Source organism: Armatimonadota bacterium (assembly GCA_031459765.1).
Classification (GTDB): Bacteria; Sysuimicrobiota; Sysuimicrobiia; order Sysuimicrobiales; family Kaftiobacteriaceae; genus Kaftiobacterium; species Kaftiobacterium secundum.
The window spans coordinates 436,149-492,642 of the sequence record JAVKHY010000001.1 but is presented as its reverse complement, the minus strand read 5'-3'; the positions used below and the strand labels follow the sequence as shown (position 1 = coordinate 492,642).

55 protein-coding genes (1 of these 55 running past the window's edge) are annotated in these 56,494 nt (G+C 70.3%); 11 read left to right on the top strand and 44 right to left on the bottom strand.

The window, feature by feature from the left end; genetic code table 11:
* From QN141_02390 to nagA, 9 genes are all read right to left on the bottom strand, one after another.
* A protein-coding gene (locus QN141_02390) for a S1C family serine protease (protein ID MDR7557319.1) crosses the window boundary here: on the bottom strand, positions 1-560 show its 5' portion. 1,324 nt of this gene lie to the left of the window's left edge; 560 of the gene's 1,884 nt are visible here — the first part of the coding sequence; it begins with the start codon at positions 558-560; its stop codon lies beyond the left edge, outside the window.
* 130 nt (positions 561-690) lie between these two features.
* On the bottom strand, positions 691-1,848 hold the full coding sequence (locus QN141_02385) for an anhydro-N-acetylmuramic acid kinase (GenBank protein ID MDR7557318.1): 1,158 nt from the start codon (positions 1,846-1,848) through the stop codon (positions 691-693).
* Positions 1,845-2,771 carry an N-acetylmuramic acid 6-phosphate etherase gene (gene murQ / locus QN141_02380; protein ID MDR7557317.1) on the bottom strand — a complete coding sequence of 309 codons (927 nt, stop codon included), beginning with the start codon at positions 2,769-2,771 and terminating at the stop codon, positions 1,845-1,847. Before murQ ends, QN141_02385 begins: the two co-directional genes overlap by 4 nt.
* Entirely contained in the window at positions 2,768-3,703 is a 936-nt protein-coding gene (locus QN141_02375; GenBank protein ID MDR7557316.1) for a BadF/BadG/BcrA/BcrD ATPase family protein, read from the bottom strand. Before QN141_02375 ends, murQ begins: the two co-directional genes overlap by 4 nt.
* Positions 3,703-4,839, bottom strand: a complete 1,137-nt coding sequence (locus QN141_02370; protein ID MDR7557315.1) for a serine hydrolase domain-containing protein — start codon at positions 4,837-4,839, stop codon at positions 3,703-3,705. Before QN141_02370 ends, QN141_02375 begins: the two co-directional genes overlap by 1 nt.
* The gene (locus tag QN141_02365; GenBank protein MDR7557314.1) at positions 4,836-5,753 is read right to left on the bottom strand and encodes an ABC transporter permease; all 918 of its coding nucleotides are present in this window, start codon (positions 5,751-5,753) and stop codon (positions 4,836-4,838) included. Before QN141_02365 ends, QN141_02370 begins: the two co-directional genes overlap by 4 nt.
* A complete protein-coding gene (locus QN141_02360; GenBank protein ID MDR7557313.1) occupies positions 5,719-6,666 on the bottom strand; it encodes an ABC transporter permease in 948 nt (315 codons plus the stop codon). The genes QN141_02365 and QN141_02360 overlap by 35 nt, the downstream gene beginning before the upstream one ends.
* A 158-nt stretch (positions 6,667-6,824) precedes the next feature.
* Positions 6,825-8,381: an ABC transporter substrate-binding protein gene (locus tag QN141_02355; protein ID MDR7557312.1), complete on the bottom strand. Its 1,557-nt coding sequence runs from the start codon at positions 8,379-8,381 to the stop codon at positions 6,825-6,827.
* A gap of 38 nt (positions 8,382-8,419) precedes the next feature.
* Positions 8,420-9,619, bottom strand: coding sequence for an N-acetylglucosamine-6-phosphate deacetylase (nagA, locus tag QN141_02350; GenBank protein MDR7557311.1), 1,200 nt, complete (start codon positions 9,617-9,619; stop codon positions 8,420-8,422).
* A 117-nt stretch (positions 9,620-9,736) separates the two neighbouring features.
* Between nagA and QN141_02345 the strand changes: the two genes are divergently transcribed.
* The 3 genes from QN141_02345 to QN141_02335 are packed head-to-tail and all read left to right on the top strand — an operon-like array spanning position 9,737 to position 13,229.
* A complete protein-coding gene (locus QN141_02345) occupies positions 9,737-11,332 on the top strand; it encodes an ABC transporter substrate-binding protein (protein ID MDR7557310.1) in 1,596 nt (531 codons plus the stop codon).
* Positions 11,333-11,389: 57 nt separating this feature from the next.
* Entirely contained in the window at positions 11,390-12,334 is a 945-nt protein-coding gene (locus tag QN141_02340) for an ABC transporter permease (GenBank protein MDR7557309.1), read from the top strand.
* 16 nt (positions 12,335-12,350) lie between these two features.
* A complete protein-coding gene (locus tag QN141_02335) occupies positions 12,351-13,229 on the top strand; it encodes an ABC transporter permease (GenBank protein MDR7557308.1) in 879 nt (292 codons plus the stop codon).
* Between the two features lie 30 nt (positions 13,230-13,259).
* On the opposite strand, the gene QN141_02330 is transcribed toward QN141_02335, so the two are convergent.
* The 7 genes from QN141_02330 to QN141_02300 all read right to left on the bottom strand — a co-directional run bounded on the left by QN141_02330 (position 13,260) and on the right by QN141_02300 (position 16,670).
* On the bottom strand, positions 13,260-13,616 hold the full coding sequence (locus tag QN141_02330; GenBank protein ID MDR7557307.1) for a cupin domain-containing protein: 357 nt from the start codon (positions 13,614-13,616) through the stop codon (positions 13,260-13,262).
* A gap of 167 nt (positions 13,617-13,783) precedes the next feature.
* Positions 13,784-14,350 carry an OsmC family protein gene (locus QN141_02325; protein MDR7557306.1) on the bottom strand — a complete coding sequence of 189 codons (567 nt, stop codon included), beginning with the start codon at positions 14,348-14,350 and terminating at the stop codon, positions 13,784-13,786.
* 88 nt (positions 14,351-14,438) lie between these two features.
* The gene (locus QN141_02320) at positions 14,439-15,023 is read right to left on the bottom strand and encodes a hypothetical protein (protein MDR7557305.1); all 585 of its coding nucleotides are present in this window, start codon (positions 15,021-15,023) and stop codon (positions 14,439-14,441) included.
* 11 nt (positions 15,024-15,034) lie between these two features.
* Positions 15,035-15,190: a hypothetical protein gene (locus QN141_02315; GenBank protein MDR7557304.1), complete on the bottom strand. Its 156-nt coding sequence runs from the start codon at positions 15,188-15,190 to the stop codon at positions 15,035-15,037.
* A gap of 63 nt (positions 15,191-15,253) precedes the next feature.
* Positions 15,254-15,856 carry a methyltransferase domain-containing protein gene (locus QN141_02310; protein ID MDR7557303.1) on the bottom strand — a complete coding sequence of 201 codons (603 nt, stop codon included), beginning with the start codon at positions 15,854-15,856 and terminating at the stop codon, positions 15,254-15,256.
* A gap of 5 nt (positions 15,857-15,861) precedes the next feature.
* On the bottom strand, positions 15,862-16,104 hold the full coding sequence (locus QN141_02305; GenBank protein ID MDR7557302.1) for a zf-HC2 domain-containing protein: 243 nt from the start codon (positions 16,102-16,104) through the stop codon (positions 15,862-15,864).
* Positions 16,101-16,670 carry an RNA polymerase sigma factor gene (locus QN141_02300; GenBank protein MDR7557301.1) on the bottom strand — a complete coding sequence of 190 codons (570 nt, stop codon included), beginning with the start codon at positions 16,668-16,670 and terminating at the stop codon, positions 16,101-16,103. The genes QN141_02305 and QN141_02300 overlap by 4 nt, the downstream gene beginning before the upstream one ends.
* Positions 16,671-16,796: 126 nt before the next feature.
* Here QN141_02300 and queG point away from each other — a divergent pair, with 126 nt between their 5' ends.
* Positions 16,797-17,975: a tRNA epoxyqueuosine(34) reductase QueG gene (gene queG, locus QN141_02295; protein ID MDR7557300.1), complete on the top strand. Its 1,179-nt coding sequence runs from the start codon at positions 16,797-16,799 to the stop codon at positions 17,973-17,975.
* Here queG and QN141_02290 read toward each other — a convergent pair.
* A complete protein-coding gene (locus tag QN141_02290; protein MDR7557299.1) occupies positions 17,929-18,357 on the bottom strand; it encodes a hypothetical protein in 429 nt (142 codons plus the stop codon). The genes queG and QN141_02290 overlap by 47 nt on opposite strands.
* Before the next feature lie 129 nt (positions 18,358-18,486).
* On the opposite strand from QN141_02290, the gene QN141_02285 reads away from it, so the two are divergent.
* On the top strand, positions 18,487-19,383 hold the full coding sequence (locus QN141_02285) for an amidohydrolase family protein (protein MDR7557298.1): 897 nt from the start codon (positions 18,487-18,489) through the stop codon (positions 19,381-19,383).
* Positions 19,384-19,444: 61 nt separating this feature from the next.
* Entirely contained in the window at positions 19,445-20,509 is a 1,065-nt protein-coding gene (amrS, locus tag QN141_02280) for an AmmeMemoRadiSam system radical SAM enzyme (GenBank protein ID MDR7557297.1), read from the top strand.
* A gap of 85 nt (positions 20,510-20,594) precedes the next feature.
* Here amrS and QN141_02275 read toward each other — a convergent pair whose 3' ends face one another.
* A complete protein-coding gene (locus QN141_02275; GenBank protein MDR7557296.1) occupies positions 20,595-21,881 on the bottom strand; it encodes a glycoside hydrolase family 1 protein in 1,287 nt (428 codons plus the stop codon).
* A 71-nt stretch (positions 21,882-21,952) separates the two neighbouring features.
* Here QN141_02275 and QN141_02270 point away from each other — a divergent pair, with 71 nt between their 5' ends.
* Entirely contained in the window at positions 21,953-22,708 is a 756-nt protein-coding gene (locus QN141_02270) for a hypothetical protein (protein MDR7557295.1), read from the top strand.
* Positions 22,709-22,741: 33 nt separating this feature from the next.
* On the opposite strand, the gene QN141_02265 is transcribed toward QN141_02270, so the two are convergent.
* From QN141_02265 to ggt, 6 genes are all read right to left on the bottom strand, one after another.
* Entirely contained in the window at positions 22,742-23,008 is a 267-nt protein-coding gene (locus QN141_02265) for a DUF4242 domain-containing protein (GenBank protein MDR7557294.1), read from the bottom strand.
* An 11-nt stretch (positions 23,009-23,019) separates the two neighbouring features.
* The gene (locus QN141_02260) at positions 23,020-24,930 is read right to left on the bottom strand and encodes a hypothetical protein (GenBank protein ID MDR7557293.1); all 1,911 of its coding nucleotides are present in this window, start codon (positions 24,928-24,930) and stop codon (positions 23,020-23,022) included.
* Between the two features lie 290 nt (positions 24,931-25,220).
* A complete protein-coding gene (locus tag QN141_02255; GenBank protein MDR7557292.1) occupies positions 25,221-25,616 on the bottom strand; it encodes a hypothetical protein in 396 nt (131 codons plus the stop codon).
* 304 nt (positions 25,617-25,920) lie between these two features.
* On the bottom strand, positions 25,921-28,479 hold the full coding sequence (locus QN141_02250) for a tetratricopeptide repeat protein (protein MDR7557291.1): 2,559 nt from the start codon (positions 28,477-28,479) through the stop codon (positions 25,921-25,923).
* 118 nt (positions 28,480-28,597) lie between these two features.
* Entirely contained in the window at positions 28,598-29,191 is a 594-nt protein-coding gene (locus tag QN141_02245) for a nucleoside-diphosphate kinase (GenBank protein ID MDR7557290.1), read from the bottom strand.
* A gap of 44 nt (positions 29,192-29,235) precedes the next feature.
* Positions 29,236-30,873: a gamma-glutamyltransferase gene (ggt, locus tag QN141_02240; protein MDR7557289.1), complete on the bottom strand. Its 1,638-nt coding sequence runs from the start codon at positions 30,871-30,873 to the stop codon at positions 29,236-29,238.
* Between the two features lie 16 nt (positions 30,874-30,889).
* Here ggt and QN141_02235 point away from each other — a divergent pair, with 16 nt between their 5' ends.
* Genes QN141_02235 through QN141_02225 form a run of 3 tightly spaced genes read left to right on the top strand, consistent with a single transcriptional unit; the run spans position 30,890 to position 33,476 of the window.
* Positions 30,890-32,122, top strand: coding sequence for a sialidase family protein (locus QN141_02235; GenBank protein ID MDR7557288.1), 1,233 nt, complete (start codon positions 30,890-30,892; stop codon positions 32,120-32,122).
* Positions 32,089-32,769, top strand: coding sequence for an A/G-specific adenine glycosylase (locus QN141_02230; protein MDR7557287.1), 681 nt, complete (start codon positions 32,089-32,091; stop codon positions 32,767-32,769). Before QN141_02235 ends, QN141_02230 begins: the two co-directional genes overlap by 34 nt.
* Positions 32,679-33,476, top strand: coding sequence for an HAD-IIIA family hydrolase (locus tag QN141_02225; protein MDR7557286.1), 798 nt, complete (start codon positions 32,679-32,681; stop codon positions 33,474-33,476). The genes QN141_02230 and QN141_02225 overlap by 91 nt, the downstream gene beginning before the upstream one ends.
* A 33-nt stretch (positions 33,477-33,509) precedes the next feature.
* Here the strand turns inward: QN141_02225 and QN141_02220 are convergent, their stop codons facing one another.
* The 16 genes from QN141_02220 to nth all read right to left on the bottom strand — a co-directional run bounded on the left by QN141_02220 (position 33,510) and on the right by nth (position 52,184).
* A complete protein-coding gene (locus tag QN141_02220) occupies positions 33,510-34,556 on the bottom strand; it encodes an alcohol dehydrogenase catalytic domain-containing protein (protein ID MDR7557285.1) in 1,047 nt (348 codons plus the stop codon).
* A 52-nt stretch (positions 34,557-34,608) separates the two neighbouring features.
* Positions 34,609-36,225: an ABC transporter substrate-binding protein gene (locus QN141_02215; protein ID MDR7557284.1), complete on the bottom strand. Its 1,617-nt coding sequence runs from the start codon at positions 36,223-36,225 to the stop codon at positions 34,609-34,611.
* 31 nt (positions 36,226-36,256) lie between these two features.
* Positions 36,257-37,150 (bottom strand): ABC transporter permease, encoded by an 894-nt coding sequence (locus QN141_02210; GenBank protein ID MDR7557283.1) that lies wholly within the window; start codon positions 37,148-37,150, stop codon positions 36,257-36,259.
* A 4-nt stretch (positions 37,151-37,154) separates the two neighbouring features.
* The gene (locus QN141_02205; protein MDR7557282.1) at positions 37,155-38,105 is read right to left on the bottom strand and encodes an ABC transporter permease; all 951 of its coding nucleotides are present in this window, start codon (positions 38,103-38,105) and stop codon (positions 37,155-37,157) included.
* A 6-nt stretch (positions 38,106-38,111) separates the two neighbouring features.
* Positions 38,112-39,890, bottom strand: coding sequence for a M28 family peptidase (locus QN141_02200; GenBank protein MDR7557281.1), 1,779 nt, complete (start codon positions 39,888-39,890; stop codon positions 38,112-38,114).
* Between the two features lie 23 nt (positions 39,891-39,913).
* Positions 39,914-41,092 (bottom strand): amidohydrolase family protein, encoded by a 1,179-nt coding sequence (locus QN141_02195; protein MDR7557280.1) that lies wholly within the window; start codon positions 41,090-41,092, stop codon positions 39,914-39,916.
* Positions 41,089-42,855: a M28 family metallopeptidase gene (locus tag QN141_02190; protein ID MDR7557279.1), complete on the bottom strand. Its 1,767-nt coding sequence runs from the start codon at positions 42,853-42,855 to the stop codon at positions 41,089-41,091. Before QN141_02190 ends, QN141_02195 begins: the two co-directional genes overlap by 4 nt.
* Entirely contained in the window at positions 42,852-43,364 is a 513-nt protein-coding gene (locus QN141_02185; GenBank protein ID MDR7557278.1) for an Lrp/AsnC family transcriptional regulator, read from the bottom strand. Before QN141_02185 ends, QN141_02190 begins: the two co-directional genes overlap by 4 nt.
* Entirely contained in the window at positions 43,364-44,350 is a 987-nt protein-coding gene (locus tag QN141_02180) for an ABC transporter ATP-binding protein (protein MDR7557277.1), read from the bottom strand. Before QN141_02180 ends, QN141_02185 begins: the two co-directional genes overlap by 1 nt.
* Positions 44,351-44,368: 18 nt before the next feature.
* Positions 44,369-45,409 carry an ABC transporter ATP-binding protein gene (locus QN141_02175; protein MDR7557276.1) on the bottom strand — a complete coding sequence of 347 codons (1,041 nt, stop codon included), beginning with the start codon at positions 45,407-45,409 and terminating at the stop codon, positions 44,369-44,371.
* Positions 45,410-45,411: 2 nt separating this feature from the next.
* Positions 45,412-46,338: an ABC transporter permease gene (locus tag QN141_02170; protein MDR7557275.1), complete on the bottom strand. Its 927-nt coding sequence runs from the start codon at positions 46,336-46,338 to the stop codon at positions 45,412-45,414.
* A complete protein-coding gene (locus QN141_02165; GenBank protein MDR7557274.1) occupies positions 46,325-47,308 on the bottom strand; it encodes an ABC transporter permease in 984 nt (327 codons plus the stop codon). Before QN141_02165 ends, QN141_02170 begins: the two co-directional genes overlap by 14 nt.
* 45 nt (positions 47,309-47,353) lie before the next feature.
* Positions 47,354-49,018, bottom strand: coding sequence for an ABC transporter substrate-binding protein (locus tag QN141_02160; GenBank protein ID MDR7557273.1), 1,665 nt, complete (start codon positions 49,016-49,018; stop codon positions 47,354-47,356).
* Positions 49,019-49,121: 103 nt separating this feature from the next.
* Positions 49,122-49,859: an aspartate/glutamate racemase family protein gene (locus tag QN141_02155; GenBank protein ID MDR7557272.1), complete on the bottom strand. Its 738-nt coding sequence runs from the start codon at positions 49,857-49,859 to the stop codon at positions 49,122-49,124.
* 157 nt (positions 49,860-50,016) lie between these two features.
* Complete coding sequence (locus QN141_02150; GenBank protein MDR7557271.1) at positions 50,017-51,411, bottom strand: M20/M25/M40 family metallo-hydrolase; 1,395 nt, start codon at positions 51,409-51,411, stop codon at positions 50,017-50,019.
* Positions 51,408-52,184 carry an endonuclease III gene (gene nth, locus QN141_02145; GenBank protein ID MDR7557270.1) on the bottom strand — a complete coding sequence of 259 codons (777 nt, stop codon included), beginning with the start codon at positions 52,182-52,184 and terminating at the stop codon, positions 51,408-51,410. The genes QN141_02150 and nth overlap by 4 nt, the downstream gene beginning before the upstream one ends.
* Before the next feature lie 62 nt (positions 52,185-52,246).
* Here nth and QN141_02140 point away from each other — a divergent pair, with 62 nt between their 5' ends.
* Positions 52,247-53,338 carry a Xaa-Pro peptidase family protein gene (locus tag QN141_02140; GenBank protein ID MDR7557269.1) on the top strand — a complete coding sequence of 364 codons (1,092 nt, stop codon included), beginning with the start codon at positions 52,247-52,249 and terminating at the stop codon, positions 53,336-53,338.
* A gap of 21 nt (positions 53,339-53,359) precedes the next feature.
* Here QN141_02140 and menA read toward each other — a convergent pair whose 3' ends face one another.
* The 4 genes from menA to QN141_02120 form a co-directional block, all read right to left on the bottom strand.
* Entirely contained in the window at positions 53,360-54,280 is a 921-nt protein-coding gene (menA, locus tag QN141_02135) for a 1,4-dihydroxy-2-naphthoate octaprenyltransferase (GenBank protein ID MDR7557268.1), read from the bottom strand.
* Positions 54,265-55,032 carry an ABC transporter permease gene (locus QN141_02130; protein ID MDR7557267.1) on the bottom strand — a complete coding sequence of 256 codons (768 nt, stop codon included), beginning with the start codon at positions 55,030-55,032 and terminating at the stop codon, positions 54,265-54,267. The genes menA and QN141_02130 overlap by 16 nt, the downstream gene beginning before the upstream one ends.
* On the bottom strand, positions 55,029-55,832 hold the full coding sequence (locus tag QN141_02125; GenBank protein ID MDR7557266.1) for an ABC transporter ATP-binding protein: 804 nt from the start codon (positions 55,830-55,832) through the stop codon (positions 55,029-55,031). The genes QN141_02130 and QN141_02125 overlap by 4 nt, the downstream gene beginning before the upstream one ends.
* A partial coding sequence (locus QN141_02120) for an ABC transporter substrate-binding protein (protein MDR7557265.1) occupies positions 55,832-56,494 on the bottom strand: 663 nt, incomplete at its 5' end. The genes QN141_02120 and QN141_02125, both read right to left, overlap by 1 nt.

Below are 56,494 nucleotides of genomic sequence, written 5' to 3'. Positions count from 1 at the left end.
GCCGGGCCCCCGCTGTTGCCCGGCATCATCGTGGCGTCGGTCTGGAACCATCCGCTGCGCAGCGCCCCGACAATGCCCCGGGTCACGCTCACCTCCTCCGTCCCGACCCCGCCGGGATAGCCGAGCACCAGCAGTTCCTGTCCCTGCCGCAGCGACGACGAATCGCCCAGCGGGATGGCCTTGAGGTCCGTGGCGTCGATCTTCAGGACCGCGGCATCGACCATCCGCGCCACCTGCGGCGGACACGAGTACTCCGCGCGCCGGACGTAGTCCACGACCCGGGCCGGAAAGGTGCGGCCGTCCTGCAGCCGCACCGTGATCTGCGCCGCCCCTTCCACGACGTGGTGGTTGGTGAGGATGAAGCCGGAAGGATCGTAGACGAACCCCGAGCCGTGTCCGCGCCCGCCCAGGGCGTGGGTCACCTGGATCAGGACCACGGCGGGCTTCACCTGGGCGATGAGGTCTTCGTACTGGGCCCGCGCCGGCGCCGCAGGGAAGCCGGCCAGCATCGCCAGGAGGAAGACGGCCGTAAGAGCGAGGAGAGGGCGGCGGACGAGCATCTTCCATCAATCCTTCCCCAAACCGACAGGGATAACCGACGCTACTGTCCTTCTCTACCCGGAACGATGCCGGAGAGATCGGGTCGAGACCTGATCTTTTCCGACCGGGATGGACCGGAGGAGGAAGGAACTAGGCCGGCGTGAGGTCGCCGAGGATGACGGCCCGCGAGGCTCCCGTGGCGGCGGGGAGGTTGCCGGGTCGGCCCCAGGCCGTCTGCGCGCCGAGCACGGCGAAGGCCACGGCTTCCTTGAAGTCGGGGTCGACGCCGTACTCCGCGCTGCTGATCACCGGTGCGGGAGACAGGGCCTCCCGCAGCCAGCGGACCAATGTGGCGTTGTGGACGCCCCCGCCGCTGAGGACGACCTCCTGCACGCCGGGCAGGTGGGCGCGGTAGGCGTCGGCGATCGTCCGGACGGTCAGCATCGTCACGGTCGCCAGGAGGTCCTCCGGGCCCGCCCCCAGCGCCCGCCCGCGCGCCAGGACCATCCGGGCGCAGGCCTCGCCGAACTTCTCGCGTCCCGTCGTCTTGGGCGGAGGTTCCTTGTAGTACGGGTCGCCCAGCAGCTCCTCCAGCAGCTGCGGGTGGACGCGTCCCCGCCCGGCCAGCGCGCCGCCGTCGTCGCGCTCCCGCCCCGCGGCCAGGCGGGCCACCCCGTCGATCAGCATGTTGCCCGGCCCTGTGTCAAAGGACAGGACGTCGGAGGGCCCGGCGCCGGCCGGAATCCAGGTGACGTTGCCGATCCCGCCGAGGTTCTGCAGGGCCCGGCCGCGCGCGGCATCGCGGAAGAGAACGTAGTCGACATAAGAAACGAGCGGCGCACCGTGACCGCCGGCGGCAACGTCGCGCGCGCGGAAGTTGCTGACCACGGGCAAGCCGGTGCGCTCGGCGATGACCGCGGCCTCGCCGATCTGCAGCGTGCTGTGGCGGGGGATGTGCCAGATCGTCTGCCCGTGCGAGGCAATGAGGTCGACATCCTCGCGGCGCAGGCCGACCCGCTGCGCCGCCTCCAGGGCCTCCTGCGCGGCCAGGGCAAACTCCGCGGCCACGTCGAAGTTCGCCCGGCACACCTCCTCCAGCGGCGCGTCGGGGCGGCACAGGCCGAGGATCCGCTCGCGCATGTCAGGCGGATAGGGCCGCGTCATGGCGGTCAGGGTGCGCGCGGTAACTCCGCCGTCCGGGCGGCGGGTCACCTCAACCACCGCGGCGTCGATCCCGTCCACGGAGGTTCCGGAGATGAGCCCGACCACCACCAGGCGGTCGGCCGCCGCCGGCCAGGTGCGTATCACGGCCGCCGCGCCTCCAGGGCGATACGCACCATGCCGCCGGCCCGCTCCAGCGCCGCCCGGGCTTCGTCCCGCCCGCAGCGGAGGACGGCCATGACGATCGCCGTCTTCACGTGGTTGCCTGCGGCCTCCAGCACCTGCGCGGCCTGGGCGGGCGAGACGCCCGCCGCCTCGGCGACGATCCGCCGGGCGCGGTGGAGCAGCTTCTCGTTCGCCGGGACCATGTCCACCATGAGGTTGCTGTACACCTTCCCCAGGCGGACCATCGCCGCGGTGCTCAGCATGTTCAGCACCATCTTCTGCGCCGTCCCGGCCTTCATCCGCGTCGATCCCGTGAGCACCTCGGGACCGGTGAGGACGACGATGGCCAGGTCGGCTTCCTCCGCCATCGGCGTGTTGGCGTTGGAACAGAGGGCGATCGTCGCCGCGCCGGCGGCTCTGGCCTTCCGCAGCGCGCCCAGCACGTACGGAGTCCGGCCGCTGGCGGCGATCCCGACCACCACATCAGATGGAACCGGATCGTGGACGGCCAGGTCCTGCGCGCCCTGTTCCGCATCGTCCTCCAGCGCGGAGGCCGCCGCGATGGTCGCCTCGGCGCCCCCGGCGACGACGGCGCGGACCAGCCCGGGATCGGTGCCGAAGGTCGGCGTCCACTCCGCGGCATCAAGCATGGCGATCCGCCCGCTGGTGCCCGCCCCGACGTAGAACAGCCGGCCGCCCCGCCGCAGGCGGTCGGCGATGAGGTCCGCGGCGCGCGCGATCTCGGGCAGGGCCCCGCGCACGGCGGCGGCGACGGTGGCGTCCTCGTCGTTGATCAGCGCGACAATCTCCGCCGTGCTCATCACGTCGAGCCGCATCGAGCGGGGGTTCCGCCTCTCCGTGACGAGATCGCCGAAGTCGTTCCTCCCCGACGGGTTGTCGCTCATCGATCGCCCTCCGCCACCTGCCTGATGAGCGCCTCCGGCGGCCGAAGGCCGCGCATCGCAAAGGCGCGCCACAGCGCCCCGCCCACGGGCGGCAGGCGGGGCGGGGTGAACACCGCCTCGGGGCACAGCCCGCGCAGCGCCTCGACGAACGCCTCGCGCATCCCGGCGTGGCTGAACACCCCGCCGATGCCGGCCACAGGATGCGGACCCGCGAACCCGAGTTGCCGCCACACCGCTTCCGCCGTCGCGGCGAGCTCCCGGCCGGCGACGGCGAGGATCTCCCTCGCCACGGCATCGCCCTCCGCCGCCGCTTCCAGGGCGATCGGCGCCAGGGCGGCCATCTGCGGAGGGGACATCTCCCGCGCCGCGCCGACGATCTGCTCCGGCAGGCGGACGCCCAGCGTCTCGAAGACCTTGGAGGTCATGATCGTCGCCGGCCCTCGCCCGTCGTGCGCGCGCAGGACGGCCCGCAGCACCGACCGTCCGATGTCGTACCCGCTGCCGGCGTCGTCGATTACGTGCCCCCACCCGCCGGAGCGGGCTTCTTCCCCCCGCTCGTTCCGCCCCCAGGCCACCGACCCCGTTCCGGAGATGACGATGATGCCCGGCCCGCCCAGAAACGCCCCGTCGAGGGCGATCAGCGCGTCCGAGGAAATGTGAAACTGCTGCGAGAAGCCGCTGGCGGCCAGCGCCGAGTGCAGGCCTTCTTTGATCCTGGGGTCCTCCAGCCCGGCGACCCCCGCCACAACCAGGTCGGCCGCCCGCCCCCCGGCGGCCCGGCGCACGGCCTGCACAATCGCCTCGGCCGCCGCCCCCACGCCGGCGTTGTGCGGATTCCCCGATCCGGCGGTGGCCCGGCCCGCCAGACGCCCGTCCTCCGAGGCGACGGCGCGCGTGGTGGTGGCTCCCGCGTCCACCCCGACCAGGATCATCAGCGCAGCGCCTCCCGCACCGCCCGGTGGAAGCGCGGACGGAACTCCTGAATCTTCGTGTTCGATCCCCCCAGGTGCACCCGGTTCGTCAGCAGCACGGCGACAAGGTCCTGATCGGGATCGACGGCCACAGAAGTGCCGGTGAATCCGGTGTGCCCGAACGACCGGGGGCCGAAGGCGTCGAAGAAGACCCCCTCGTGGTGGAGAACCCATCCCAGCCCCCGGGGATACCCCGCCGCGCCGGCGCGCTGGTCCGTGGTGGCGTCGGCAACCGCCGCGGCGCTGAGCAGGCCGCCGGGCCGCAGCCACTGGAAGGCCACCTCCGCCACCTCCCGGGCGGTCGAGAACAACCCCGCGTGTGGGGCCACCCCCTCCATGGCATAGTAGGTGTTCCCGTCGTGCACCTCGCCGCACAGCACCTCCTCGCGCCAGGAGTGCTCCCGGCCCTCTTCGCCCACCTTCTCCCGCTCGTACCTGTGGCCGACCTCGGCGGCCGCGCAACGCCCCCACAGCTCCGGGGGCGGCGTGTACATCGTCTCCCGCAGCCCGAGCGGGGCGGTGACGTACTCGCGCACGAGCGCATCGATGCGGACCCCCAGGGCCCGTTCCATGGCAAACCCCAGCAGGATGATCCCCAGGTCGGAGTATTCGACGAGGGCGCCGGGGTCGGCGACGAGCGGCTCGTCGCAGATCACCCGGAGCACCTCCGCCCGCGCCGCGGCCCGCAGGTAGAGGGCGCGCCAGGCGGGCAGTCCCGAGGTGTGGGCCAGCAGGTGGCGGAAGGTCACCAGGTCCCGGGCCCCTCCGGTGAACTCGGGGAGCAGAGCGCGCACCGGCGCATCGAGATCCAGCAGCGCCCGGTCCACCAGGGCCAGGGCCACCGGCAGCGCTGCGGTGACCTTGGTCAGCGAGGCGAGGTCGTAGATGGTGTCCGGGGCGGCCGGCCGCTGGGAGGGGGTGAGCTGCGCCCATCCTGCCGCGTGCTGCCATCCCACCACCCCGCCGCGGGCGACGAGCGCGACGGCGCCGGGGAAGACGCCGTCGCGCACCCCTTCGGCCAGGAGGGCCTCCACCGCCGCCAGCCGCCCGGGATCGAGCTCCGCCTCTTCGGGTGTCCCGCTGCGCAGCGTGATCATGAGCCCGCCCAGGTCTGCCGCAGGCGCGGGTCGAGGATCTCCTGCAGGGCGTCGCCCACGAGGTTGAAGCCCAGCACCACCAACACGATGGCCAGACCCGGAAAGACCGAGGGCCAGGGGCTGAGTTCGAGGTAGTTGCGTCCCTCGCTGACCATCAGCCCCAGCGACGGATAGGGCGGCTGCGTGCCCAGCCCCAGGAAGCTCAGCGCCGATTCGAAGAGGATGGCCGTGGCCAGGTTGATCGTGGCCTGGACGAAGATCGGCGTGCTCACGTTGGGCAGGACGTGGCGCAGGAGGATCCGGCGCGTCCGCTGGCCCAGGGCCCGGGCCGCTTCGACGTACGCCTGCTCCCGCACCACCAGGGTCGGGGCCCGGGCGATGCGGGCGAAGATGGGCACGTAGACGATCCCGATGGCCAACACCGTGGTCAGCGTACCGGCGCCGAGCACGACGACGATGGCGATGGCCAGCAGCAGCACGGGAAAGGCGAAGAGGATATCCATGGCGCGCATCAGCGCGGTATCGATACCCCCGCCGGCGTAGCCCGCCACCACGCCCAGGGCGCTGCCCACGGTCATGGCGAAGGCCACGGATAGAGCGGCGACCAGCAGCGAGGTGCGGTAGCCGAAGAGAATGCGGCTGAACAGATCCCGTCCGAAGAAGTCGGTGCCCAGCCAGTACCGGCTCCCGGGCGGGGCGAAGCGGTCCAGGGCGTGCATCTCGGTGACGGGATAGGGCGCCAGGCGGGGGGCGAGCAGGGCGGCCAGCACGACGACGGCCAGAATGCTCGATCCGACGACAAACTTCCGCGAGCGCACGACAAAGGTGACCAGACCGCGGCGTCCGGGAGCGACCCGCGCCGCGCCCCAGGCGACGCGATCACGAATAGCGGATTCGGGGATCGAGGAGGACATAGATCAGATCCACGACCAGGTTGACCAGCACGAAGAGCCCGGCGACGGCGAGCACCACGGCCTGGAGGACCGGGTAGTCCCGCTGCACGATGGCCTGCAGTCCCATCCGTCCGACGCCGGGGATGGCGAAAACCTGTTCCACGACGATGGCGCCGCCCAGCAGGTACCCCGTGACGATGCCGATCAGGGTGACGACGGGGATGAGGGCGTTCTTCAGCATATGGCGCCGGACCACAAGGACCTCGCTCAACCCCTTGGCCCGCGCCGCCTTGACGTACTCCTCTCCCCGCACGGCGACCATCGAGGCCCGCACCATCCGGGCGATGGCCGCGGCGTTGGGCACGGCCAGGGTCAACGCCGGGAGAAAGAACCCGCGCAGGTTGGCCAGCGGGTCGGTGGCCAGCGGCGGATAGCTCAGGACGGGAAACCAGCGCAGGTGGACGCTGAACAGCAAGATGAACATCGCCCCGACCCAGAAGGCGGGCAGGGACAACCCCAGCAGCGTCAGGGTCTGCATCGCTCCGTCAGCGGCGCGGGAGCGCGTCGTCCCGGCCAGCGTGCCGACCGGGATCCCGATGAGCATCGCCAGCAGGACCGCGTACAGCGCCAGCTCGATGGTGAACGGCAGCGCCTCCCCGAGCAGCGTCCCGATGGGCCGCCCGGTGCGCACCGACGTGCCGAACTGCCCGCGGGCGACCCGGGACAGCCAGCGGCCGTACTGCACGTAGACGGGCCGGTCCAATCCCAGGTCGCGGCGCACCGCCTCCAGCTGAACGGGGTCGGTGTTCTCGAAACCGAGGATGACCTGCGCCGGATCCCCGGGGATGAGGTGCATCAGCGAGAACACCAGCGCCGAGATGACCAGGAGGACGGGGATCAGGAGCAGCAGCCGCTGCGCGACGTACCTCTGCATCCCGCTGTGCTCCTTTGCACCTGAAACGACGCCATCCCCTCCTCCGGCGGGAGGGGATTGCGTCGGACGCGCCCGGTACGCTTTTCGCCCCTGGCGAGAAGCCGCTCCCGGCTACGCGGGTTGAAAGACCTGGACTGACGGCCCTGTGGCTCCGGGCGTCACCTGCTCAGCCACGACTCCGCCAGCGGCGTCATCGACCTGGTCGACGACAGCACGAACCCGTTGAGCTGCGTCCGCGCCACGGCGAACAGGTCGGCGTAGGCCACGAACAGGAAGGGGATCTGCTCGGCGATGGCCCGCTGCAGCCTCGTGTACAGCTCCGCCCGCCGCGCCGGATCGGCCGTGGCCCGGGCCTGGTCCAGGAGCTGGTCGATGGCGGCGTCCTTGAACTTGAAGACGTTGGTGCTGCCGGTGGAGTGGATGTGCCGGTAGAGGTGGATGTCCGGGTCCACGGCGCCGCCGTTGAGGGAGACGAAGGTGTCGAACTGGCTGCCGCGCCAGCGCGCCAGGAAGGTGGCGAAGTCCACCTGCTCGATCTCCACGGTGAAGCCGGCCGCCGCCCACTGCTCCTTGAGCACCTGGGCCATCTGCACGGCCTCGGGGACCGTGGGGATCGGCATCATCTTGACGGCGACGGGCAAATTGACCCCGGCCTGCTGGAGCAGCTGCCGGGCGCGGGCCGGATCGGGCTGGTACAGGGGCAGGTTGCGGGCCGGCACCGGCCGCCACTCCTCCAGGGTGGGGGGAATGGGGCCGCCCACCGTGCCCCGCCCGCCGTAGACGACCTGGACGATCTGCTCGCGGTTGGTGGCCAGGCTCATCGCCTGGCGGACCCGCACATCGCTGAAGGGGGCCTTCCCGGCGTTGATCCCCACGAGACTGTAGGACAGGTCCGGCACCGACATAATCCGGAGGTCGCTCACCCCGGCCAGGGCCCGGGCGGCCGTGATGTCCACCCCGAAGCCGATGATCAGGTCTACCTCGCCGGCGCGGACCGCGGCGCGCAGCGTGGCCGGATCGGGGATCACCCGATAGATGACGGCATCGGCGTAGGGCAGGCGGTTTCCCGCCGCGTCCTTCCGCCAGTACCGCTCGTAGCGGGTGAGGCGCACGGAGCCCGGACCGAACTCGGTCAGCATGTACGGGCCGGTGCCCAGTGTCTTGACCCGCGGATCGCCCACCTTGTCGACGAAGTTGGCGGGGACGATCCCGCGGCCGGGCACCGTCAGCAGCGAGAGGAAGAAGGGCGCGGCCTGCTTGAGCGTCACCTTCACCACGAAGGGGTTGACGATGGTCACCTCGCCGATGGGAGCGAGGAAACTGGCCTGGGGCGAGCGCGTCGCCGGGTCCAGGATGCGGTCGATGGTGGCCTTCACGTCACTGGCGTCCAGCGCGCTGCCGTCGTGAAATGTGACATCGCGGCGCAGGGTAAAAGTGTACTCCAGCCCGTTGGGGGACACCGTCCAGGACTGCGCCAGGCCCGGCTCCAGCTTCAGCGTCCGCGGGTTCAACCGCAGCAGGCTCTCATAGACCAGGTCCAGGACCTGGAACGACGAGAAGGCGGTGGCGACGTGCGGGTCGAGGTTCAGGATCTCCTGGGTGATCCCCACCCGGATCGTCCCGCCCCGCTGGGGGGCGGGGGTCTGCCCCTGCGCGCCGGTCAGCGCAAAGAGCAGCACCGCTAACCCGAGAGCGCAGATGCGGAATCTCTTCACCTGTACACCTCCGGAGTCTCTCTCCCGGCTCCGTTGCGCTATTCCGTCGCCGCAGAGGGGATTCCTGTCCGCTCCCGCGCCCGGTGGAACACCCGCTCTCCGGCCACATAGACGGAGCGCACCCCGAGCCTCCGGTCGAAGAGCACCAGATCGGCGCGGGCGCCCACTGCGATCCGGCCCAGGTCGCGCCGCCCCAGCAGCGAGGCCGGAACGGTGGAGGCCATCAGAACGGCCTCGCGCACCGGCACCCCCAGGGTCACCACGTTGCGGATGGCCCGGTCGAGGGTGAGCAGGCTGCCGGCCAGGGTTCCCGAGGGCAGCCGCGGGGCATCCGAGACGGTGACCGTCTGCCCCGCCAGAGAGGAAGTCCCCACCGGCCGGCCGGCCGCCGCCTCCTGCCCCGCGGCGGCCACGGCGTCGGTGACCAGGGCGATGCGCGACCAGCCCTTGGCGGCAATGGCCGCCCGCACCACCGCCGGATGGACGTGGACCAGGTCGGCGATGAGGCCCGCGGTCACACCGTCGGCGGCCAGCGCCGCTCCCACGATGCCCGGTTCCCGATGGTGGAGCGGGCGCATGGCGTTGAACAGGTGGGTGACCATCCGCACCCCCGCCCGAAAGGCGCGGAGGGCCTGCTCGAAGGTTGCGCCGGTGTGCCCCGCGCTGAGCACGATGCGGCGGGCCCGCGCCGCCCTGATCACCTCCTCCGCACCCGGCAGTTCGGGCGCCAGGGTGAAGAGCCGGACCAGCCCGGGGGCGGCGTCGAGCAACGCGGCGAACTCCGCGGGATCCGGCGTCCGCAGATGCTCCTTGGGATGGGCGCCGGCGAAATCGGGATTGAGGTAGGGACCTTCGAGGTGGACCCCGATCACGCGGGGCGCACCGCCGGAGCGGGCGACCTCCCGCCAGAACGCCAGCGCCCGCCGCAATACCGGCAGGGGTGTGGTGATCAGGGTGGGCAGGAAGGCGGTGACTCCGCAGGCGAGCAGGAGGCGGCGCACGGGCCGGAGCCGGCCGGGGTCCTCCAGGGTGACGAAATCGACGCCCGCGCAGCCGTTGATCTGCAGGTCGACGAGGCCCGGGGCGAGGAAACCGCGCTCCAGGCGCGCTTTGCGGGGAGGCCGACCGCCGCGGACGGCGACGATCCGCCCCCGATGGACTTCCACGACGCCGGGGGCCAGATCGCCCTGTTCGGCGATCACCCGCTCGGCGGCGATGACCAGGGAGGGTGAGGACATCTCCGCGTGTAACGATTCGCAACCGGCCCGGCCCCGCCTTCCCCGGGCAGACCTTTCCTGGCAGGGCGGGTTGGTGACGCGGCGAAGAACACGGCGACATGTAGACGGGAGGGCACGATGAAACTCGATCTGCGGCGCCCGGGCGCCTGGGCGGTCATCGTTCTCCTGTTGACGGCGGCGGTCCCCCCGACGATGGCTCAGACGCCGGTGCGGGGCGGCCACTTCCGCCGGGCGCTGAGCAGCGATCCCGCCACCCTCGATCCCGCCGGGACGCGCCTCGTCCGTCAGGACGCGGTCCGGATGAACATCTTCGACACGCTGCTGGACGTCGACCCGCGGACGCTGCGCTTCACCCCGCGGGCCGCGGAGTCGTGGTCGGTCAGTGTCGACGGGCGGACCTTCACCTTCACCCTGCGCCGGGGCATCCGATTCCACCACGGGCGCGAGATGACGGCCGACGACGTGAAGTACAGCATCGAGCGCATCCTGGCCCCGGAGACGGCGTCGCCCCAGGTGCGGGGATACGACCGCATCGTCGGCGCCCAGGAGTTCATCGCCCGCCAGGCCCGCGAGGTGAGCGGCATCCGGGTGCTGGACCGCTACCGTCTGGCCATCACGATCACGCAACCCGACCCCAACTTCATCTGGAACTTCGCCGGCGCCTTCGGCCTGTACATCGTCCCCCGGGAGGAGGCGGAACGCCTGGGCCGGGATTTCGGCCAGCGGCCGGTGGGCTCGGGGCCCTTCCTCTTCGTCTCCTGGCAGAAGGACACCAGCATCCTGCTGCGGGCGAACAACGACTACTGGGGCGGGAGACCCTACATCAGTGCGCTCGAGTTCCGCATCATCCCCGATCCGGCCACCGCCCAGGCGGAATTCGACACCGGACGGCTGGAGTTCATGCTGCTGAGCGATGTGAACTACCGCCGCTACGCCGAGGACCCCCGGTGGCAGCCCTACGTCATCGAAGTGGCGGAGCTGTTCACCCGGCACGTGGGTTTCAACGTGACCCGACCCCCGCTCAACGATGTGCGGGTCCGCCAGGCCCTGAACTACGCCGTGGACAAAGCGGCGCTCGTGCGCACCGTCCTGGGGAACAAGGCCTTCCCCCCCACCGGCGTCTTCCCGCCCAGTCACCCCGCCTACAACCGGAACCTCCGGGGCTACGAGTACAATCCTCAGCGGGCGCGCGAGCTGCTGGCTCAGGCCGGCTTCCCCAATGGGTTCGATCTGGAGTTGAACGGCTCGACCAGTCCCACCGTCGGCCGCTGGATGGAAGGCATCCAGCGCTACTGGAACGACGTGGGGGTGCGGACGCGCATCCAGCAGCAGGACTTCGGCGTCGTGCTGGACCGCGCCGGGAAGGGAGAGATTCCGACCTACGTTCTCTCCCACGGCGGGACGCCCAACTGTGTCGGCTATCTGGGGCCCTTCCGCTCGCGCAACTTCGGCCCGGCCGGAAACCGCATGTTCTACAAGAACGACCGCGTGGACCAGCTGCTGGACCAGGCGGAGCGCGCGGCGGCGGGATCTCCCCTGCAGATCCGGCTCTGCCAGCAGGCGGAGGAGCTGATCGTGCAGGACGCGCCGTGGTTCTTCTTCAACTACAACAAGGCGGTCCTGGTGCACCAGCCCAACGTGCACGGCCTGGTGGGGAATCCGATGGAGATGGACGTCCAGGACATGACCCGGGTCTGGATCGGAGGACGCTAGATGCCCTCCGCGGCCGCCCGGCGGGGAGGTCTTCCCCGCCGGGCATGTCTTTAGTTGATGAGGACAGGCCTCCCCGCGTTCATCGCCCGTCGTCTCCTCCTCGCCCTCCCCGTCTTCGTCGGTGTCACTCTGGTCACGTTCGTCCTGATGTACGTCGTCCCGGGCGATCCCGTCACGGTGATGGTCGAGGAGAAGATGGCCAGCACCGATCCCACCGCCGCGCGGCTGTTCCGGGAGAAGTGGGGCCTCAACGATCCGCTCGCCGTGCAGTACCTGAAGTTCCTCCGCAACGCCCTGCGGGGCGACCTGGGGCTGTCCTTCCGCAGCGAACAGCCCGTCCTGAGCACCGTCCTCGAGCGCTTTCCCGCCACCGCCCGGCTCGCCGCGGCCGCGCTGGCCGTCGCCGTCGCCATCGGCATCCCCCTGGGCGTGCTCGCGGCGCTGCGGCAGAATACGGCGCTGGACGCGGCGGCGATCTCACTGGCCACCTTCGGGGTCTCCATCCCCAACTTCTGGCTGGGGCTGCTCCTGATCTACGTCGTCGCCGTCGAGCTGCGCTGGCTTCCGCCGTCGGGCTACGGCCCGCCGTACCCGTACCTGATCATGCCGGCCCTCACCCTGGGGACGGGGCTGGCCGCGGTGATCGCCCGCCTCACGCGCTCCTCGATGCTGGAGGTGATCCGGCAGGACTACGTGCGCACGGCGCGGGCCAAGGGCCTGGCCGAGCGCCGGGTGATCGTGGCGCACGCCCTGCGGAATGCGGCGATCCCCATCGTGACGATCATCGGGGTGCAGATCAGCGGGCTGCTGTCGGGGGCGGTCATCACCGAGCGCGTCTTCTCCTGGCCGGGGGTGGGCCGTCTGCTGCTGGATTCCATCGGCGCGCGCGACCTGCCCGTAGTCCAGGGCTGCGTACTCTTCATCGCCTCGGTCTTCATCATCCTGAACCTCGTCGTCGATCTCTCCTACGCTTGGCTCGACCCCAGGATCCGCTACGAATGAGCAGGACGGTCAGGCGATGAACGTCGTGGCCGCCACGCCCCCCGCCGCCCTCCGCCGCGCCCCCCGGCGGTCGCTGTGGCGACGCGCCCGCCGTCTGCGCAACCTGACCGTCGGCGGGACGATCGTGACCGTCTTCATCCTTGTGGCGGTCCTGGCGCCCTGGATTGCGCCCCACAACCCGGTGCGCGGGGACCTGAACGACTACCTCCGGCCGCCCGGCGGCCGGTACCTGTTCGGGACCGATACCTTCGGCCGCGACGTCCTCAGTCGGATCCTCCACGGGGCGCGCATTTCGCTCGGCGTGGGGATCGCCGTCCAGGCCTCCGCGCTGACGATCGGAGTGGCTCTCGGCCTGCTGTCAGGATTCTACGGGCGCTGGGTAGATAATTTGATCATGCGCCTGGCGGAGATCATCTTCGCCTTCCCCGGGCTCCTCTTCGCCATCGCCGTCATGGCCGTGATCGGCCCCAGCCTCTACAACGTCTTCATCGCCCTGGGCCTGGTGAGCTGGACCTCCCTGGCCCGCGTCGTGCGGGGCGCGGTGCTGGCGGTGAAAGAACAGGAGTTCGTCGAGGCGGCCCGGGCTCTGGGCGCCAGCAACCGGCGCATCATCGTGCGGCACCTGCTGCCGAACATCGTCGCCCCGGCCATCATCCTGGTCACCCTGGGCATCGGCGGCGCGATCCTGGCCGAGGCCAGCCTTTCCTTCCTCGGCCTGGGCGCGCAACCCCCCACGCCGTCCTGGGGATCGATGCTGACGGTCGGGCGGGACTACCTGACCGAGGCGCCGTGGCTGTCGATCTACCCGGGGCTGGCCATCTTCCTGACCGTGATGGGCTTCAACCTCCTGGGCGACGGCCTGCGCGACCTGCTCGACCCGCGGATGCGGATCTGAAGCGCGGCGCCGCCGGACACCCGCAGGTGTCTACGGAGCCGATTTCACCGCGTCCGCCAGTTCGATCAGCACGTTGGGCTCGTCGCCGACGACCCAGGCATCGTGGCCGGGATGCATGACGGCGACATCCCCCGGCCCGAACTCCATCTCGGTCCCGTCGTCCATGCGGATCCGCTGGCGTCCCCTCAGGAAGATCTTGACGTGGTAGCGCTGGCAGCTCGTTCCGCCCACGACGGGCCTGACGTGCTCCGACCAGCGCCAGCCCGGCTCCAGGGTTTCGCGGTAGAAGGTCAGCCCTCCGACGCGTATGACCTCGACCCGCCCCTTGGCAAAGGGGCGGCGCGTCTCATCCGGTGTGTCGAAATTCTTCCCCTCGATGCTCGCCATCTTCCGACTCCCTGCCGGGCCGACCTGCGCCTGCGACTTCGGATCCATCCTTTCCTCCCCTCCTGAGCGGTTTCTCCCTGCCGGAAGAACTCGCACGGGGGACGACGGTCGTTCCCGCCGTCCCCCGCGGAATATCGCTGCACCCTCTCACGTCAGGCCCGCCCGCCTCACGACTCGAGGGCGACGGTGACGGGAACCGGGTTGCGGATGATGTCCAGCACCGGCGATGTCTTCTGCACGTAGTTGCACAGTTCGACAATCTGCTCGCGGGGCGCATCCGCCTTCACCCGGTACGTCACTTTGATGTTCTGATAGCCGGGGCGCACCGTCTCGGACAGCCCCAGGAACCCGTGCAGGTCGAGGTCGCCCTCCAGCCGGAAGCCGAGGCTCTCGACCTTGATCCCGCGGGCCGCCGCATTGTAGACGAAGCCGACGGCCAGGCACGACGCCAGCGCGTGGAGCACCGCCTCCACGGCGTTGGGACCGGCGTTCGTGCCGAGGAGCACCGGCGGCTCGTCGCCGTCGAGGACGAACGGGCGGGCGCGGGACGTGTCCTCCTGCCCGGCCCCAAAGAACCCCTGGATCTTCGTGCGCGAGTGCCCGCCCTCGATCCAGTCCGTTTCCGCCCGGAAGCGGAAGCGGGCGATATCGGGGTTGGACTTGACGGCGTTGATGGTGTCGACCAGTTGCTGCACGTTCACGCCGTTCAGTGACGCGGGAGTCGTGGACTTCATCTCGGTCTCCCTCCTTGCGTGATGTACGGCCTCTCCCGCAGCGTCAGGCATGCCTGTCCCCGGGGGTGACGACTGTGAAGAGACCGCTTCAGATGCGCTGCCGCTCCGGCAGCGTCACCGCTTCGACGAGATCCTGCTGCTCCAGGAAGAACGGGTCGGTTTGCGTCCCCAGCGCCTCGTAGATCCGGCTGCGGAAGGCGCGGAGGTTGGCCCACACCGCGACATCGATGATGGCCCCGTCGTCGAGACCCAGTTCGCGCAGACGGGCGACGTGCTCCTCGGTGGGATGGCCCGCCGCCGCGGCGATCGCGTAATCCAGGATGGCGACGTCGCGCACGCTGAGGCCGGCGCGGCGGTAGTCCTCCAGGACCGCCCGCAGGCGGTCCAGCCCGCCGAGGTCGCGCTCGACGTCCGTGGCATACACCAGCACGCAGTACGTGGACTTCAACCGGTGGGCCACGAGCAGGCTGATCAGCCGCCGCTCCTGGGGCGTCAGCGCCGAGGCCTCCTTCACGGCGGCGGTGAAGGCGTCGAAGGCCTCGGCCAGAGCCGGCCTGGCTGACAATGCTTTGGTGGCCTCCATCACGAACCCGAGCCGGGCCTCCTCGGCCTCGTACACCTGCCGCAGCCGGCCGGTCACCTCATCCGTGTCCAGTGTCCGCACCCAGGTCATGACCAGCCCTCCTACGGCTTCCGCGCCGTGAAGATCACCGACCGCGCCACCGCGGCCTGCTTCTCCGGCGGGATGAGCCGCCGCATCAGCGCGATCAGCTCCGGCGTGAACAATGGGTACTGGCTGCACTCCTCCACGCCGAAGGGCAACTCCTCACCCCGCGCCACCTCGACGAACCCGATCTTGACCAGTTTGCTGACGAAGACACGCTCCGCCAGGGCCCCCGAAATTCAGCCCGCCCAGGCCGCTGGATGCGTGGCAATCTGCGGCGGGAGATCCTCGTCCAGGACGATGTCCGCCACGGAGAAGCGCCCGCCCGGCCGCAGGATCCGAAACATCTCGGCGAACACGCGCGACTTGCGCGGCGAGAGGTTGACGACACCGTTGCTGATGATGACGTCCACGCTCTCGTCGGGCAGCGGGATGGCCTCCATCTGGCCCTGCAGCCACCGCACGTTGGTGACGCCGGCTTCCGCGGCGTTGCGGGCCGCAATCTCCAGCATCTCCGGGAGGATGTCCAGACCAATCGCCTCCCCGCCGGGAGCGACGGCCCGGGCGGCCAGGATGGTGTCGATGCCCCCGCCGGAGCCGAGATCGATCACCACCTCGCCCGGGCGCAACCCGGCGGCGCGTACCGGATTCCCCACCCCCAACGCCTGCTCGATGGCGCCCCGGGGTAGTTGGGCGAGTTGGGCCGGGTCATAGAGGCGGGCGGCGACCTCGGTCCGGGTCCCGATCACGGCCCGGTAGGCCTGCTGCACCGAAGCGGTGATTTCCGCCTGACCCAGCAGATCGTCGGTCCGCGGTGCCGGAGGGTGCAGGTGGGTCTCCATCGCGGTCACGCTCCTCCATCGCCCAGGCGCCTGACGAAGGTCTCCAGGCGCTCGCGCGTCTGGGGCGGGATTTCGCTCCCCGCGGCCGTGGCCCGCAGGCGCTCCCTGATCTGCCGCGCGAACTCCAGTTCCCCGCAGCAGTGCCGGCACAGTCCCAGGTGCTCTTCCAGCTCGTGCTCCTGGACGCGCCCGAGGTTGCGGTCGAGGTACGTCCACAGCCGTGAGACGGCTTCCTTGCAGCTGATCACACCCGCGCCTCCGTCCGTGACGTCAACAGGTGCCTGGCGGCCGCGTACTCCCACAGCTCCCGCTCCAGTTGCTTCCGCGCCCGGTGCAGCCAGGACAGAACCGTCCCCAGCGGCCGCTCCAGAATCTCGCCGATCTCCTTCGCCGTGAACCCGTAGACATAGGCCAGGATCAAGGCGGCGCGCAGGTCGGGATGCAGTGCCTGGAGCACCTCCAGGATCTTCGCGTCGTCGAAGAGATCGAGGAAGTCCAGGTGCACCCGATCCGAATACGGGAACGGATCCTCTTCCGTGATGCGGTCGAACAGGTCGAACTCCCGGTCCGCCTCGCGGTCCATGAGGTCGGCGCCCTGCGCGCGCACCCGATCGTGGAAGGCCGAGGTCAGCACCCGCGTCAGCCACAGTCTCGGGCGCTCCCGGTTGCGCAGCCCCGGGAAAGCCCGGAAAGCGCGGAGCAGCGCATCCTGCACCAGATCCTCCGCCGCGGTGCGGTCGCCGCACAACCGCACGGCAAGACCGTAGAGGAAGTCCAGGTGCGGCCGGACCATCTGCTCGAAGGGATCGCTCATCTTGACACCGGGTACACAGACGACCCGCTTTCACAGACTACAGACGCGGAAACGGGAATAGGTTATTGCAGAGTTTCTGGATTCTTTTGCTCCCCTATCCTCTTTCCCCTGGTCGAAGGCTCTACAATGGACCCGATGGAGGCGACGCTGACGCAGGAGGTCAAGGCATACGCGCGGGGGCTGGGATTCGACCTGGTGGGCGTGACCACCGCCGACCGGCTGGAACCCCACGACCGGCACCTGGCGGCGTGGGTCGCTTCGGGCATGCACGGGACGATGCGCTACATGGCGGAACACGCGCCGCGGGCCGCGGCTCCCGCCGAGGTCGTCCCGGGTACGCGCTCGGCGGTGGTCGTCGGCCTCGCCTACCGGTGGGACGCACCGCCTCCCCGCGACGACCGGCTGCGCGGCCGGATCTCGGCCTACGCCTGGGGCACCGACTACCACCGGGTGATGGAAGAAAAGCTCCGGGCGCTGGCCGCCTTCCTGCGGGATCGAGGCGCCGCCGTGGCGCGGTACTACGCGGACACCGGACCCCTGCTGGACCGGGCGCTGGCCCAGCGGGCCGGGCTGGGCTGGTTCGGGAAGAATGCGATGGTGATCACGAAGGCCGGATTCGGGTCCTATGTCTTCCTGGGAGAGATCCTCACCGACCTGGCCCTGGCGCCGGACCCGCCGCTGGAAGGATCGTGCGGGCAGTGCCGGATCTGCCTGGACCGGTGTCCGACGGGCGCGATCGTCGCGCCCTACGTCGTCGATGCGCGACGGTGCATCTCGTATCTGACGATCGAACTGCGGGGCTGGATCCCGCGGGAGCTGCGGCCGCTCCTGGGGACATGGGTCTTCGGCTGCGACGTCTGCCAGGACGTCTGCCCGCACAACGCCCTGGTCGCGCGGGGCCTGCATGCCTCCTTCGCCCCGCGGCGCGACGTGGCGTTTCCGGATCTTGTGGAACTGCTGCACATCGACGAATCCACCTATCAGACGCGCTTCCGCCACAGCGCGATCAAACGGGCGAAGCGCCGGGGGCTGCGCCGCAACGCCGCCGTGGCCCTGGGCAACCTGCGCGATCCCCGCGCCCTGCCCGCCCTCGGCCGGGCCCTGGAGGACGACGACCCCATGGTGCGCGGGCACGCGGCCTGGGCCCTCGGCCGGATCGGGGGGAACGAAGCGATGGAGGCCCTGCTCAGGAGGCGGGCGGTCGAAACGGATCCTGCCGTCCGAGAAGAGGTGGAATGGGCCCTGCAGGAGATCCTGGTCAGTGAATCGCCGAGCCGGAGTGATCGGCGAGGGGATCGGCGGTGATGTCGCGCTCGTGCAGGAACTCCGTCCAGCGGTTGAGGCCGTGGAGGACGGCGCGCGCCACCGCCGTGGGCGGATGGTCCTTGATCCGGGAGGCACCGGAGAGGAAGACCTCGCGACGCCCGTCGTGGACGACGATCGTCACCACGATCAGCGGATGACGCCCGGTCCGGATTTCCGTGACGGAGTCCAGGGTGAAGGCGACACCGCCGCCCACGAAGGCGGCGACCGCCTGCAGCGTGGCCTCGGCCACGGCGCGCTGCCATCCGGTCCCTACGGCCGGCGCGCTGGAGGAGCCGGTGCGCACGTCGTCGTCCAGGCTGAGCCTGACCCTGGCCACGACCTGCCGCCCCTCCGTCCTGCACTCCACACCGTCCAGTCTCATCCGCGACCCCATGCTGTGAGGAAAGAGCATCCGGCGTGCCAGGGCAAGCCGGGGCCGACGAGCAGCGCTCGACATCCGCTGCGGGACTTCGTATTGACGCTCTGAGAAACCCCGCAGTACGCTGGCCCCATGACGATCATCGACAGCCACCTCCACCTGATCACCGCGGCGATGCTCCGGCGCCAGCGCGAGCGCCTTCCGCAGTACCGGAAGAAGGCGATGGAGGCGGCCAGGGTCCGGGGGAAGACCTTCGAGGAACGTCTGGCCGAGCTGGAAGGGAAGTCGCTGGAAGACCACGCCCGCTCCTGGCTCCAGGCCTTCGATGCGGCCGGGGTCCAGGCCGGGGCGTTCATTGCGGTCGGCGAAGGGAACGAGGAACTCTCCCGGTTCGTGGCCATGAACCCGCAACGCCTGATCGGCTGGGGTTCGCTCTCCGATCCGCGCCATCCCGACGCCGGACGGACGGTGGCCCAGTTCCGCTCCATGGGATTGTCCGGGTTGAAGCTCTACCCGCCGATCCAGCGGTTCCTGCCCAACGACCGGGCGCTGTACCCGGTCTACGAGGCCGCGGCGGAGGCGGCACTGCCCATCCTCTTCCATTTCGGCATCACCGTCGGCGCCTTCTATGATCTGAGTTTTGCCAGCCCGCTGCCCCTGTCCGCGGCGGTGAAGGAGTTTCCGGAGGTCACCTTCGTCATCGCCCACTTCGGCGCCGGCTTCTTTCGCGAGACGCTGTTTCTGGCCTACCACACGGAGAACGTCTGCGTGGACACCTCCGGGACCAACAACTGGCGCGACTACTATCCGGGGCAGCCGTCCCTGGAGCAGGTGTTCAGGGACGCCCTGCGCGCCTTCGGGCCCGGACGCATCCTCTTCGGCACGGACTCGACCGCCTACGGGGGCTACCGCGGCCACATCCTCAAGGAGCAGGTGGCGATTCTCCGGCGGCTCGAACTGAGCGACGACGACCGGCAGGCCATCCTGGCCGGGAATGCGCGCCGCATCCTCGGCCTGGACAGGCGGTAATCCGGGGCCCATCCCGGCCGCGCAGCCTCTCTCCTCGTTGCTACAATCGGTCTGAGAGCCGATGGCCCGCGCCGTCCCCACGCTGGCCCTGCTGCTCGACCGCCTGACGGTCGAAGGGGAACTCTACGAACGCCTGGGGGCGGGAAAGGTTCGCTGCCTGGCCTGCGGTCACCGCTGCGTCATCTTCCCCGGCCGCCGCGGGATCTGCCGGGTGCGGTTCAACGACAACGGCGTCCTGCGCGTCCCCTGGGGCTACGTCGCCGCACTGCAGTGCGATCCGATCGAAAAGAAACCTTTCTACCACGTCCGCCCCGGCGCGCGCGCCCTCACCTTCGGCATGCTCGGCTGCGACTACCGGTGCCCGAACTGCCAGAACTGGCTGACCAGCCAGGCGCTGCGCGATCCGGTGGCAGGGACGGAGCCGATGGAGATTTCGCCTCAGGAGATCGTGCGCCTGGCGGTAGGCGAGGGCGCCGCGTATGTGGTCAGCTCCTACAACGAGCCCCTGATCACCACCGAGTGGGCGCTGGCGATCTTCAAAGAAGCGAAGCAGGCCGGTCTGCGCACCGGCTACGTCAGCAACGGCAACGGCACGGCCGAGGTCCTGGCCGCCCTGCGGCCGTGGACCGATTGCTACAAGATAGACCTGAAGAGCTTCAACGACCGGAACTACCGGTACCTCGGCGGCGTCCTGGAACGCGTCCTGGACACCATCAAACGCGTCTATGCCCTGGGGTTCTGGACGGAGATCGTGACGCTGGTCATCCCCGGGTTCAACGACACCGGCGACGAGCTGCGCGCCATCGCGGAGTTCATCGCCTCGGTCTCGCCCTTGATCCCCTGGCACGTCACGGCCTTCCACAAGGACTACAGGATGACGGAGCCCGACGACACCCCCGCGGAGACGCTGCTCCGCGCGGCAGGGATCGGCGAAGCCGCCGGCCTGAAGTACGTCTACGCCGGGAATCTGCCGGGGCGGGTGGGACGCTACGAGCACACCTTCTGCCACCACTGCGGGGCGCTTCTGGTGGCGCGGCGAGGGTACCTGATCCTGCGCGACCGTCTCAGCCCCCATCGGGGGCGTTGTCCGGACTGCGGCACGGCCATCCCCGGGATCTGGTCGTAGACATCAAGAAAGGGGCGGTTCGAGATCGGCCGCCACCTCCCGACCGGCGGCACCAACCACTACACGGGCGGATTAAAGGGCACCCTTATCGTGACGTAGGCGCTTCCTGGGGCAGCGCGTTCCGCCGGCAGATCTGCGCGTAGAGGTCGGCGCTGGGGCGCGGGGTGCGCCGCTGGGTGGTCGGATCGACGGCGATCAGGCCGAAGCGCAGCGTCCACCCCTCGGCCCACTCGAAGTTGTCCAGAAGCGACCAGTGGTAGTAGCCGCGCACGTCGACGCCGTCCTCGATGGCGCGGCGGAGCTCCCGCAGGTGCGACAGGATGAACTCCCCGCGCTGGTCGTCGTCGGCGTCCGGAAGCCCGTTCTCCGTGACGTAGACGGGCCGGCCGTAGCGCCCGGCCAGACGCAGGGCGCGATACATCCCCTCGGGATAGATCTCTCCGTACCCGCCGTCGCTGTGGGGAGCGTCGGGGTTGAGGTAGTTGCGGCCGAAGAGACGCTGAGGGGCCAGGAGGTCGAAGGCCACCAGGTCGCGCGTGTAGTAGTTCACCCCGACGAAGTCCAGCGTGCCGGCGGCTTCCGGAATCCTCGCCACCCAGGGGAAGGCGCGCACCCGGCCGGAACTCACCGCGTCGAGAAACGACCGGTTCACGATGCGGTCCTGCAGCGCGGTAACCCACCGGTCGAAGGGTGAGCGCGGCGAGGCGGGATCGAAGATGCGGAAGTAGTGGGCCAGCCCGACCTGGGCGTCGGGCTGAAGCCGGTGGATCGCCCGGTAGGCCAGGGCATGGCCGCGTGCCAGTGCGGTAAGCACGCGGCAGGCGGCCCGCAGCGAGCGCCGTCCCGGAGGCCACCGTCCGGTGACGTAGGCGTGGAGCGCCCACGGCACCGGTTCGTTGAGCGTGCACCACAGCCGGGTGAATTCGGTCAGAGCCGGCACCGTGCGCTCGACGTAGCGGACGAACAGCTGCGGGGCGTCGGCGCGTTCCCATCCGCCGCGGTTGGCGAACCACAGGGGGTTCGTGAAGTGGTGCAGGGTGACCATCGGCTCGATCCCGCGATGCCGCAGGGCGCGGAGCATCTCCCGGTAGCGGTCCAGCGCGCGGTCGTCCCACTGCCCGGGGCGGGGTTCGATGCGGCTCCACTCCACGGACAGCCGGTGCGCGTTCTGATAGCGCTCCGCCGCCAGGTCGAAGTCCGCCTCCGCCCGTTCCCACCAGTTGCAGGCCGCCCCCGAACGTCCGTTCTCCTTGATGCGCCCCCGCTGCGCCTCCCACGCCCACCAGTCGTTGTGCACGTTGTGGCCCTCCACCTGGTGGGCGCTGGTCGCCGTCCCCCAGCGGAACCCTGGAGGAAAGGAGCTCTCCCTCATGGCAGTGCTATCATAGCAAGGCGCGGGAGGCGACCATGGAGGTCGTGCAGGTCGCCCGCACCAGGTGAGCGATGTCCAGCCACTTCAGCGCAGTGGGCTTCCCCGTGCGCAGCATGGACGAATACTGGGCCCTGGCCCGCCGCGCCGCCTCCTCGGGCGTGCGGGATCTCGCCGCGGACGGCAGCGCGTTGGTCCGCTGGACCGTCGATTCCGGACCCGAGATCTGGAGCACTGTCAACCGCGCCGGGGAAGTGACCGGCGCGGTGCCCTTCTTCGCCACCGGGCAGAGGCACAAGATCGCGGTCACCGGAACCGGCGAGGATCCCGATGATGAACTGGCGGGCTGGATCGACGGCTGGATCGAGCCCACCGAGGACGACGAGCCCTACTCCGGGGCGTTTCCGCTGCGCGTCGATCTCGTCAACTACGCGGTGACCCGGACCCGCTTGGTGCGCTTCCCCTCCGTGCACGCCGTCGAGCTCGCCGCCCTGGCCCACGAAGCCGACCTCTACCCCGATCCCCAGGCGTACGTGAACGCCCCCGGCGAGGTCTACCGTGTGCCCCTGGGCTCCTTCGTCTCCAGCGCCCACTTCGCCGCGGACGAGGAGGTCGCATCATTCACGGAGGCCACGGGAATGCTCAGCGCGCCCATCGACTGGGCCCGCCTGCTCACCAACCCGGCCACGGGCGCACCGTACTGGTGGATGCAGGTCACGATCCAGGGTGTCCGGCTGCACGCCTTCGCCGACCGCGAGACGCTAGGCGGCGAACCGGCCGCGGGACGGGTCCTGGCCGGGAGCTTCTGGATGCTGGGAAGACTTCTGTAGCGGGCCGGGCCCGCCCGGCACTGGACGCGAAGGTTACGCCCCACTCCCCTCGACGGCGTCCACGACCCGCAGGAACGGGATGTGCGCTGCGCGGCAGACCGCTTCCACGGCAGGGGCGTCAGGAGCCTGAAACAGGTACATCACGCGCCAGTCGCCGGGCACCCAGATCGCGCGCAGGTACCGGATGACGGCGCCGGCGGCGGCGGCCTGCTCGCACGCCCGCCGGACGCGCGCCTCGGTGCCCGTCAGTTGCTCGGGTGTCATCCCCGGAAGGTCGCAATCGGCCATATACGTCCCCATCGCGCGCCGCGCTACCTGCGTCGGAGATCCCAGGTCATGGTGGAGGTGATACGGGCTTCGCCCTCGCGCCTGGTGCTGGTGCGGCTCCCCCGCAGGATGTCGGGAGAGCGAGGATCTCTGATCATATCGATGAGCCCGATGTCGAGCCTCACCGTCTCCTGAAGGTCCTGCTGAACCGTCGAATCCCTGGGGCAGCCCTCCGCCCGGCCGACCTTCCGTCCTGGCGCGGGGAAGCTCCCCTCGGAGCCGGCGTGGATGGTGGCTCTCTCCTGCGTCAGGGTGATCCTGATGTACCCCGGCGCCGATCCCGAACCGCTTACCGTCTCATCCATGACGGAGTTCAGGGTGCGCCAGCCACCCGCATTCGCGCCGCAGTAGGTACGATGCCGGCCCCTGGACCGAAACTGCCTGGAGTACTCGCCGCGCACAGTGGCCACCACGGTGACGAAGGTCCTGTCGTCGATGGTGATGTCCTGCATCGTCGTTTCACCCGCTTCCGCAACGAGGCGGAGGGTGCTGGTGGACTCGGTCTCATAGTGGCTGTCGGGACCCCCCACGGAAGTCTGTGCGTGCCTGGTCTCCGTGTACGTGACCGTTCCGATCCACCCGCCCCCGCCTTCCCAATCCACAACCTCGAAGGGATACGTCACCTCGTACCCGTAGGTGAGATCTAGCAGGACCTCCGGCGCCGTCAGAGGGCCGCCGGGGCCGGGGGTGGTGCCGAGCAGGGCGTACGGCCGCAGGTCGAACCGCACCGCCACCGCCGCCTGCTTGCTGACGCGCTTCGCGTCGGCGTCCAGGTTCCTGGCCTGGGGTTTGCCCAGCACGGCGAACGCTTCCGACCCATCCTGATCGGTCTGGCCGACCCCCGCCTCCACCAGCAGCACGTCGTCGCCGGCCGTCAGGCGCCAAGTGAGGGGCACGCCGGCGATGCTTCCGCTCCTAGGGTCGCCTACGTTGAGCTTCAAGCCCAGCCTGGCGAGCAGGGCGTTAATGCAGTCCTTCATGCCCAGGGCCTCGGATTTGGGATCAAGGTACACCCTCGCCGTGATGAACCGCTGCTCCCCGGGCTCGGTCGTCTTGGTTCGAAACAACGGGGGCCCCGGCGGGTCCATGGCGACCTCGATCCGCAGGGCGGCCAGGACCAACACCAGGGTGTTGTAGTCGCGGACCTGCTTGTGAACCCTCTCCCCGACGGGCCCACCTCGGAGGACCCCCCTCAGCTTCTCGCGGAGAACACCTTTCAGGGCGTCGAACCCGCTGGCGCTCACCTGCTCGCGGCTGATGACCGGCGATTCCTCCCTACACGGCTCGGCGGCGTAGACCCGTCCGGGCGTAAACCACCCTCCCGGGCCTGCCCTCCGACGGACGAGGTCCGCCCTGCGGCTGGCCCGCCCATCGCTGTCCGCCGCAATGTCCCCACCGGGTGTGGACGCCCGCTCCTTCAGGGCCTCCAGGTCGCCGATCAGGCGCACGGCGATGAGGGAGAGTTGCACGGCGTCGAGGCGCACCTCTGCCGGGCTCACCTGACCCAGCAGGTCCTGCGCGCCGCCCGTTTGCCGCTGTCGCCCCAGCTCCACGATGAGCCGGGCCCACACGCGCATCGGCCCGTCCGGCCCCTGGGCGTGGGCGCGAATGCCGTCCAGGATGTGCCGGGCGATCGGTTCCCCCTGCAACTCCGGCGCGGCCCGGACGAGCACGTCCTGGAGCGCGGTGAGCGGGACCAGGAGCGTGCGGTCCTTCCCCACCAGGCTCGCCATGAAGCGGGCCTCCCAGGCGCTGACGGCGAGTCCCTGCCCCTGGTCCGGCGGCTGCACGGCCAGGACTCCGCCGGGGCCGCGCACGGCGATCCCGCTGGCCTGCAGGGCGGCGAGCAGAGCCGGGAGGGCGTCCGGACCGGCGGCAAGGATCTGGGAGGCCAACGCCGCTGCGCCTCCGTCCGGGAGGGTCGCCGGCAAGGGGAGAGGAGGAGGCAGTGCGTCATTAGGATGGGAAACCGCAGGACCGGTGGATCTTGGGACGGTCCGGGAGGCGGGTCCGCCTCCCCGGCAGGCTCCGACGGCCAGGGCTGCCACGAGGATGACCGCGCCCCAGGTCGTCCGCGCGTAGCCTACCCGCCCGTGCATCCTGCAGGATTCCTGGCTGCTCTCCTGGCTTCCCCTCATGGTCCCCTACCCTCCACCGGCGCTCGAGCCGGGATGCATCGCCGCCCCTACCGCCGGTAGTAGACGTCGAGGATGCCGTCAGGCATGACGAGGACCAGACGGACGTCGCCGACGTAGGGATCCCGGTCCACGCGCCAGGGAAAGGCTCTGCGGGGACCGGACCGGGGTATGAAGGTCAGACGACCCCCCTGAACCGTAAAGCGCCCGCGTTCGCGCACGAGCACCGTACGGGCCGTCGCCCCCCTGTTGCGCACCGTGAAGAGGAACTCGTAGGAGCCGTCGGGACTGAAGCGCAGGACACGCTCGTAGGTGAGAACGGGTCCGACCTGATCCTGCACCCAGATCCCCAGTAGCGCGGCGGGAGGCGGTGCTCCGGCCGCTGCCATCCCGCTGGTCAGCTCCGCGCTCACCCACACCAGGAACATGATCACCGCCGGTCTCATGCCTCCGACCTTCTTACGCCCATCCGTAGGGCGTGACACTCTGGTAAGCCCGCCACGCAAAGACAGCGCTGGCGGCAATCAACACCACCGTCAGCCACAGCGGGAAGAGCGTTCAGACCTGCGTAGGGCCACGCCATCAGGACGGCGTTGACGATGTGGACCACTCTGAGAATGGCGGACAGCGTCTCCATCGTTCTCTCTCCTGTGACGCCGCCCCACAGGTTAAGGCCGCCGGGCCCCCGGCGGCATCACCAGGAATCAGTATCCGAATGATGATTTTTCTGACCGGTGTCGGCGGGGAGGGTCAGGCTGGCGGCTTGATTCCCTGCTCGACGGCCCAGGCGGCGATCTGGGCGCGGGAGGAGAGGTCCAGTTTGTCCAGGATGTGCTGGACGTGGGTGGCAGCCGTGTGCTCGCTGATGAAGAGCCGCCCGGCGATCTCGCGGTTCGACAGCCCCAGGGCCACCAGGCCGGCGACCTCCAGCTCCCGCCGGGTCAGGGACCCGATCCGCGGCGGGCCTCCCGGCGCGGGCTGGCGGACAGCCACCCCCATGGCCTCGGCCACCGCCACGCTGACGGAGAGCCCTGCCCCCGCGGCCGCTGCGCGACTGAAGGCTTCCGCGCCAAGTTCCCTCTGTACGGCGGAATGCGCGCGTGTCACCCGCTCGGGACGCACCTGCGCCGGGAACCAGCCGGGCCGCCGGACGACGCCGATCCGATCCAACAGCGCATCGGCGGCACCGAAGAGCCTGGCCGCCTGGTGGGCCTGGGCGTTGTCCGCCGCCAGCACCGCCAGTCCCTCCAGGCAGCGCGCGATCCCCAGCCTGTCGCCGGCGCGCTCGAAGGCCTCCAGAGATTCCCGGTAGAGGCCCAGGGCCCGCCCGTCGGCCCCCGCGTCCTGGGCGATCACGGCGAGCTCCCGCTGGGAAGAAGCGATCAGGACAGGATCCCCCAGGAACCGGCGGATGTGCAGAGCCTCGCTCTGGAGTCGCTCGGCCTCCCCATGGCTGCCGCGGGCGAGGGCGACGCGTCCCAGGTGGACCAGCGCCTGGGCCACGCCGTCCCGTTCAGCCCGCGCCTCGAATGCCCGCAGGCACGCCTCGCCCAGGGCCGCGGCCTGGACGAGGTTACCCTCGGCCAGCGCGACGGCGGCCACGCCGTAGGTGGACCAGGTCGCGCCGCGGTCGTCGCCGAGCTCCCTGGAAAGGGTAAGGCTGCGTTCGAAGAGGTCCCGGGCGCCGCGGAACTCGCCCGTCTCGATGTACACCAGTCCCAGCAGGCGCGCGGCCGTGGCCAGCCCCTGTCGGTCCTGCAGGTCCTCGAAAAGCCTCAGGCTCTGCGCGGCCAGCTCCTGGGCTCGCCTCAGCTCACGCCGGTCTCGATCGATCAGGGACAGTATGCGGAGGGCATGCGCCAGGGTCTGGCCGTCTCCCAGCCGCCTGGCCAGGGCGGCGGTCTCCTCGGCCAGGGCGGCCGCCGCGGCATATTCGCGAGCCCGCCAGGCAAGCACGGACGAACCGTGCAGGACCCGCAGGCGCAGCGCCCCGGAGTCCGTCGGGACGAGAGGCAGGGCGGCCGCCGTCCAGGTGCGTCCTTCGACCCAGTAGCCGCGCACGTTCCAGAAACGCCAGAGCGCGGCGACGAACCGGGGGAGGAGCGCGGCGTCGCCAGCTTCCCGTGCCCGGTTCAGGGCGGCACGGATGTTGGGGTACTCGCGCTCCATGCGGTCAAGCCACTGTCCCTGCTCCCGGCCGGTCAGTTCAGGTGCGGCCCGCTCCACCAGGGAAAGGTAGAACTCGGCGTGGCGGCGCCAGACTGTGTCCAGTTCCCCGCTGACCGCCAGCTGTTCCAGGGCGAACTCGCGGAGCGTTTCCAGCATCCGAAAGCGCGGAGCCCCCTCGGGGTGCTCCTCCCGCTGCAGGAGGCTCCTGTCCACCAGGGAGGCAAGTCCGTCGAGCACGTCCACCTGGAGGTCCCCACACACAGCCTCGGCTCCCTCCAGGGGAACCCCGCCCACGAACACGGCCAGGCGGCGGAAAAGCGCCTGCTGCCCTGGATCCAGCCGGGAGTAACTCCACCCCACGGCCGCCCGCAGCGTATGGTGCCGGGCCGGCAGGTCGCGCACCGCCCGGTGCAACAAGGTCAACCGGTGGTCCAGGCGGTCGCGGATCGCCTCCGGGGAGAGCGTCTTGACCTGCGCGGCGGCCAGCTCCAGCGCCAGAGGCAGGCCGTCCAGACCCACGCAGATTTCGGCGACGGCCCGCGCGTTGGCGGGGTTCAGGGTGAACGCACGGTCAACCGCCTGAGCTCGGACCACGAAGAGCATGACCGCGGGCGATGCCGCCACCACGGCGGTGTCCAGCGGGCGGCTGAGATCGGGAACCCCGAGAGGCGGGACGACAAGCTGATGCTCCCAGCTTATGCGCAGCGGCTCGCGGCTGGTCACCAACACCTTCAAGCCGGGCGCTGCCGCAACCATGACGGCCACGTCGGGAGCGGCGTCCACCACGTGCTCGAAACCGTCCAGGACCAGCAAGAGGTGCTGCTCCCTCAGCACCTGGGTGAGCAAGTCCAGCGCCGGTTGGGCGGTGTGCGGACGGAGGCCCAGGCGCCCGGCTACGGCCCGGCTCACCTGCGCATGATCGGTGATCGGGGTCAGATCGACGAACACTGCGCCGTCGGCATACGCCCCCGCCACCTCGGCGGCCGCCGCCATCGCCAGACGCGTCTTCCCCACGCCGGGCGCGCCGGTCAGGGTCAGCAGGCGGATGTCGTCACTCAGCAGGGCCGCCCGGGCTGCGGCAAGTTCCGCCTCTCGGTCGATGAGCGGGACGGCGATGGCCGGCAGATCCACTGGCGCCATGACGCCCTCCCTTCACCCGCATCCTTCCGAGCCGCCTCGTCCCGATTGGGTCTGGCCGTTCTCGCCCCGGGGAGACCGCTCCTGCTTCGACGGAGAAGGCCCTGCGCTGCGAAGACGACTAGCCGAACATCGCCCGCTCGTCCGCCCGCGGGTAGTCGAAGATCTCGTCCGCGCCGAACCACAGGGAGATCTCCTGGGCGGCTTCTTCCGGAGAACCGGAGGCGTGGATGAGGTTGCGCACGGGCCGCTTCATGAGGTTGGCCACCGTCGGCGAATCGATGGAGTAGTCCCCGCGAATGGTGCCCGGCGCGGCGCGAAAAGGCAGGGTGTCCCCGACGAGCTTGCGCACGACGCTCACGGCGTGGATGCCCTCCAGGACGAAGGCGGCGACGGGCCCGGAGGAGACGTAGTCGATCAGCCACCCCCGCACCTGGCGGCCGATGGCCAGCGGGTCGTCGGTTCCGGTCTCCCGGCGCACATCCAGGCCGTAGGCGGCGAAGGCTTCCTTCGTCTTCCCCCCAATCGTGGCCAGGAAGGATTCATCTTTCGGGTAATGGCGGTCCAGCAGGTCCCGATCGGGCCAGAGCATCTTCAGGGCCACAACCTTCAGCCCGGCGCGCTCGAACCGGGCCAGCACTTCGCCGATGAGTCCGCGCTGCACGCCGTCGGGCTTCAGAAAGACCAGCGTCCGCTCCCGGCGGATCTCCTTCATGGGCGACTCTCCTCCATGCGCTCTCCCTCTGTTCCTCCGCCCGCTCAGAATCCCACGGCGCAGCCGTCCACGCGGGGATCGGAGGCGCCGATGTAGACGCCGTCGCCGAGCAGGAGGGCCTGCATCCCGCCGGGCTGGTCGTCCGGCTCCGGGTGCCGCACGGCGTGTCCCATCGCCTCGAGCTCCCGGAGCGTCCCCTCCGGGAAGCCGGTTTCGGCCCGCAGCTCGAAGGGCGCGGGCAGGATGGCGGGGTCGGTGGTGGGGAAACTGGTCCAGCGCGGCAGTTCGACGGCCGCCTGCAGGGGAATGCCGCTGTCCACGACCGCCGAGAAGGCCTGCAGGTTCCACTGGGGCTGGCCGTCGCCGCCGGGCGTGCCCCAGGCCAGCCAGGGAGCGTCCTCCCGCAACGCCAGGAACGGCATCAGGGTGTGCATCGTCCGTTTGCCGGGTGCGATGCAGTTGGGATGACCCTCTTCCAGCGTGAAGCCGCGGCCGGCGCGGTTGTTGAGCAGGATGCCCGTGCCTTCGACCACCTCACCGCAGCCGAAGATGGCGGACAGGCTCGTGATGAAAGACACCACGTTGCCTTCGGCGTCTGCGGCGCAGAGATAGGTCGTGTCCCCGACCGTCTCGGGGAGGGCGCCGGCGGAAGCGACGGCCTGCGCCCGCCCCGGATCGATGGCCCGCCGACGACGGGAGGCAAACTCCTTTGAGAGGAGCGTATCGAGGGGATTCCTGACCTGGCGCGGGTCGCCCAGATAGGCCAGGCGGTCGGCCACGGCCAGTTTCTTCGCCTCCACCATCAGGTGGACGGCCCGCGCCGCGCCCCAGCGCAGCTCCTCGGGCGGGAATCCCTCCAGGATGTTCAGCATCTCCAGGAGGATGACGCCCTGGGAGGGGGGCGCGGTCGTGCATACCGTGATCCCCCGGTAGGTGGTCCGGATCGGCTCGTAGACCTCCGAAACGTGCTCGGCGAACTCGCGCTCCCCCAGCAACCCCCCGTGCTCCCGACAGTAGCGGACCAGCCGACGGGCCAGCTCTCCCCGGTAGAACACCTCCGCCCCGCCCTCGGCCACAAGCCGAAGGCTGCGGGCGAGATCGGGATTTCTCAGCGTCTGACCGGTCTGCGGCGTCCGCCCGTCCGGCAGGTAGATGCGGGCCGACGACGGATACCGGGCCAGCACATCCGCCGACTGGCGAATCCACTGCGCGACCCGCTCGGCGACCGGAAAGCCGTGCGCGGCATACTCCATCGCCGGCTCGAGCAGTTGCCCCAGGGTGAAGCGCCCGGAGCCCCACCGCGCCAGGGCCACGGTCATGGCATCCACCGCGCCGGGCACGGAGACGGAGAGCATCCCGCGCAGGGGCATCGTCGTGTAGCCGCGGGAGCGGAACCACTCCGCCGTGGCCGCGTAGGGCGCAACGCCGCTGCCGTTGAGGGCGACGGCCCTGCGCTCCGCCGCCCGCCACAGCACGATGAAGGTATCGCCGCCGAGCCCCGACATCATGGGCTGGACGACCCCGAGGACGCCGGCGGCGGCCAGCGCGGCATCCACCGCGTTACCGCCCCGCATCAGGACGTGCAGCCCCGCAGCGGAGGCGAGGGGATGGCCCGTGGCGATGATCCCCCGGGGTGAAAACACCGGCGCACGGCCGGTGCGGAAGGATGCCTGCACATCCATGTGAATTGTCTCTAGCGTGACCGCCTTCCTCCGCCTGCTCCCTGCCCTCCTCTTGCTCGCCGCAGCACACCCCGCGCCGGCCCAGACGATTGTCGCCGCCGACGTGTCCGAGGACACCACGGAGTGGGCCAGCCAGCCCAAGATCGCCCGCGACCCCAACGGCAGCCTCCACCTGGCCTTCGTCAAGTCGGTAGGGGGGACCGACCAGGTCCACGTCGCGTCCTCCACCGACGACGGCCGCAGCTGGCGGGTGCGTCGGCACACCGCAGGGCCGGCGGCCTCGCGCTACCCCACCCTGGCCGCCGGCCCCAACGGCGACCTCCACCTGGCCTGGACCACCTACGAACCGATCGGCCACATCTACTACAGCCGATTCGACGGGCGGCGCTGGAGCCCGCCGCTGAAGATCTCGCCGGGAAATGAATACGCCGGCATCCCCGCCCTGGCCGTGGATCCGGCCGGCGCCCCGCACGTCGTCTGGTACGGCATCCGTCGCCAGGCGCCGCCGGCGGCGACGCGCCACGGCTCGGTCTACGAGATTCTCTACAGCGGCTGGGTCGGAGGCCGGTGGAGCAGCCCCGTGGTCATCTCGCCCGGACTGCCCGACTCGATCAACCCGGCGCTGGCAGCGGATAGATCCGGCACCCTGCACAGCGCCTGGTATCAGCTCGACGGCAACGTCTATCAGGTAAGGTACGCGCGGCGGAGCGGGGAGTGGGAGTTCCCGGAGCAGGTCAGCGCCGGCGAGGCCGACGCCTTCGCCGTCGCCCTCGCCGCCCATCCGGACGGCCGCGTCTACGTCGTCTGGGAACACCGCGGCCGGCCCACGCGCGTCTACTTCGCCGAGCGACGCACGCGCTGGATCGCCCGGCAGCCGATCTCGCCGGAGGGCCAGGACGCCTCCACGCCGGCGGTCGCCGTGGACGACGGCGGCCGGGTCTACGCCGTCTGGTCCAGCCGGGGGCAGCTGTACCTGCGCCGCCGCGACCGAGTCTGGCAGGGGACGGAACGCCTAACCGCGGAAGGAACTAACACCGACCCTGTCGTCGCCGCCCGCGGCGCGTACGTCGATCTGATGTGGACCCAGGTCATCGGACAGCGGCGTCTCCTCCGCTTCGCCACCCTGGCCGGACCCCGGGCCGCGGCGCGCGGGGGAGCTCCGGCGGTGTGGGCGGCGGCGATCCCGATCCTGCTCGCCCTGTTGCTGCTCTGGCAATGGCACCGCAGACCGCGGCCGGGTCGGACCTGAACCGCCGGCGGACCTTTGTCCGCCGCCTGCTCCGCTGGTACGCCCGCCACGGTCGGGATCTGCCGTGGCGGCGCACCCGCGACCCCTACCGGATCCTTGTCTCCGAGGTCATGCTCCAGCAGACCCAGGTGGAGCGGGTGCTGCCGAAGTATCGAGAGTTTCTGCGGCGCTACCCGTCGCTCGAAGCCCTGGCCCGCGCGCCCGCACGCGAGGTCCGCGAGGCCTGGTATCCGCTGGGCTACAACATCAGACCGCTGCGGCTGCGGGCGATCGCCCGCGCCGCGATCCGGGAACACGACGGCCGGCTGCCGCGGACCCGCGAGGAGCTGCTGCGCCTTAAGGGGATCGGCCCGTACACCGCCGGCGCGCTGCTGACCTTCGCCTTTGGGAAACCGACCCCGATCCTGGAGACGAATGTCCGCCGGGTGCTGCGACGCGTCTTCTTCCGCGACCGGCCCACGGCGGACCGGCTGCTGTGGACCCTGGCCGCGGAGCTGCTCCCCGCCAGCGACGGCTACAACTTCAACCAGGCCCTGATGGATTTCGGGGCCACGGTGTGCAGGGCCCGCGCTCCGCGCTGCGCGGACTGCCCGATGCGCGGGATCTGTCTCACCGTTCTCCGGCCGATGCGGAGGGACCGGCGCTGATCCCCCCGTCGGTCCGCACCATCTTCTTCGATGCCGGCGACACGTTGATCGCCTACCGCCGACCGCTGCGGATCCTGCTCCAGGACTTCTTCATCGAACACGACGAGATCGTGCGGCGCGACCGGATCGCGGAGGCGCTGGAGGCGCTGAACCTGCGTTACCGGTCGGTCATGGACACCATCCGCACCGTAGAACAGGAACGCCGTCTGTGGCGGGCGGTGGCGCGTGATCTGCTGGACCTCCTCCTTCCGCAGCGCCGCGATCTCGCCGACCGCCTGGGGCGGTGGTTCAGCGAGAGCTGGTGGCTGCTGAAGGTGTTCCGCGACGTCCGGCCGGCGATGCACCGGCTGCGGCGCCGCGGGTACCAGCTGGCCGTGGTCTCCAACTGGGAACCCTCGCTCGAGGAGGTGCTGGATCACCTGGGCCTGCGCTTCTACTTCACCGCCGTGGTCACGTCGTCGGTGGAAGGGATCTGGAAACCGGATCCGCGCCTGTTCGAGATCGCCCTCCGGCGCTGCGGTCTCCGGCCGGAAGAGGCGGTCAGCGTCGGCGACGACGTCGAGCGGGACGTGGAGGCCGCCGCCCGGGCCGGGCTGGCCGGCATCCTGCTGGATCGCTTCGGCGACCACCCGGAGTACACCCCGCGGGTAAGGGACCTGGGCGAACTGGCCGACCGCCTGCCCGCCCGCCTGGTGCCGTCCGGGTGATGCGCACCCCGACGCCGACCGCCGGCACCGGGGTCACGGCACCAACACGATCTTCCCGAAGTGCTCCCGCGACTCGAAGATCCGGTGGGCCTCGCGGACCTCGGCCAGGGGGAGGACGGTGTGGATCACCGGGGTGATGGCGCCGCGGAAGATCAGCCCCATCACGGTGAGGAAGTCCGTCACGTTTCCCATCGGCGCGCCGAGAATCCGGCGGTGACGCTGGTAGAGTTCGCGGATGTCGAAGTCCGGCCGCTCGCCGCCGCTGGCGCCGCAGATCACCATCCGCCCGCCGGGCCGCAGGCTGCGGATCGACTCCGGCCAGGTGGCCGCGCCGACCGGGTCGGAGACCATGTGCACACCGGTCCCGGTCAGTTCCCGCACGCGCTCGCTGAACTTCGGGTGCTCTGAGCGGTTGATGGGAGTCGCCCCGAGCCGCTCGGCCTTCGCCGCCTTCTCCGCATTCCCCACGAGGGCGAAGACCCGGGCCCCGGCGAAGCGGCCGATGGTCAGCGCCGCCGTGCCCACGCCCCCGGAGGCGCCCACAACGAGCAGCTCCTCCCCGGCCTGCAGGCGACCGGCCGTGATAAGCCCGCGCCAGGCCGTCGTGTAGCAGGCCGGCGCCGCCGCGGCCGCCTCGAAAGTGACGCCGTCCGGAATGCGCAGGGCGTTGGCGGCGGGGACCACGGTGTACTCCGCCATCCCGCCCGGACGGTGCTCGCCGAAGATGCGGTACTCCGGGCACATGGACTGCTCGCCGGCCAGACAGAAGGCGCAGCGGCCGCAGGAGAGGATGGGGTTGACGACCACGCGGTCGCCCGGCGCGACCTCCGTCACCCCGGTCCCCACCTCCTCCACCACGCCGGCCACGTCGCCGCCGGTGATCATCGGAAGCTTCCAGCGCCCCCAGGGGAAGATGGGGCGGCCGCCGGGCGGGCCGCTGCGGGCCCAGACGTCCATGTTGTTCAGGGCCACGGCCCGGACGCGGAGGAGCACCTCACCCGGCCCCGGCCGGGGGGTGGGCACCTCGTCGAGACGGAGAGTGTCGAGGCCCCCGTGCTCTCTGATGACGACGGCCTTCATCCGCCTCTCCCGAAGGACCGGGGGCGGAGGTGTTCTCCGCCCCCGGATGCGGCTACTGCGTCCCGGCGACCCAGGTGTAGGTCTGGTAATCGTAAAGGCCGGCCACGTCGTAGAGCACGTTGCTCATCCGTCGGGCCACCGCCGCCCGGCCGTTGGGATAGTACAGGACGACGTAGGGCAGTTCGTCGGCAAACAGCTCCTGGAACCGGTCGTAGATCGCCCGGCGCTTGGCCGGATCGGCGGTCCGGACACCCTCGTCCAGGAGCTGGTCCATCTGGGGAATGCTGTGGTGCGTGAAGTTGTACTGGCCGCCGGTGCGGAACTGGGAGCTGACGTCGGGGTCGGTGGGTCCCGCCCAGCCGACGAGGGCCAGGTCGTAGTTCTTGGCGTACAGGGCCGACAGGTGCGTCGGGAAGTCGGACTTCTGGATCTCCGTCTTGATCCCCACCGCCACCAGGTTCTCCCGGATGATGTCCGCCGACCGCTCGCGGAGGATGTTCCCCGTGGGAACGCGCAGGATGATGGTCCGGTTGAAGTCCCACCCCGCTTCCTGGAGCAGCGCCCGGGCCCGCGCCGGGTCGTAGGCCCAGGGCTTGACGTTCTTGTTGAAGTACGGGTTGGAGGGCGGGATGGGCCCTTCGGCGATCTGCGCCTCGCCGCGGTACAGCTGGTTCACGATCAGCGGGCGGTTGATGGCATGAGCCATGGCCCGGCGCACCCGCTTGTCCGCCAGGTAGTCCCGGGCGAAGTTGAAGGACATGAACTGGTACCCCGGCGCCGGGATGCTCACGGCACGGACGTGGGGCATGGCCTTGACGCGCTCCCAGTCCTCGATGAGGATCTCGCCGATGCCGAATCCGGCGCTGACGTCCAGGTCCTGGCGTTCCAGCTGGGCCAGCATCGTCGTCGGCGGGATGATGCGGACGAAGACGCGCCGCACCTGCGGGGCGCCGTTGTGGTAGGCGTCATTGGCCACGAACTCCACGAACTGGTCGGTCTTGTACTGGACGAACTTGAAGGGCCCGTTGCCCACGGTGGGATTCAGGAAGAAGGGGTGCCGGGCCAAGTCCGCCGGCGGCACGGCGCCCAGGATGTGCCGGGGGATGATGTAGACGTTCCCGCCGAAGCGCTCCAGGAACATCTGCGGATCCACCGGCGCCTTGGTTCTGACCTCGAAGGACTTCGGCCCCAGGATCCGGAACCCGAGCGGCTGCCCCTCCACGCGCTTGCCGCCGGCGGTGAGGCCGGCGATGGTGGCCAGCTCCGCCCCGCGGTTGGTCTGGGTTCGGGGGTCGGTGATCGTCATCACCGTGAAGAGGACGTCCTCCGCGGTGACGGGCCGGCCGTCGTGCCAGGCCGCCCGGGGGTGGAGGGTGAAGCGGAAGGTCTGCCGGTCCTCGCCCACCTCCCACCGGCTGGCCAGCGCCGGCACGAACTTCATCTGGTTGTTCTCGATCCGCGTCTCCAGCATGCCCTGGAACATGAAGCGGACACAGTAGTACCCGTAGGAACTGTCGGTGTTGATGGGGCTGAAGTTGTTGGGCGGACTCCACATCCCCGCCACCACCACCAGCTGGGACTTCGGGGCGGCCAGCGTCCCCGCCGGCAGCACCAGCGCCGCGGCCAGGACCGCGACGACGAAGACCCGCCATCGGCATCTCTGCGTCATCCCTCTCCTCCCCCTTTCCTGCCTCTCCCCGCTACAGCCGCAGCCCCGGGTCCAGCGCGTCCCGGAGGCCGTCGCCCATGAAGTTGATGGACAGCACCGAGATCAGAATCATGAAGCCGGGCGGCACCCACAGCCAGGGCATCCGTTCCAGCACCGTGAGCGACTGCGCGTCGGTGAGCATGTTGCCCCAGGACGGCGTCGGCGGCTGCACGCCCATCCCCAGAAAGGACAGCGCGGCCTCGATCAAGATGGCGTTGGCCATGCCGAAGGTCGCCGCGACCAGCACCGGGGCCAGGGCGTTGGGTAGCATGTGCCGGATCACGACGCGCGCATCGGACGCGCCCACGGCCCGCGCGGCCAGGACGAACTCCAGGTCGCGCAGGGCCAGGAACTGCCCGCGCACCAGGCGGGCCAGGGCCGGCCAGCCCAGCAGACCCAGGACGACCACGACGTTCCAGATGCTCGGCCGGCCGAACACGCTGACGGCGAAGAGGATGATGATGAGCGGCGGGAAGGACAGCATCACATCCATGACCCGGCTGAGGACGAGATCCAGTGTCCCGCCGTAGTATCCGGCCGCGGCGCCCACCGCCGTGCCGATGGCCGCGTACATCGCCACGGCCAGCACGCCCACGGTCAGCGAGACGCGCGCCGCGTAGATCAGGCGGCTCAACACGTCCCGCCCCACGCTGTCCGTTCCCAGCGGATGGGTGGGCGAAGGCGCGGCCTGGAACGCCATGGGGTCGATGGCCGTCGGCGCATGGGGCGCCACCACCGCCGCCCCGACGGCCAGCAGGCTGACGGCGACCATCACCAGCAGCCCGGTCACGGCCAAACGGTGCCGCAGGAACCGCTGCAGGGCCAGGCTCCAGAAGGTGACCGGACGCGCCGGCCGGGACGGCCGGAGGGCGGAAGGCACGGACACGGCGTCACTCATAGTGGATGCGCGGATCGGCCGCGGCGTAGGCGATGTCGGCCAGCAGATTGCCGGCGGCGACCAGGACCGCCGTGATGAGCGTGATCGCCATCATCACGGGATAGTCGCGCTGGTTGATGGCCTCGATGGTCAGCCGCCCCATCCCCGGCCATTCGAAGACCTGCTCGGTGATCACGGCGCCGGCCAGCAGGGCCGGGATCTGCAGCCCGGCCAGCGTGATCACCGGGATCAGGGCGTTGCGCAGGGCGTGCCGGCGCAACACCAGCGCTTCGGCCAGCCCCTTGGCCCGCGCCGTGCGCACGTAGTCCTGTCCCAGCACCTCCAGCAGGCTGCTCCGCACGTACCGGGCCACCACCCCGGCGCCGGCCACGGCCAGGACGCCGGCCGGAAGGATGAGGTGGTGCAGCCCGTCCAGGAATCCGCCCTCTCCGCCGAGGGTCATCGTCCCGCCCACCGGCAGCCACCTCAGCCGCAGGGCGAAGATGTAGATCCCGGCCAGCCCCAGGAAGAACGTGGGCAGGCTGATCCCCAAGAAGGTGATGACCGTCACCAGGTAGTCGGTCGTGCTGTAGCGCCTGGTCGCCGCGACCACCCCGACCGGGATGCCGATCAGGTAGGAGAGCAGCAGCGCCGTGCCCGTGAGCTTGAGGGTGGGGATGATGCGCTCCCCGACCCTCCGGGTCACCGGTGCGCCGCTGCTGAAGGAGTAGCCGAGGTTGCCCCGCACCAGCTCCCCCAGCCACTTCACGTACCGAATGTGCACCGGCTGGTCCAGCCCCAGAGCCTTCCGCCGGATCGCCATGTCCTCCGCGCTCATGCTGGGGCTGATCAGCATCTGCACCGGATCGCCGGGGGTGAGGGACATGATGACGTAGCTGACCACGGTGATGCCCAGCAGGATCGGCACCATGACGGTCAGCCGGCGCAGCACGTAGCGGTGCATCGGAGGCTAGAGCCGGGCCTCCTGGAGGAGGCGCCGCGCCTCGCGCAGCGCGGCGACGACGCGGTTCTGCCCCCGGGTCAGGTGGATGCGGGTGAGGCGATAGAGGTCACCGCCCGGGGGAGCCTGGGCCAGGCGCAGCGCCGGTTCCAGGTCGGGCAGGGCCGGGATGTTCACCGCCGGGTCGTGGCGGAAGCGTCCGGCGCGGGTGTAGTTGATCGGGACGAGCACCCGACCCAGCCTGCGCAGCACGTCGTTGGCGCGCCGCACCTGCGGGTCGGTCAAGGGGCGACCGGCCAGCGCGGCCAGGGTGTCGTAGAACCGCCCCAGATGATCGGCCAGCGCCTCCACCTCGGCGATGGCGGGACTGAAATCGAAGTGCGCGCCCGCCGCCTCCTGGTAGCGCGCCAGCGTCCGGCCGAACTCCGCCGCGGTGGCCCGGAAGTCCAGCGGGTAGAGGGGGCTGTTCGCGGCGCGGAACGCGGCCGCAACATAGACCTTCATATCGCGCAGCAGGTTGTCGCGGTCCGCGATCTCGAGGCGATCATCCTCGGTGTGCCAGGCGATGTTGCCGCCGCACCCGCCTACCGGGTAGTACCCCTTCTCCTGGACCAGGGCCTGGGGCATCGTCGAGCTCAGCATGTAGAAGGTCGAGATTCCGATGTTGCTGAAGGATTTGTCTCCGGCGCGCAGGGGCCGTCCTCCTGCCGCTTCCTGCCCCGTGACGTCCCGGATCACCTCCCGGGCGATGGCTTCCGCCTCGCTCATCCAGAAGACGTCTTCGTACACCGAGGCCCAGCGGCATCCCGGAGAGTCGCAGTTGATGTGGACGATGCAGTTCTCGTCGAGGTCTAGGGCGTAGGTGTCGGCGTACCAGGTCGAGCCGGCGTAGCGTCCGTGGGAGTGGCCCGACCACCAGGCGATCCGCACGCTGCGGCGGAGCAGGTCGCGGTGCGCCCACAGCACCCGGGCCGCCTCCAGCAGCGTGGCGTCGCCGGTGGCGTTGTCCCCGACGCCTTCGTGCCAGGAGTCGATGTGGCCGTGCAGCAGGACGAACTTCTCGGGTTCGTCGCGCCCAGGGATCTCCGCCACGAGCACCGGGATCGGACGCCAGCCCTCGTCCAGCTTCGTGGACAGGCGGATCTTGACCGGCCCGGCCTGGACCAGCCCGCGCAGCCAGGCGCCTTCGGTCTTGTTGATCGCCACCACGGGGATCCGCGGCTTGCGCCGGATCGTGTCCAGATCCGGCGAGCCCCAGATGCTGGTGCAGATGCCCTCGTGGATGCGCTCCCCGGGGCTGATGAAGACGGCCCCCATCGCCCCCTTCTCCTGGAACTCGATGACCTTGGCCGGAGAGGGATAGCCGTCGGTGAGGACGATCCTGCCGGCCACATCCTGCGCGATGTCCCGCTGGGGCTCGAAGAGCCCGATGATGGCGCCGCCGGGTTGAGGCGGGACGTAGACCAAAAGACCGCGCCGCGCGCGCCCATCGGTGGACAAAGACATCGACGGCGTCTTGGCCGCAAGGGCCCGCGCCTCGGGAGACACCACCTCCAGCTTCGCCTTCTTGGGGATGCTGACCAGCGACTCGGGCTCGTGCAGGGTGTGGGGCACACCCCACCGCGACAGCCGTTTCATGATGTACTCGATGGCCCTGCGCTCCCCCTTGCCTCCCGAATCGCGCACCAGCGTGCTGAACTTCTCGACCAGCGCCCACGGCGCGTCCAGGGACACCGTGGCCAGAACCGCCTGCTCCTGCGGATCCTTCCAGACCGTCGGTGTGCTCACGCTTCACCTCCCGATGACGGGGATCATTCTTCGGACAGGTGCTCGTACCGCCGGCCGGCCTTCATCACGAACCGGACGCGGCCCATCGCCTCGATCTCGGTCAGGGGATCACCGTCCACGACGACGACGTCCGCGAGTTTGCCCGGCGCCAGAGTGCCCACGCGGTCCGCCACGGCGCAGGCCTCGGCCGCCCGGGAGGTGGCGGCCAGGACCGCCTCCATCGGATCCGCCCCGAAGCGCACCAGGGTGGCCATCTCGAACCACAGCAGCCCGTGCATGCTGTCCGTGCCCACGGCGTAGCGGACCCCCGAGGCCAGGATCCGGCGGAACCGCACCGCCTCCTGATCGCGAAGGGCGACCACCTTCTCCCAGATCGCCGGGTTGTGCCGGTCCGAGCGCTCGATCCCGTCGGGGTGGTAGAGAATGGCGAAGGTGCAGACGAGGAAGCGCCCGAGATCCTTCAGCCGCTCGACGTCTTCGTCGGAGAGCAGCGCCCCGTGCTCGATGGTATCGACGCCTTCCTCGAGGGCGACCCGCACGCCGGGTCCGCCGTGGGCATGGGCCGCAACCCGCCGTCCGGCGCGGTGCGCCTCCTCGCAGGCGGCGCGGATCTCCTCGCGCGTGTAGGTGTAGGCCTCGAGCGCGGCGCCGACGCTGCTCACCCCGCCGGTGATGAAGAGCTTGATCCACTCGCACCCCGCGGCGACGTTCTCGCGGACGCGCCGGCGTACCGCCTCCGCGCCGTCGGTGACGGTCAGCGCCCGGCCGTGGCCGTGGGAGGCGGTGAGATGGACCCCGCTGCACAGCAGCCGCGGACCGGGCACGAGTCCGGCCTCGATCGCCCGCCGCAGTTCCACATCCAGGTAGTGTTCCTCGCCCATGATCCGCGCCGTGGTCACTCCCGAGCGCAGCTCGCGGCGCATGTTCCCGGCGGCGCGGAAGGCGCCGGGCAGCGGGCCCTGCTTCATCTGCCCCGTCTGATCGCCGAGGGCGGGGATGATCGAGCAGTGCGTGTGCGCGTTGACCAGCCCCGGCAGCACCGTCCCGCCGGCTTCGATCACCTCCGTCCCGGCCGGGAGCCGGAGGGAGGAGATGCGGCCGACCGCCGAGATGCGGTCTCCCTCGATCAGCACGGCGCCGTCGGGCACGGGTGGGGCACCCGTCCCGTCGATGAGCTGGTGCCCGTGAACGGCGACGGTCATCGAGCCTCCGACGCGCTCTCCGCCAGAAGGCGGGCTTCTCGGAGCGTCCAGACCACGCGGTTCTGTCCCCGCAGCAGATGCGTCTGGAGAAATCCGCGCATGACCGGATCGGCCCCGGCCAGCTGCCGCGCCGGCGCCAGGTCGGGCAGCGGGGGGATCGGCACCGCGGGATCGTGGCGGAAGCGATCGGCCCGGGCGAAGTTCAGCGTGACCAGCAGGCTCCGTATCCGCCGCAGGGTGGCGTTGGCCGCCCGGACCGCCGGGTCGCCCACGGGGCGCGCGGCCAGCGTCCGGCAGCGGTCGTAGAAACGGTCCAGGGCGGCCTCCAGCGCGTCGACCGCCTCCCTCGCCGGGCGGAAGTCGAAGTGATCGCCGGCGTCCGCCTGATAGGCGGCCAGAGTGGTGTGGAATTCCCGCGTCACCGCCCGCAGGTCGAAGGGATGGATGGGCGCGTTCAGCGCCCGCAGGATTGTGATCACGTAGGCGCGCAGGTCCCGGGCCAGGTTGGCTTCGTCGAAGATCTCCAGGGTGTCGTCCTCGGTGTGCCAGGCGATGTTGCCGCCGCAGCCGCCGACAGGATAGAATCCCTTCTCCCGCAGCAGGGGCTTGGGCATCGTGCTGAACAGCATGTAGAATCCGGTGAGGCCCAGGTTGTTGAAGGACCAGTCGCCGGCGCGGTGCGGCCGTTCCCCGATCGAGGGCTGCCCGGTCGCGTCGCGGATCGCGGCCTGACAGAACGCCTCGGCCTCCGGCATCCAGGAGATATCCTCGTACGCTGTGGCCCAGCGGCATCCCGGCGAATCGATGTTCATGTGGGCCAGGCACCGCTCGACGAGCTCCAGCGCGTGGGTATCGGCGTACCAGGTGGATCCGGCGTAGCGGCCGGTGGAATGCCCCGGCCACCAGGCGACGCGCAACGACCGCCGCAGCCGGGCGCGGTGGCGCCAGAAGAGGCGGGCCAGTTCCAGCAGCGCGGCGTCCCCCGTGGCGTTGTCGCCGATTCCCACGTGCCAGGAATCGATGTGCCCGTGGGCCAGCAGGAACACCTCCGGTTCGTCGGCGCCGGGGATCTCGGCCACGACGACCGGGCAGCGCATCCAGCCTTCGCGCAGCCGGGTCTGCAGGGCCACCTGGAGCCCCCCGTTCCGGCACAGGGCGACGAGCCGAGCGCCGTCGGTGTGGTTCACGCTGGTTACGGGCACGGCGGGCTTCCGGGGGAGGCTGTCCAGATCCGGGGCCCCCCAGATGGTGGTGCAGATCATCTCGTGGATCGCCTCGCCGGGGTGGATGAAAATGATGCCGGCCGCCCCGCGCTGCTGGATGGCCAGCACCTTCTGCGGAGAAGGAAACCCCTCGGTGAGCGCGATCCGGCCCCGGATCTCCTCCGTCGCTTCGCCCAGCGGGGCGTCAAAGGTATCCGCCGCGACGCCGTGGCTTGAGGGGAGGTAGACGACACGACCCCGGAGCGGACGGCCGTCGGTGGAGGCGGAGAAGGAAGGGGTCTTCGCCCGAATCGTCCTGGGTTCGGGCTCGAGGACCTCCACCGACGCCCGCTCCGGGACGCTCAGGTAGAGCAGCGGCTCGTGCACGGTGTGCGGGATGCCCCAGCCGGCCAGCCGGCCGGCGACCTCCCGGGCCGCAGTCCACTCCGCTTCGCTCCCGGATTCGCGCACCAGACGGGCGAAGCGGTGGATCAGTTCCCGCGGCGCGTCCAGCGAGATATCCTGCAGCAGCACGGACTCATGCGGATCGCGGTAGGTCACCGCCTGAACCCTCCCTTGGCCGCCCGGGCCGGGCCGAGCGCGCGCCGGCCCGCCGGCAGCCAGTCGTAACTCTGTTTAGAGATCTCCAGCACGAGCGAGGTCTCGGTGCGGTTCAGCCCGGGCACGCGGGCCAGGTCGGTGACCAGGAAGCGCAGGAGGTCCTGCGTGCTCGGCAGCACCACCTCGATGATGAAGTCGAAGGTGCCGGTCGTCATGGCGATGTAGCGCACGGCGTCCAGGGCCTGGAGTCGGCGCAGGGCCCCGGTCAGGCGCTGGCGCGCCACGTTCAGCCCGATGATGGCCACGACGTCCATCCCGACCTTGAAGGGCGCGGCCACGCCGACGATGCGCAGGTAGCCCTCGGCCAGAAGGCGCGCCACGCGCTTGCGGATGGTCCCTTCGGCCACCCCGAGCTGCCCGGCCAGGGTGCTGTAGGGGGTCCGGCCGTCGCGCTGCAGGGCGCGGATGATCTCGATGTCCAGCGGGTCCAGCCCGCCCTGGTTTCGCATCAGTGCGCTCCTCCGTAGAGGTGACACGCCACCCGCACTCCCTCCACCGGCTGCAGCTGCGGCCGGAGGCGCCGGCAGACCTCCATGACCTGCGGGCAGCGGTCGGCGAAGGGGCATCCCGGCGGCAGGCGCAGCGGGGTCGGCACCCCCTCCCTGATCTCCACCGCCGCGACGGGGCGGTTGGGATCGGCATCGGGCACGGCCGCGACCAGGGCCTGCGTATAGGGGTGCTTCGGGCGCTCGATGACCTCGGTCGTGGGGCCGATCTCGCAGATGGTGCCCAGGTACATCACCGCGGTCGTCGTGCACATGTAGCGGATCAACGCCAGATCGTGGGAGATGTACAGCGTCGTCAGCCCGCGGCGCCGGGTCAGGTCGCGCATCAGGTTCAGCACCCCCGCCCGCACCGAGACATCGAGCATGGAAACGGGTTCGTCGGCCACGAGCAGGGCGGGGCCGACCAGCAGGGCCCGGGCGATGACCACGCGCTGCAACTGGCCGCCGCTCAGCTGGTGCGGGAACTTGGCGAAAAAGGCCTCCGGAGGGTTCAGATGCACCTGCCGCAGCGCCTCCGCCACGCGGACGAGCCGGTCCCCCGCCGACGTCCCGATCCCGTGGATGATCAGCGGCTCCAGCATCGCCCGCAGAACGGTGAAGCGCGGATTGAGCGCCTCGTAGGGATTCTGAAAGACGAACTGGACCCGGCGCCGGAAGGCCAGCAGTTCGGCGCCGTTCAGTCCGGCGATGTCCCGACCGGCGAAGCGAATGACGCCGCCGGTGGGGCGCAACAGCCGCAGGATGAGCCGGGCCGTGGTGGTCTTCCCGCACCCGCTCTCCCCGGCCAGTCCCAAGCTTGCCCCCTCGTCGAGCGCAAAGGAGATCCCGTTCACCGCGTGCACAAGCCTCCGGGCGCCGACGAGGGAGCCCAGCAGCCCGCCGTGCAGCGGGTAGTGCTTCTCAAGCCGTTCCACTTCAAGCAGCGGCATCCCGGTCCTCTCCCACGGTCACGTCGCCTCCGGCGGAGCGACCGGTGTCTCGTCCCCGGCCATCGCCGCAAAGGCCTCGGCGGCGCGCTGGCGGAGCAGGGGTGCGTCATCGGCCCGATGGCAGGCTGCGGAACGTCCGTCCCCGGAGGGAAGCGAAACCGGATCCTCCTCCCAGCAGCGCGGGAGCGCAAAAGGACAGCGCGCGGCGAAGGCGCAGCCCCGCGGCGGATCGGCCAGGTCGGGGGGATAGCCTTCGATCGGCACCAGGGGGTCCTGGTGTTCGCGCAGGCTGGGGAAGGCGTTGCGCAACCCCATGGTGTACGGGTGGCGGGGACGGGTAAAGACCTCCGCCACCGGTCCGGCCTCGACGACGCGGCCGGCATACATCACCGCCACGTCGTCGCAGAGATGCGCGACCACCGAGATGTCGTGGGTGATGAGCAGGAGGCTGAGGTTGAGGGCCCGCCGCAGGTCGCGCAACGTGCTCAGGACCTGGTGCTGGACGATCACGTCCAGGGCGGTGACCGGTTCGTCCGCAATCAGCAGCTGCGGTCCCAGGGCCAGCGCCAGGGCGATCACCGCCCGCTGCTTCATCCCTCCGGACAGTTCGTGAGGGTACAGCCGCAGCCGGTCCGCCTCCAGCCCGACCATCAGGAACAGCTCCCGCGCCCGCGCCCAGGCCCCCCGGCGGGTGTATCCTCCGCGCAGGACCATGGTCTCCACCATCTGGTCGCCGACGCGCTGCACCGGATCGAGGCTGTCCATCGCCGCCTGGGGCACCATGGCGATGCGGCGCCAGCGGTACTCGTTGAGCTGTGCGGGCGGGAGACTCAGCAGGTCGGTCCCCTCCATGCGCACCGCTCCGCCGGTCACCCGCGCTCCGCGCGGCAGCACGCCGATCAGCGCCCGGGCCAGGGTGGTCTTGCCGCAGCCGCTCTCCCCGACCAGCCCCAGGGCGCGCCCCGCCGGGAGGGCCAGGCTGACGCCCCGGACCGCCCGGACCACGCCGTGGAGCGTCTGGTACTCGACGGACAGGCCTTCCACCTCGAGCCACGCCATGGTCAGCGCCTCCGCAGGCGCGGAAAGAGCAGTTCCTCGTATCCGCGGCTGATGAAGAACCCCGCCATCACCGTGAGCATGATGCACACCCCGGGCGGCACGAACCAGTGAAAGGCCTGTCGGGCCAGGGCCTGGGAGTTGTAGGCGTCCTGCAACATGAATCCCCACGAGATGACGTTGGGGTCGCCGAAGCCCAGGAAACTGATGCTTGCCTCCGTGAGAATGGCCCAGCCGATGGCCAGCGACCCGTAGAGGAACGACAGCGGCAGCACGTTGGGCGCGATGTGCACGAACATCGTCCGGGCGTGCCCGGCGCCCAGCACCCGCGCCGACTCCACGTAGGAGCGTTCGCGCAGGGTGAGCACCTGGGCCCGGATGATGCGACCGGTGTCGCGCCACAGCAGCAGCACCATGACCAGGACCACGTTCCAGAGGCTGGGACCGAGGAAGGCCACGAGCACAATGGCCATGGGCAGAAAGGGAATACCGAAGGCCACATCCGCCGCCCGCATGAGCAGGGCATCGATCCAACCGCCGTAGTAGCCGGCGACCAGGCCGACGACCGTGCCCAGGATCACCACCCCCAGGGCGGCCACGAACCCCACGATGAGCGCGGCCCGGGCGCCGTAGAGCAGCTGCGAGAAGATGTCGCGGCCCAGGTTCGTCGTCCCCAGGGGGTGCGCCGGTGAGGGGGGCAGGTTGGCCGCCACCTCGCCGTCGGGCAGGTAGTTCAGCGCCAGGGGATCGTAGGGGGCCAGCGCCGGCGCCAGCAGGGCCACCATCAGGAAGACCAGGTAGACCAGGAGACCGGCCAGGGCGAAGCGGTCCCGCCGGGCCACGATTACCAGCGTCTGCAGCGCCTCGCGCCAGGTGGCGGCGGCCTGGGCCCACCGGGGCGGCAGGGTCAGGGCGCGCTCAGCGTCGCTCATCGCTCACCCGCGGATCGAGCAGGCCGTAGAGCAGGTCGGCCGCAAAGTTCATGGCGATCATGACGGCGGCGATCATCAGGAAGGCGGCCTGGGCCACGGGGTAGTCCTTGGCGGCCACGGCGCGCACCAGGGTGCGGCCGAGCCCCGGCCAGCTGAAGACGGTCTCGATGATCACGTTGCCGCCGATGGAGTAGCCGATGCCCAGGGCGAAGGCCGTGACCACGGGGAGCAGGGCGTTGCGCGCGGCATGGCGCAGAAGGATCGTCCGCTCCGGCAGCCCGCGCATACGGCAGAAGGTGATGAAGTCCTCGTCCATCACCTCGAGCATCGCGTTGCGCATCAACAACGTGGGCAGCCCCTGCAGATAGAGGGCCAGGGTCAGGGCCGGCAGCGCCAGGTGGTGCAGGAAGTCCAGCGAGAACAGCTGGGCCCAGATCGAGGGATAGAGGCTCCCCGGGCTGGTCGCTCCGCCGAAGGGGAACCAGCGCAGGGAGAAGCTGAACACGGCCAGGGCCAGCATGCCCACCCAGAACTCCGGCGCGGCCCGCGTGGCCAGGACCAGGGGAATCCCCCAGTGCTCCAGGGGCGTCCCCCGCCGGGCGGCGAGCACGGCCCCCGCGACGACGCCCAGGGCGTAGGCCAGGACCAGGGCGGCCAGGGTCAGCGCCAGGGTGTTGGGCAGGACGGTCCAGATCACCCGGGCCACCGGTTCGCGCGTGAAAAAGGAGTGGCCGAACTCGCCCTGCACCGTGTTCCGCAGGAAGACCAGGTACTGGATGTGGAGCGGCCGGTCCAGCCCGAACTGCCGCCGCAACGCCTGGGCCATCTCCTCGGTGAAGGTGGGGTCCAGGTAGGCGACCAGGGGGTCGCCCGGCATCAGCCGGAAGATCAAGAACAGAATGGTCGCCACCACCAGCAGCACCAGCAGGGTCTGGACGAGGCGGCTGAAGACGAAGGTCAGACGCTTCATGTCGGCGCGGCGGGGCGGGGGCCTGCGCCCCCGCCCCGGGCGATACTACTTCAGGGTTTCGACTTTGCCCGCCGGATAGAGGAGCCGGCCCTCGCGGTCCCAGCTGTAGCCGGCTTTGGCCAGGTGCTCCCGCGCCGCCTGGATGTTGTACGTCCACTTGGGGATCTCCGGGTTGTACCAGAACTCCAGGGCGGGCGAGACGAAGGAGTCGGCGATGGACGCAAACCCCTTCCAGACCACGGAACGGATGGCCCGCTTGTTGGTGGCCATGTTCAGCGCCTGGCGGAACGCCACGTCGTCAAAGGGCGGCCGGCGCAGGTTGAAGGCCAGGAACCGCATGCCGACGTCCATCGTGGACACGAGCGTGAGCTGGCGGTTCTCCTTGACCAGGCGGTCCAGCAGCTGCGGATCGCCGGTGTAGCCCGAGAGGAAGTTGATCTGGCCCTGGCGCAGCCCGCCCAGAGCCGCCTCCACGTTGGGAATGATGCGCAGGATCCAGCGGCGCATCTTCGGCGCGGCGAAGTGGTCGGGCACCGCTTCCAGGATCACCTCCTCCGGCTTCTTCCACTGCACGAACCTGAAGGGCCCGGAGCCGATGGGCGTCTGCTCCTGGTAGGACTCCGCGTTCTCCGGCTTCCGGGCCAGGTCGGCCAGGACCGGCTCCCAGACGTGCTTCGGAATGATGTTGAGTTTGGCCAGGCTGGCGATCAGGAACGGCGCGTAGGGCTCCCGCAGGACGAAGCGCAGCACCGTGTCCGAGCGCTTCTCGATCCGCTCGATGTTGCGGACGAAGGGCTTGTACATGGGGACCTCGTCGCCCATGGGCGCGGTGAAGGAAAAGATGACGTCGTCGGCGGTCACCGGGCGACCGTCGTGCCACTTCATCCCGCGCCGCAGGGTCACATCCAGCGTGACCGAATCCACCCAGTCCGCCTTTTCCGCCGCCCAGGGCCGCGGCAGCCCGTCCGGACCGACGCGGAAGAGCCGGTCCCAGATCAGCTCGGTGACCCAGGAGTCGGCGGCGCCGCTGATGAACAGCGGGTTGATCGCCTGCAGCGGATCGGGGTAGTTCAGGATCATGTCCTGCTGGCCGCCCAGCGGTCTGGCCTGGATAAAGGTCCAGAAGTTCTTGATCCCGATCCCCTTCTGATCGACGATGGTCTTCGGATCCCAGACGGTGTTGTTGTAGACGTAGGTGCTCTCCGGGAAGACCAGAAAGATGTAGGGCACGTCGCGGGCGATGATCTTCTGAGCCTCGCGGATGAGCTGCTGGCGCGTCTTGAGGTCGGTCTTGATCCGCTGCGCTTCGGCGATGCTGTCGTAGGTCCGGTTCCGGTAGCCCACAAAGTTATAGCCCTTCTCCGCCGTCGAGGAGTGGAACAGGTTCATGGCGAATTCATCCGGATCGGAGCGCTCCGGCCGCCCCACCATCTGCCACATCGTCATGTCCCACTTGTCCCGACTGTACCAGACCAGGTCCGCCATCTGCTCCCAGGGCATGACGCGCACGGAGACCTTGAGGCCGAGTTTCTCGAACTCGGGCGCCAGGAACCGCGCCGTCTCGAACTCCCGGGGATCGACGGCCTGGGGCCGGGTCAGCAGGACCAGCTCCCGCACGCGGCGGTCGGGAGCCTGGCCTGACGCCGCCGCGCCGAAGATCAACGCCAGGCCCACGGTGACCGTTGCGATACGCCACCAGCCTCGTGTCATGATCCCATCCCCCCTTCGAGTGGACGTCCTTCCTCCGCCAAAACGGGAACCCTCGGGGCGCCGCCGGCGGGACGGCGGTCACCCCGCTATCACCGACCGCACCCTAACCCACCGGCATCGTCCGCAACTTCGGCGGCACCGGATAGGCCCGCTTGCTGTGGCGCAGCCCCGCCCCGTGCAGCGCCTCCGCCATGCGCAGCGCGGCGTACACCGGGTTGACCACCGGCACCCCCACCGCCGAGGCGATCTCGGCGTGCGCCTCCAGGAATCCCATGCTCATGCACCCCAGCACCAGGGCGTCGGCGCCGTCCTCTTCCACGGCCCGGCGGCCCAAAGCGATCATCCTGGATACGCTGCGCGCGCGGTCCGTGTTGAGTTCGAGCACCGGGATATCCACCGCCCGCACGGAGGCCAGTTTCTCGGCCACGCCGATGCGGTGGGCGAGGTGACGCAGCGGGGCGACCACCGAGTCGAGCACGGTGACCACGGAGAAACGGTGCCCCAGCGTGCAGGCGAAAAGCATCCCGCTCTCCGCGGGGCCGACGACGAGCATCTCCACCAGCTCGCGCGCCGCATCCACGCCGGGGTCGCCGAAACAGCCGATGATCGCCGCATCCATCCCCTGGCGCGCCGCTTCCTGCACTTTCTGCAGGGTACCGGGAACGGACAGATACTCCTCGTAGGCCGACTCAATCGAGGCCGGCCCCTCCGGCACGTCGGTGATCTCCACCTCCGTACCGGGCGCGGCCAGGCGCCGGAGGATGGCCAGGCGCCGGTCGACCTCGCGCCGGCCCAGGTCGGTGCGGGACAGGCTGCCCGGCAGGATATAGAGCAATTTCAAGGCTCACTCACCTCCTGTGCGAATTTCGTACGGACGGCGCCTGGCCCGTACCGGATGAGTACAAGAGCCGATCGTATTCGACTATTTTCGTAGACTTAGGCCGGATTATATGACGGGCCGCCCGCCGGGGCAAGGGGCACGTTTGCGGGCGGCGGTGTCACTCCCGGATCGCGGCGAACTCGTAGAGGAAGCGGGCCACGGACTTCTCGAAGAGCCGGATTCCCTCCACCGTCGCGTACTCGTTTGGGCTGTGTTGCCGGCCGCCGTGGCCCATCCCGCCCATCGTGAACGGCTGTCCCAGCACCCGCTGGAACAGGTAGAAGGGCGCCGAGCCGGCGATGTTCGGCCAGATCTCGGGCTCGTGGCCGAAGGAGCGCAGGGTGCGGATCATCGCCTGGGAGATCGGCGCCCGGTGACTCATCCGCGCCCAGGGGTACCCTTCCTCGTAGTGCACCTCGAAATCGGCGCAGCCGATCTTGCGGAGATGGGCCTGCAGTTTGGCCCGAACCTCGTCGGGCTCCATCTCCGGCACCAGGCGCACGTGCATCTTGACCCGCACCTCGTGGGGCAGCAGCGTCTTGGTCCCGGGCCCGTAGTGCCCGCCGGCGATGCCGTCGATGTTCAGGATCGGATCGAACAGGTAGCGCCGGAGCAGATCGACACCGGTCAGATCGTGCTTGAAGCGCCGCACATCGTTGCCTTTCAGGACCACCTCCGGGTCGAAGGTTTGGGCCAGGGCCGCCAGGACCTCCTCATCTTCCGGCCGCGGGGGTCGGACGTTGTCGTAGATGCCGTCGATGGTCAGGCGCTCGTCGGGGGAGGTCATCGTCTTCAGGGCGTGAATCATCCGCCACACCGGACTGGCGATCCAGGCCCCCTGGCTGCCGTGGATGCCGCGGGTGGTCGGCCCGCCCCACTCGCCGCCGCGCGAGACCATCTCGAAGAAGAGGATCCCCTTCACCCCGAGCCAGAGGATCGGCTTCCCCCTGCGGTCCTGGGCAAAGGCGGGAAAGTAGGTCCCGTCGGCCCGCAGGAGGTCTTTGTGGCGGGCGATGAACTCCGGCAGGTGGCGGCTGCCCAGCTCTTCCTCGCCCTCCACCACGAACTTGACGTTGACGGGCAGTTTCCCGGCCACGGCCTGCACACTGGCCAGGGCGTTGAAGGCTCCGGCGAGGGGACCCTTCTGGTTCGCCGCGCCGCGATTCACCAGACAGGGGCCGAGCCCCTCGAAGTCGTCCACGACCTGGCCGCCGAAGGGCGGCACGATCCACTCCTCGCCGGCCACGGGCTGGACGTCGTACATCCCGTAGAGCAGCAGGGTGCGCGGCGCGCCCTGGTCCAGCTCGCCGTAGACCACCGGCCATCCGGCGGTGGGGATGATCCGGCTCTGCCCGCCCAGGTTCCGGATGGCGGAAGCGACCAGCTCGGCCATCTCCTGCATGCCGACGCCCTCGCCGCTGATGCTGGGCTGACGCACGAAATCCTGCACGCGGTCGAGGTGGCGCCCGAAATGTTCGTCGATGTGGGCGTAGACCCGGTCCAGATCGATCATCGTCTCCTCCCTGGTGGAGTCGCAGGGCGGGAGCGCCGCATCCACGGCGGCGCTCCGCGGTACGGCGCCGAAGGACAGTGCGGCCGCAGGGGGCAGTCGCCGCATCCGGGATTCCGCGCCGTGCAGACCTCGCGGCCGAAGTGGATCAGGCGGAGCGAGAAGCCGGCCCACTCCGGCCGGGGGATGATCCTCATCAACTCCTGCTCGATCTTCTCCGGGTCGTCGGTGCTGGCCAGGCCGAGGCGCTGGCTGAGACGCCGGACGTGGGTATCGACGACGATGCCCAGGCCGTCGGCGGGATCGTCGCCGCCGCCCCAGGGCTCCAGCCGTTTGGCCGAGAGGACGACATTGGCCGTCTTGCGCCCGACGCCCTCCAGGGTGACGAGCTCGTCCATCGTCAGCGGAACGCGGCCGCCGAACCGCTCCAGGAGCGACCGGCACATGCCGAGGATGGCGCGGGTTTTCTGCCGGAAGAACCCGGTGGGCTTGACGAGGCGCTCGATCTCCCGGGGCGTCGCCGCGGCAAAGTCCCGCGGCGTCTTGAATTTCTCGAACAACACCGGCGTCACGCGGTTGACCATGGCGTCGGTGCACTGCGCCGACAGGATGGTCGCCACCAGCAGCTGGAACGGATCGCGGTGGGCCAGCGGAATCCGGATCTGGGGGTAGCGGTCCTTCAGGAGCCCGACGATGCGCAGGGCGCGGCGCGCCCGCCGGGCGGGGGATTCGGCCGGAGCGGCCGGCAGGGCGGGGCGAGGAGCGCGTCCTGGCATGGGACCCAGAATACATTCGCCGACTCCAGGGAGAGTCCCCCGGACGCACGAATCTCCCCACCATGGACTACGGTGCCCGTCTGGACCGCCTCCGCCGGGCGATGGCCGAACAGGGGATCGCCCTCCTCGCCGTCCCTCCGGGCGACGACCTGAGATACCTGACCGGGTTCTCCCCGCTGGCCGACGAGCGCCCCTGCTATCTCTTCCTGAACGACCGGGCCGGGCTCTTCCTGGTGCCGGAACTGAACGCGCACCAGTCGGAGGGGCACATCCGACAACCCTTCGTCACCTACACCGACGCCGAAGGCCCCGAGAAGGCCCTCTACGCCGTGCGCGGGCAGTTCCGGGCCCCGCGCACGATCGCCGTCGGCGACACGATGCGCGCCGACGCCCTGCTGCACCTGCAGCGCATCTGGCCGGAGGCCTCCTACCTTCCCGCCTCCACCGTCCTGGCGCCGCTGCGCATGCGGAAGTCGGCGGAGGAGATCGAGGCGCTGCGGCAGGCGGCCCGGACCGCGGACGCGGCGATGGAGGCCGCCTGCGCCGCCTCCCGGCCCGGGATCACCGAGGCGGAGGTGGCCCATGCCGCCGGAGAGGGGTTCCGCCGGGCCGGAGCCGACGAGGTGACGTTCACCACCGTGGCCTCCGGGCCCAACTCCGCCTTCCCGCACCACCACACCGGCCCACGGGCCCTGCGCTCCGGCGAGCCGGTGCTCTACGACCTGGGCAGCCGCCACCAGGGATACTGCTCCGACATCACGCGCATGGCCTATCTGGGTGAGCCCTCCCCCCGCTATCGGGAGATCCACCGGATCGTGGAGGACGCGGTGCGCGCCGCCCTCGAGGTGATCCGCCCCGGGACGCCGATCAGGGAGGTCGATCTCGCCGCGCGCCGGGTGATCGAGCGCGCCGGATACGGCCGGTTCTTCACCCACCGCACCGGCCACGGCATCGGCCTCTCCGGGCACGAACCGCCCTCCGTCACCCACACCAACGAGATGCCGCTCGAGGCCGGCATGGCCTTCAGCGTCGAGCCGGGGATCTACCTGCCGGGGGAGTTCGGCGTCCGGTTGGAGGAGATCGTGATCGTCACCGAGCGGGGCCCGGTGGTCCTCAGCGCCCTGCCTCGCGACCTGCGGGTAATCGCCCCCTAGACCCCGCCGCGGGAACGGGGGTCACCACAGCCTGGCGAGGAGCAGCCCGGCGGCCAGCAGGAGTCCGACCCGCAGGTGCAGTTGAGCCGTGCCGCGGATGCCCCCCAGGGTGAGGGCCAGCGCCTCGTCGGTGGTGCGGACCACCCGCCAGAGGCGGGCTGCGGAGGGGAGGGTCAACAGCGGCAGCAGCGCCGGCGCCGGCAGCGCGCCGGTCACCGTCCCGGCCGGGAGCGAGAGATAGGCCGCGGCGAGGAGCCCCAGGAAGTGCGCCCGGGTCGCGCCGCGTCCGATGACCGTGGCCAGCGTGCGCTTGCCCTTGACCCGGTCGTTGTCCAGATCGCGCAGGTTGTTCACCACCAGGATACCGTCCACCAGCGCGGCCAGGGGCAGCGCCGCCCACACCGCCGTCGCGGAGACGCCTCCCGTCTGCACGTAGTAGGCGCCGCCGACGATCACCAGGCCCATGAAGACGAAGACGGTGAAGTCGCCCAGGCCGAGATACCCCAGCGGCAGCGGGCCGCCGGTGTAGGCGTAGCCGGCCAACACGCTGAGCGCGCCGATGAGCAGGACGGGCCACCCCCGCACCGCAACCAGCCACAGGCCCAGCAGGCCTGCCGCCGCGAAGAGCACGAGGGCGCCACGGAGGACGGCGCGCGGCGAGAGCAGTCCCTGCTGGATCGCGCCGCCGGGGCCGATGGGTTGACCGGCGTCCACCCCGCGCACGTAGTCGTAGTAGTCGTTGACCAGGTTCGTCGCCGCGTGGATCGCCATCGCCGCGGCGAGGGTGGCCAGGAACAGCCCGGGATGGAACGGCCCGTGGTAGATCGCCGCCGCGGTGCCGACCAGCACGGGGGTGACGGAGGCGCTGAAGGCGAAGGGACGCACCGCCCGCCACCAGACGGTCCACCAGGGCGGCCGGGCCGCGGCTACAGCTGCCCCCATGGCCGCCACGGGAGCGCGCGGCGCTCGACGGCGTCCAGGGCCATCGTCGCCCCCCAGCCCAGCGCCGCGGTGACCAGCAACCCGGCAAACATCTTCTCCACGTCGAAGATCTGGTAGGCCTGCCAGATCATGAAGCCGATCCCGGCGTCGGATCCGAGCAGTTCCGCGCCGACGATGACGATGAGAGCGAACCCCATCCCCAGCTTCAGCCCGGTAAAGATCGCCGGCAGCGCTCCCGGCCAGGCCACGGTGCGGAAGATGCTCCTGGCATCCGCGCCGTAGGCCCGGGCGATGTTGAAGTACACCCGGTCCAGCCCCATCACGCCCGCCATGGTGTTGAGGAGGACGAGGAAGAAGATGGAGAGGGCCACGATGCTCACCTTCGAAGCTTCGCCGATGCCCAGGTAGAAGATGATCAGCGGGTAGACGGCGATCTTCGGGATGGGGTAGATGGCCGTGACCACCGGCATCAGGGCCGCGCGCGCGCGGCGGTTCAACCCCATGACCAGCCCCAGAGCCACGGCGGGGGCCGCGCCGAGCAGGAAACCGGTCAGGATGCGCCGCACGCTGACCGCGAGGTGGAAGGGCAGCTCTCCGCTGCGCGCGAGAGCGACCAGGGTGGCCAGGACGGCGCTGGGGGGCGGGACGTACCGCGGATCGAGGACGCCGGTGCGGCTGAGGATCTCCCACACCGCCAGCAGCAGCAGCGGCGAGGCCGCGGCGATCCAGCGGTCGGCGACGCGGCCGGTCATCGTCCTGCCGCCTTCAGCACCTCATCCCGCAGTTCGTCCCACAGGCGGGCGCTGAGGGCGCCGTACTCGGGATCACGGCGGATCTCCCGGAAGTGGCGCGGCCGCGCCAGCGGTACCGCCACCTCGCTCTTGATCCGCCCGGGGCGCGCGGTCATCACCAGCACGCGGTCGGCCAGGCGGAGGGCCTCGTCCAGGCTGTGGGTGACGAACAGGACCGTCTTGCCGCTGGCCTGCCACAGGCGCAGCAACTCCTCCTGCAGCAGCAGCCGGTTCTGCTCGTCCAGGTTGGCGAAGGGCTCGTCCATCAACAGGACGTCGGGATCGACGGCCAGGGCGCGGGCGATGCTGACGCGCTGGCGCATCCCTTCGGAGAGCTGGTGGGGGTAGGCGTCGGCGAACCCGGCCAGCCCGACCTGCTCCAGGTGTCGGGCCGCGCGCGCCCGCCTCACCTCGGCCGGGACCCCGAGCAGGCGCAGGCCGTACTCGACGTTCTCCCGCACGGTGAACCAGGGCAGGGTGCTCACGCCCTGAAAGACCAGCGCCGTGGGGAGCCGGCCGTTGGCCCGGGCGGGCACCGTGACCGTCCCCGCCGTGGGCGTGATCAGGCCGGCCAGGATATGCAGCAGCGTGGTCTTGCCGCACCCGCTGGGGCCGATCAGCGCGCAGAACTCGCCGGCCCGCACCGCCAGCGACACGTCGGCCAGCGCCGTGACGGGATCGCGCCCGCCGGGGAAGACGTGGGTCAGCCCGCTCACCGCGATGGGCGGCGGTCCCACGATCTCCCGGACGGCTGTGGCCATTACGGGGAGGCGGTGAAGGGCCCCACGATCTTCAGCGCCTCCGTCACGAACGACGTATCGATGTACTGGCGCGGCTCCAGGGGCCTCTCGTAGGTCAGGGCGCCGCGCTTCTTGAAGAACTCCTGCAGCCGCTTGAAGTCGTTGAAGTTCATGCGGCCGTTCGGCTCGTGGACCGGGGCGGCGGCCCGTTTCACCACCGCGGCGGGAACGCCGGTGTATTTCTCGACGACGGCCGCGATATCGTCCCGCCGGTAGCCGCCCCGGGACAGATCGCGGCTGGCCCGGAGCCAGGCGGCCATGAACCCCACCGCGGCCTTGGGGTGCTCGCGAATGAACCGCCCGCTGTAGTACAGGGCGGTGACCTGGACCCCGTTGATGAAGTCGTCGCTCAACCGCACGATCTGCCCGCGGTCCTCGGCCAGTGTGGCCAGCGGCTCGCCGAGCAGTCCGGCGGCGATGGCGCCGTTCTCCAGCGCGGCCGGCACCTCCGGGAAGTTCACGGCCACGACCTGGACGTCGTCCATGGAGAGGCCGCCCCGGAGCAACGCCGCGTTCAGCCAGAACTCGGTGGCCGAACCCAGCACGTTCACGGAGACCTTCCTCCCCCGCAGGTCGCGCACCGCGCGGATCTGCCCGCTGTCGTAGGCCTTCTTGCTGACGAT

Excerpts from the sequence above, each read along its gene's own strand:
- murQ (MDR7557317.1), bottom strand. The coding sequence starts at position 2,771 with ATGAGCGACAACCCGTCGGGGAGGAACGACTTCGGCGATCTCGTCACG.
- QN141_02375 (MDR7557316.1), bottom strand. The coding sequence starts at position 3,703 with ATGATCCTGGTCGGGGTGGACGCGGGAGCCACCACCACGCGCGCCGTC.
- QN141_02370 (MDR7557315.1), bottom strand. The coding sequence starts at position 4,839 with ATGATCACGCTGCGCAGCGGGACACCCGAAGAGGCGGAGCTCGATCCC.
- QN141_02365 (MDR7557314.1), bottom strand. The coding sequence starts at position 5,753 with ATGTCCTCCTCGATCCCCGAATCCGCTATTCGTGATCGCGTCGCCTGG.
- QN141_02360 (MDR7557313.1), bottom strand. The coding sequence starts at position 6,666 with ATGCAGAGGTACGTCGCGCAGCGGCTGCTGCTCCTGATCCCCGTCCTC.
- nagA (MDR7557311.1), bottom strand. The coding sequence starts at position 9,619 with ATGTCCTCACCCTCCCTGGTCATCGCCGCCGAGCGGGTGATCGCCGAA.
- QN141_02345 (MDR7557310.1), top strand. The coding sequence starts at position 9,737 with ATGAAACTCGATCTGCGGCGCCCGGGCGCCTGGGCGGTCATCGTTCTC.
- QN141_02340 (MDR7557309.1), top strand. The coding sequence starts at position 11,390 with ATGAGGACAGGCCTCCCCGCGTTCATCGCCCGTCGTCTCCTCCTCGCC.
- QN141_02335 (MDR7557308.1), top strand. The coding sequence starts at position 12,351 with ATGAACGTCGTGGCCGCCACGCCCCCCGCCGCCCTCCGCCGCGCCCCC.
- QN141_02330 (MDR7557307.1), bottom strand. The coding sequence starts at position 13,616 with ATGGCGAGCATCGAGGGGAAGAATTTCGACACACCGGATGAGACGCGC.
- QN141_02325 (MDR7557306.1), bottom strand. The coding sequence starts at position 14,350 with ATGAAGTCCACGACTCCCGCGTCACTGAACGGCGTGAACGTGCAGCAA.
- QN141_02320 (MDR7557305.1), bottom strand. The coding sequence starts at position 15,023 with ATGACCTGGGTGCGGACACTGGACACGGATGAGGTGACCGGCCGGCTG.
- QN141_02310 (MDR7557303.1), bottom strand. The coding sequence starts at position 15,856 with ATGGAGACCCACCTGCACCCTCCGGCACCGCGGACCGACGATCTGCTG.
- QN141_02300 (MDR7557301.1), bottom strand. The coding sequence starts at position 16,670 with ATGAGCGATCCCTTCGAGCAGATGGTCCGGCCGCACCTGGACTTCCTC.
- queG (MDR7557300.1), top strand. The coding sequence starts at position 16,797 with ATGGACCCGATGGAGGCGACGCTGACGCAGGAGGTCAAGGCATACGCG.
- QN141_02290 (MDR7557299.1), bottom strand. The coding sequence starts at position 18,357 with ATGAGACTGGACGGTGTGGAGTGCAGGACGGAGGGGCGGCAGGTCGTG.
- QN141_02285 (MDR7557298.1), top strand. The coding sequence starts at position 18,487 with ATGACGATCATCGACAGCCACCTCCACCTGATCACCGCGGCGATGCTC.
- amrS (MDR7557297.1), top strand. The coding sequence starts at position 19,445 with ATGGCCCGCGCCGTCCCCACGCTGGCCCTGCTGCTCGACCGCCTGACG.
- QN141_02275 (MDR7557296.1), bottom strand. The coding sequence starts at position 21,881 with ATGAGGGAGAGCTCCTTTCCTCCAGGGTTCCGCTGGGGGACGGCGACC.
- QN141_02270 (MDR7557295.1), top strand. The coding sequence starts at position 21,953 with ATGTCCAGCCACTTCAGCGCAGTGGGCTTCCCCGTGCGCAGCATGGAC.
- QN141_02265 (MDR7557294.1), bottom strand. The coding sequence starts at position 23,008 with ATGGGGACGTATATGGCCGATTGCGACCTTCCGGGGATGACACCCGAG.
- QN141_02255 (MDR7557292.1), bottom strand. The coding sequence starts at position 25,616 with ATGAGACCGGCGGTGATCATGTTCCTGGTGTGGGTGAGCGCGGAGCTG.
- QN141_02250 (MDR7557291.1), bottom strand. The coding sequence starts at position 28,479 with ATGGCGCCAGTGGATCTGCCGGCCATCGCCGTCCCGCTCATCGACCGA.
- QN141_02245 (MDR7557290.1), bottom strand. The coding sequence starts at position 29,191 with ATGAAGGAGATCCGCCGGGAGCGGACGCTGGTCTTTCTGAAGCCCGAC.
- ggt (MDR7557289.1), bottom strand. The coding sequence starts at position 30,873 with ATGGATGTGCAGGCATCCTTCCGCACCGGCCGTGCGCCGGTGTTTTCA.
- QN141_02230 (MDR7557287.1), top strand. The coding sequence starts at position 32,089 with ATGGCACCGCAGACCGCGGCCGGGTCGGACCTGAACCGCCGGCGGACC.
- QN141_02220 (MDR7557285.1), bottom strand. The coding sequence starts at position 34,556 with ATGAAGGCCGTCGTCATCAGAGAGCACGGGGGCCTCGACACTCTCCGT.
- QN141_02215 (MDR7557284.1), bottom strand. The coding sequence starts at position 36,225 with ATGACGCAGAGATGCCGATGGCGGGTCTTCGTCGTCGCGGTCCTGGCC.
- QN141_02205 (MDR7557282.1), bottom strand. The coding sequence starts at position 38,105 with ATGCACCGCTACGTGCTGCGCCGGCTGACCGTCATGGTGCCGATCCTG.
- QN141_02195 (MDR7557280.1), bottom strand. The coding sequence starts at position 41,092 with ATGACCGTCGCCGTTCACGGGCACCAGCTCATCGACGGGACGGGTGCC.
- QN141_02185 (MDR7557278.1), bottom strand. The coding sequence starts at position 43,364 with ATGCGAAACCAGGGCGGGCTGGACCCGCTGGACATCGAGATCATCCGC.
- QN141_02180 (MDR7557277.1), bottom strand. The coding sequence starts at position 44,350 with ATGCCGCTGCTTGAAGTGGAACGGCTTGAGAAGCACTACCCGCTGCAC.
- QN141_02175 (MDR7557276.1), bottom strand. The coding sequence starts at position 45,409 with ATGGCGTGGCTCGAGGTGGAAGGCCTGTCCGTCGAGTACCAGACGCTC.
- QN141_02170 (MDR7557275.1), bottom strand. The coding sequence starts at position 46,338 with ATGAGCGACGCTGAGCGCGCCCTGACCCTGCCGCCCCGGTGGGCCCAG.
- QN141_02165 (MDR7557274.1), bottom strand. The coding sequence starts at position 47,308 with ATGAAGCGTCTGACCTTCGTCTTCAGCCGCCTCGTCCAGACCCTGCTG.
- QN141_02160 (MDR7557273.1), bottom strand. The coding sequence starts at position 49,018 with ATGACACGAGGCTGGTGGCGTATCGCAACGGTCACCGTGGGCCTGGCG.
- QN141_02150 (MDR7557271.1), bottom strand. The coding sequence starts at position 51,411 with ATGATCGATCTGGACCGGGTCTACGCCCACATCGACGAACATTTCGGG.
- nth (MDR7557270.1), bottom strand. The coding sequence starts at position 52,184 with ATGCCAGGACGCGCTCCTCGCCCCGCCCTGCCGGCCGCTCCGGCCGAA.
- QN141_02140 (MDR7557269.1), top strand. The coding sequence starts at position 52,247 with ATGGACTACGGTGCCCGTCTGGACCGCCTCCGCCGGGCGATGGCCGAA.
- menA (MDR7557268.1), bottom strand. The coding sequence starts at position 54,280 with ATGGGGGCAGCTGTAGCCGCGGCCCGGCCGCCCTGGTGGACCGTCTGG.
- QN141_02130 (MDR7557267.1), bottom strand. The coding sequence starts at position 55,032 with ATGACCGGCCGCGTCGCCGACCGCTGGATCGCCGCGGCCTCGCCGCTG.
- QN141_02125 (MDR7557266.1), bottom strand. The coding sequence starts at position 55,832 with ATGGCCACAGCCGTCCGGGAGATCGTGGGACCGCCGCCCATCGCGGTG.